Source organism: Dyella sp. 01N448, from assembly GCF_056399225.1.
Window position 1 is genome coordinate 114506 of sequence record NZ_JBFTQX010000001.1, and the last position, 57671, is coordinate 172176.

General features: G+C 64.0%; 49 protein-coding genes (2 of these 49 running past the window's edge). 21 read left to right on the forward strand and 28 right to left on the reverse strand.

What is annotated here, in order from left to right:
• Nucleotides 1-173, forward strand: partial view of a hypothetical protein gene (locus AC1DKY_RS00515; protein WP_441601802.1) — the final stretch only. It extends 1318 nt beyond the left edge of the window; 173 of the gene's 1491 nt are visible here — the last part of the coding sequence; the start codon falls outside the window, past its left edge; it ends in the stop codon at nt 171-173.
• 27 nt (nt 174-200) lie between these two features.
• Here the strand turns inward: AC1DKY_RS00515 and AC1DKY_RS00520 are convergent, their stop codons facing one another.
• Complete coding sequence (locus tag AC1DKY_RS00520; protein ID WP_441601803.1) at nt 201-1292, reverse strand: PA0069 family radical SAM protein; 1092 nt, start codon at nt 1290-1292, stop codon at nt 201-203.
• Between the two features lie 74 nt (nt 1293-1366).
• Nucleotides 1367-3574, reverse strand: coding sequence for a hypothetical protein (locus AC1DKY_RS00525; protein WP_441601804.1), 2208 nt, complete (start codon nt 3572-3574; stop codon nt 1367-1369).
• A gap of 191 nt (nt 3575-3765) precedes the next feature.
• Between AC1DKY_RS00525 and AC1DKY_RS00530 the strand changes: the two genes are divergently transcribed.
• The gene (locus tag AC1DKY_RS00530) at nt 3766-4026 is read left to right on the forward strand and encodes a GlsB/YeaQ/YmgE family stress response membrane protein (RefSeq protein ID WP_441601805.1); all 261 of its coding nucleotides are present in this window, start codon (nt 3766-3768) and stop codon (nt 4024-4026) included.
• A 62-nt stretch (nt 4027-4088) separates the two neighbouring features.
• Here AC1DKY_RS00530 and AC1DKY_RS00535 read toward each other — a convergent pair whose 3' ends face one another.
• The gene (locus tag AC1DKY_RS00535; protein ID WP_441601806.1) at nt 4089-5747 is read right to left on the reverse strand and encodes an MFS transporter; all 1659 of its coding nucleotides are present in this window, start codon (nt 5745-5747) and stop codon (nt 4089-4091) included.
• Nucleotides 5748-5926: 179 nt separating this feature from the next.
• The gene (locus AC1DKY_RS00540; protein WP_441601807.1) at nt 5927-7432 is read right to left on the reverse strand and encodes a hypothetical protein; all 1506 of its coding nucleotides are present in this window, start codon (nt 7430-7432) and stop codon (nt 5927-5929) included.
• A 217-nt stretch (nt 7433-7649) separates the two neighbouring features.
• Here AC1DKY_RS00540 and acs point away from each other — a divergent pair, with 217 nt between their 5' ends.
• Complete coding sequence (gene acs / locus AC1DKY_RS00545; protein ID WP_441601808.1) at nt 7650-9590, forward strand: acetate--CoA ligase; 1941 nt, start codon at nt 7650-7652, stop codon at nt 9588-9590.
• A gap of 156 nt (nt 9591-9746) precedes the next feature.
• Nucleotides 9747-10421, forward strand: a complete 675-nt coding sequence (locus AC1DKY_RS00550; protein WP_441601809.1) for a response regulator transcription factor — start codon at nt 9747-9749, stop codon at nt 10419-10421.
• Between the two features lie 897 nt (nt 10422-11318).
• Here the strand turns inward: AC1DKY_RS00550 and AC1DKY_RS00555 are convergent.
• Nucleotides 11319-14786, reverse strand: a complete 3468-nt coding sequence (locus AC1DKY_RS00555; protein WP_441601810.1) for a hybrid sensor histidine kinase/response regulator — start codon at nt 14784-14786, stop codon at nt 11319-11321.
• Nucleotides 14787-14894: 108 nt separating this feature from the next.
• On the opposite strand from AC1DKY_RS00555, the gene AC1DKY_RS00560 reads away from it, so the two are divergent.
• On the forward strand, nt 14895-15539 hold the full coding sequence (locus tag AC1DKY_RS00560; RefSeq protein WP_441601811.1) for a 4'-phosphopantetheinyl transferase family protein: 645 nt from the start codon (nt 14895-14897) through the stop codon (nt 15537-15539).
• Nucleotides 15540-15750: 211 nt separating this feature from the next.
• A complete protein-coding gene (locus tag AC1DKY_RS00565) occupies nt 15751-16494 on the forward strand; it encodes a pyridoxine 5'-phosphate synthase (protein ID WP_441601812.1) in 744 nt (247 codons plus the stop codon).
• A gap of 253 nt (nt 16495-16747) precedes the next feature.
• On the opposite strand, the gene AC1DKY_RS00570 is transcribed toward AC1DKY_RS00565, so the two are convergent.
• The 9 genes from AC1DKY_RS00570 to dnaA form a co-directional block, all read right to left on the reverse strand.
• On the reverse strand, nt 16748-17164 hold the full coding sequence (locus AC1DKY_RS00570; protein WP_046972823.1) for an ExbD/TolR family protein: 417 nt from the start codon (nt 17162-17164) through the stop codon (nt 16748-16750).
• Between the two features lie 5 nt (nt 17165-17169).
• Nucleotides 17170-17583 (reverse strand): ExbD/TolR family protein, encoded by a 414-nt coding sequence (locus AC1DKY_RS00575; protein WP_046972824.1) that lies wholly within the window; start codon nt 17581-17583, stop codon nt 17170-17172.
• Between the two features lie 11 nt (nt 17584-17594).
• Nucleotides 17595-18341, reverse strand: coding sequence for a MotA/TolQ/ExbB proton channel family protein (locus tag AC1DKY_RS00580; RefSeq protein WP_046972825.1), 747 nt, complete (start codon nt 18339-18341; stop codon nt 17595-17597).
• Nucleotides 18342-18390: 49 nt separating this feature from the next.
• A complete protein-coding gene (locus tag AC1DKY_RS00585; protein WP_121883796.1) occupies nt 18391-19050 on the reverse strand; it encodes an energy transducer TonB in 660 nt (219 codons plus the stop codon).
• A gap of 198 nt (nt 19051-19248) precedes the next feature.
• The gene (locus tag AC1DKY_RS00590) at nt 19249-20538 is read right to left on the reverse strand and encodes a tetratricopeptide repeat protein (protein ID WP_441601813.1); all 1290 of its coding nucleotides are present in this window, start codon (nt 20536-20538) and stop codon (nt 19249-19251) included.
• 310 nt (nt 20539-20848) lie between these two features.
• The gene (gyrB, locus tag AC1DKY_RS00595) at nt 20849-23263 is read right to left on the reverse strand and encodes a DNA topoisomerase (ATP-hydrolyzing) subunit B (RefSeq protein WP_441601814.1); all 2415 of its coding nucleotides are present in this window, start codon (nt 23261-23263) and stop codon (nt 20849-20851) included.
• Nucleotides 23264-23336: 73 nt separating this feature from the next.
• Nucleotides 23337-24416: a DNA replication/repair protein RecF gene (recF, locus tag AC1DKY_RS00600; protein WP_441601815.1), complete on the reverse strand. Its 1080-nt coding sequence runs from the start codon at nt 24414-24416 to the stop codon at nt 23337-23339.
• 96 nt (nt 24417-24512) lie between these two features.
• Complete coding sequence (gene dnaN, locus AC1DKY_RS00605; protein WP_441601816.1) at nt 24513-25613, reverse strand: DNA polymerase III subunit beta; 1101 nt, start codon at nt 25611-25613, stop codon at nt 24513-24515.
• 251 nt (nt 25614-25864) lie between these two features.
• Nucleotides 25865-27211: a chromosomal replication initiator protein DnaA gene (gene dnaA / locus AC1DKY_RS00610; RefSeq protein WP_441601817.1), complete on the reverse strand. Its 1347-nt coding sequence runs from the start codon at nt 27209-27211 to the stop codon at nt 25865-25867.
• Between the two features lie 211 nt (nt 27212-27422).
• Between dnaA and rpmH the strand changes: the two genes are divergently transcribed.
• The 5 genes from rpmH (at nt 27423) to AC1DKY_RS00635 (ending at nt 34011) form a co-directional block, all read left to right on the forward strand.
• Nucleotides 27423-27560, forward strand: a complete 138-nt coding sequence (rpmH, locus tag AC1DKY_RS00615; RefSeq protein ID WP_019464789.1) for a 50S ribosomal protein L34 — start codon at nt 27423-27425, stop codon at nt 27558-27560.
• 13 nt (nt 27561-27573) lie between these two features.
• Nucleotides 27574-27972 (forward strand): ribonuclease P protein component, encoded by a 399-nt coding sequence (gene rnpA, locus AC1DKY_RS00620; protein WP_441601818.1) that lies wholly within the window; start codon nt 27574-27576, stop codon nt 27970-27972.
• 57 nt (nt 27973-28029) lie between these two features.
• Nucleotides 28030-29718, forward strand: coding sequence for a membrane protein insertase YidC (gene yidC, locus AC1DKY_RS00625; protein ID WP_441601819.1), 1689 nt, complete (start codon nt 28030-28032; stop codon nt 29716-29718).
• Nucleotides 29719-29971: 253 nt separating this feature from the next.
• Entirely contained in the window at nt 29972-31312 is a 1341-nt protein-coding gene (gene mnmE, locus AC1DKY_RS00630; protein WP_441601820.1) for a tRNA uridine-5-carboxymethylaminomethyl(34) synthesis GTPase MnmE, read from the forward strand.
• Between the two features lie 119 nt (nt 31313-31431).
• Nucleotides 31432-34011, forward strand: coding sequence for a DNA translocase FtsK 4TM domain-containing protein (locus AC1DKY_RS00635; RefSeq protein WP_441601821.1), 2580 nt, complete (start codon nt 31432-31434; stop codon nt 34009-34011).
• 107 nt (nt 34012-34118) lie between these two features.
• Here the strand turns inward: AC1DKY_RS00635 and rbsK are convergent, their stop codons facing one another.
• Nucleotides 34119-35000 (reverse strand): ribokinase, encoded by an 882-nt coding sequence (gene rbsK, locus AC1DKY_RS00640; RefSeq protein ID WP_441601822.1) that lies wholly within the window; start codon nt 34998-35000, stop codon nt 34119-34121.
• 59 nt (nt 35001-35059) lie between these two features.
• Entirely contained in the window at nt 35060-35485 is a 426-nt protein-coding gene (locus AC1DKY_RS00645) for a hypothetical protein (protein ID WP_441601823.1), read from the reverse strand.
• Nucleotides 35486-35620: 135 nt separating this feature from the next.
• Between AC1DKY_RS00645 and AC1DKY_RS00650 the strand changes: the two genes are divergently transcribed.
• Together AC1DKY_RS00650 and AC1DKY_RS00655 are read left to right on the forward strand one after the other, a co-directional pair.
• Complete coding sequence (locus AC1DKY_RS00650) at nt 35621-36319, forward strand: glutathione S-transferase N-terminal domain-containing protein (RefSeq protein WP_441601824.1); 699 nt, start codon at nt 35621-35623, stop codon at nt 36317-36319.
• A gap of 163 nt (nt 36320-36482) precedes the next feature.
• Nucleotides 36483-38762 carry a S9 family peptidase gene (locus tag AC1DKY_RS00655; RefSeq protein WP_441601825.1) on the forward strand — a complete coding sequence of 760 codons (2280 nt, stop codon included), beginning with the start codon at nt 36483-36485 and terminating at the stop codon, nt 38760-38762.
• A gap of 699 nt (nt 38763-39461) precedes the next feature.
• On the opposite strand, the gene AC1DKY_RS00660 is transcribed toward AC1DKY_RS00655, so the two are convergent.
• The 7 genes from AC1DKY_RS00660 to lptM form a co-directional block, all read right to left on the reverse strand.
• Nucleotides 39462-40076, reverse strand: a complete 615-nt coding sequence (locus tag AC1DKY_RS00660) for a hypothetical protein (RefSeq protein ID WP_046972847.1) — start codon at nt 40074-40076, stop codon at nt 39462-39464.
• A gap of 36 nt (nt 40077-40112) precedes the next feature.
• Nucleotides 40113-41450, reverse strand: a complete 1338-nt coding sequence (gene hslU / locus AC1DKY_RS00665) for an ATP-dependent protease ATPase subunit HslU (RefSeq protein ID WP_441601826.1) — start codon at nt 41448-41450, stop codon at nt 40113-40115.
• Nucleotides 41451-41529: 79 nt separating this feature from the next.
• Complete coding sequence (hslV, locus tag AC1DKY_RS00670; RefSeq protein WP_046972849.1) at nt 41530-42063, reverse strand: ATP-dependent protease subunit HslV; 534 nt, start codon at nt 42061-42063, stop codon at nt 41530-41532.
• 194 nt (nt 42064-42257) lie between these two features.
• Entirely contained in the window at nt 42258-43145 is an 888-nt protein-coding gene (gene xerC / locus AC1DKY_RS00675) for a tyrosine recombinase XerC (RefSeq protein ID WP_441601827.1), read from the reverse strand.
• Between the two features lie 5 nt (nt 43146-43150).
• Complete coding sequence (locus AC1DKY_RS00680) at nt 43151-43834, reverse strand: DUF484 family protein (RefSeq protein WP_121883777.1); 684 nt, start codon at nt 43832-43834, stop codon at nt 43151-43153.
• 86 nt (nt 43835-43920) lie between these two features.
• Nucleotides 43921-44754, reverse strand: a complete 834-nt coding sequence (gene dapF / locus AC1DKY_RS00685; RefSeq protein WP_441601828.1) for a diaminopimelate epimerase — start codon at nt 44752-44754, stop codon at nt 43921-43923.
• Nucleotides 44754-45143 (reverse strand): LPS translocon maturation chaperone LptM, encoded by a 390-nt coding sequence (lptM, locus tag AC1DKY_RS00690; RefSeq protein WP_441601829.1) that lies wholly within the window; start codon nt 45141-45143, stop codon nt 44754-44756. The genes dapF and lptM overlap by 1 nt, the downstream gene beginning before the upstream one ends.
• A gap of 137 nt (nt 45144-45280) precedes the next feature.
• Between lptM and AC1DKY_RS00695 the strand changes: the two genes are divergently transcribed.
• Entirely contained in the window at nt 45281-45964 is a 684-nt protein-coding gene (locus AC1DKY_RS00695) for a hypothetical protein (protein ID WP_441601830.1), read from the forward strand.
• 1266 nt (nt 45965-47230) lie between these two features.
• On the opposite strand, the gene AC1DKY_RS00700 is transcribed toward AC1DKY_RS00695, so the two are convergent.
• The gene (locus AC1DKY_RS00700) at nt 47231-47704 is read right to left on the reverse strand and encodes a GNAT family N-acetyltransferase (RefSeq protein ID WP_441601831.1); all 474 of its coding nucleotides are present in this window, start codon (nt 47702-47704) and stop codon (nt 47231-47233) included.
• Nucleotides 47705-48071: 367 nt separating this feature from the next.
• Between AC1DKY_RS00700 and AC1DKY_RS00705 the strand changes: the two genes are divergently transcribed.
• Nucleotides 48072-49556 (forward strand): RimK family protein, encoded by a 1485-nt coding sequence (locus AC1DKY_RS00705; protein ID WP_441601832.1) that lies wholly within the window; start codon nt 48072-48074, stop codon nt 49554-49556.
• Between the two features lie 271 nt (nt 49557-49827).
• On the opposite strand, the gene AC1DKY_RS00710 is transcribed toward AC1DKY_RS00705, so the two are convergent.
• Nucleotides 49828-50085 carry a hypothetical protein gene (locus AC1DKY_RS00710; RefSeq protein ID WP_441601833.1) on the reverse strand — a complete coding sequence of 86 codons (258 nt, stop codon included), beginning with the start codon at nt 50083-50085 and terminating at the stop codon, nt 49828-49830.
• A 155-nt stretch (nt 50086-50240) separates the two neighbouring features.
• Between AC1DKY_RS00710 and aroE the strand changes: the two genes are divergently transcribed.
• The 6 genes from aroE to AC1DKY_RS00740 all read left to right on the forward strand — a co-directional run bounded on the left by aroE (nt 50241) and on the right by AC1DKY_RS00740 (nt 55524).
• On the forward strand, nt 50241-51071 hold the full coding sequence (gene aroE / locus AC1DKY_RS00715; RefSeq protein WP_441601834.1) for a shikimate dehydrogenase: 831 nt from the start codon (nt 50241-50243) through the stop codon (nt 51069-51071).
• A 10-nt stretch (nt 51072-51081) separates the two neighbouring features.
• Nucleotides 51082-51369, forward strand: a complete 288-nt coding sequence (locus AC1DKY_RS00720) for a YkgJ family cysteine cluster protein (protein ID WP_441601835.1) — start codon at nt 51082-51084, stop codon at nt 51367-51369.
• Nucleotides 51370-51495: 126 nt separating this feature from the next.
• On the forward strand, nt 51496-53262 hold the full coding sequence (locus AC1DKY_RS00725; RefSeq protein WP_441601836.1) for a peptide-N4-asparagine amidase: 1767 nt from the start codon (nt 51496-51498) through the stop codon (nt 53260-53262).
• Between the two features lie 152 nt (nt 53263-53414).
• Nucleotides 53415-54482, forward strand: a complete 1068-nt coding sequence (locus AC1DKY_RS00730) for an energy transducer TonB (protein ID WP_441601837.1) — start codon at nt 53415-53417, stop codon at nt 54480-54482.
• Between the two features lie 57 nt (nt 54483-54539).
• Nucleotides 54540-54830: a hypothetical protein gene (locus tag AC1DKY_RS00735; protein WP_441601838.1), complete on the forward strand. Its 291-nt coding sequence runs from the start codon at nt 54540-54542 to the stop codon at nt 54828-54830.
• Nucleotides 54831-54975: 145 nt separating this feature from the next.
• Complete coding sequence (locus tag AC1DKY_RS00740; RefSeq protein ID WP_441601839.1) at nt 54976-55524, forward strand: hypothetical protein; 549 nt, start codon at nt 54976-54978, stop codon at nt 55522-55524.
• 6 nt (nt 55525-55530) lie between these two features.
• Here the strand turns inward: AC1DKY_RS00740 and AC1DKY_RS00745 are convergent, their stop codons facing one another.
• The 3 genes from AC1DKY_RS00745 to AC1DKY_RS00755 all read right to left on the reverse strand — a co-directional run.
• The gene (locus AC1DKY_RS00745) at nt 55531-55863 is read right to left on the reverse strand and encodes a low molecular weight protein tyrosine phosphatase family protein (protein ID WP_441601840.1); all 333 of its coding nucleotides are present in this window, start codon (nt 55861-55863) and stop codon (nt 55531-55533) included.
• Complete coding sequence (locus AC1DKY_RS00750; RefSeq protein ID WP_441601841.1) at nt 55860-56396, reverse strand: gamma carbonic anhydrase family protein; 537 nt, start codon at nt 56394-56396, stop codon at nt 55860-55862. The genes AC1DKY_RS00745 and AC1DKY_RS00750 overlap by 4 nt, the downstream gene beginning before the upstream one ends.
• A 167-nt stretch (nt 56397-56563) precedes the next feature.
• Nucleotides 56564-57671, reverse strand: partial view of a patatin-like phospholipase family protein gene (locus AC1DKY_RS00755; RefSeq protein WP_441601842.1) — the 3' portion only. The gene runs 608 nt beyond the window's last position; 1108 of the gene's 1716 nt are visible here — the last part of the coding sequence; its start codon lies off the right edge, out of view — the gene reads right to left on this strand; it ends in the stop codon at nt 56564-56566.

The window sequence follows — 57671 nt, forward strand, 5'->3', positions numbered from 1 at the left end:
TCTCGGTCAGCATCATGGTTCCCCTGCTGAGCTCCGGCGACCAGGTCCATGGCTACGTCACCTGGTTCGTGGGTGCGTGGGGTGTGCTGCTGGCCCTGCTCGCATGGCTGGCGCTACGCGGGTGGCGTGGCCTCGCACGACGGCCGCATCCATTTCTTGCCAACTCCGTCTGACGCGAGCCCTCAACGAACGACAGCGCGTCAGAACAACTGACCCTGCGGTGACGGTTTGCGCGGCGGCACGAACTTGGTCGTGTCCAGCTGCAACTCGCGGGCGCGGCCAAAGCCGTGCTTGCGGCACGCCACGTCGAAGCGGCGGCGGATAAGGTCGGCAAACACGCCCTGCCCGCGCATGCGCGTGGTGAAGTCGCTGTCGTAGTCACGGCCGCCGTGCATCTGCTGCACCAGGCTCATGACATGCGCTGCACGCTGCGGCACGTGCAGCGCCAGCCATTCGCGGAACAGCGCCTTCAGTTCGTACGGCAGGCGCAGCGTGGTGTAGCCCGCACAGGTCGCTCCGGCATCGGCCGCCTGCTGCAGCACGGCTTCCATATCGCGATCGTTGAGCGCCGGAATGATCGGCGCGACCAGCACACCCACCGGGATGCCTGCGTCGCGCAAAGTGCGCACGGCCTGGATGCGCCGGTGCGGCGCGCTGGCGCGCGGTTCGAGTTTGGCGGCCAGATGGTTGTCCAGCGAGTTGATCGACACGAACACCTGCACCAGGTTGTCGCGCGCCATCGGCGCGAGGATGTCGATATCGCGCTCGACCATCGCGTTCTTCGTGACGATGGTGCACGGATGCCGGCACTCGGCCAGTACCTCCAACGCAGCGCGCGTGAGTTTCCAGCGCCGCTCGATGGGCTGATACGGATCGGTGTTGCTGCCGATATTGATCGGGCTCACCGTATAGGACGGCCGGGCCAACTCATGGCGCAGCACCTCGGCGAGATTGCTCTTGGCACGCAGCTTGGTTTCGAAATCGAGCCCGGGCGAGAGGTTGAGATAGCTGTGCGACGGACGGGCGAAGCAATAGATGCAGCCGTGCTCGCAGCCGCGATACGGATTCAAGGCCTGGTTGAAATGGATGTCCGGCGAATCGTTGCGCGTGATGACGCTGCGCGCGCGTTCTTCGGTGACCTCGGTGCGCGGTCGCGGCGCCTGCTCGTCGAGCACCAGGCTTTGCCAGCCGTCGTCCTCGGCGTGGTGGCGGATCGACTCGAAGCGGCCTTCCGGATTGGAGGCGGCGCCTCGGCCCTTGAACGCGTGGGGAGGGAGAAAGGATTCGGCCATGCCGGCAGTTTGCACCCGCAGGGTCTCAGGTGGCGCGACATCTCCGGGGCCTGCGGTCGCGCACCAGTGCGCTCCTAGAAGGGTGCCAGCTGGGTTCGCAGTGCCTCGCCCATGGCCTCCAGGGGATAGTGGTTCAGTTGGTCGGACATCTCGGTGAACACCGGCGCGGAGATGGTCCAGCCCATGGGGATGGGATAGTTGCCCGGACACAGGCGGAAGTGCCACAGCATGTCGCCACGCGATGGATCGGCGGCGTCGGGCCGTAGCGCGTTCAACAACTGTACGCGGGCGTAGTCGCCGCGGGCGCTGCGGGTATCGAGCAGGGCGTCGAGTGGGGCAGTCGCCTCGCCACGGACATGCGCAGGCATGGCGCCGGGTACGGCCTGACATGCCGTGGAATAGAACGGCAGCGGCGCTCTGGCGTCGTGTTGCTCGACGAAATCGCTCATCAGCGGATCGTTGCTGATGTGAATCACGATGAAGCGCATCGACACGCCATGCTGCCTGGCCTTGCTGCGAAGCAGGCGCATCAGTTCAAGCAGGGTGGTGGTGCCTGAGTTTTCGAAGTAACCGCCATCTACCAGCTGCATGCGATTGGGCACGGGCGGATTGGCCAGATGCGCTTCGAGGGTGCCGGCCGGGCTCACATAGGTGAAGCGCGCGCTGTTGAGCACGACTTCGCTCAGCGGCACGCGTGGGTCGAGCCAGCTCGAACCATCGAAGCCCGCGGTCCACGGCTGGCGCTGGGGTGTGGCCATCGGCTGGAACGGATGCTGGATAAAGCGCTTGCCTTCGGCCACCGTGGTGCTGTTGAGGAAGAGCGCCGGCAACGATGGCGTGACCTGCGGCCCTTCGTAGAGGCCTGAAAACGGTTGCTCAAAGGCGGGCATGCCTTGCTTGCGGGCAGCCGATTCCCAGGCACGGGTCAGCGCTCGGGCGCGATCGTCCAGCCACGCGCCGGGCAACCAGCGTTGGGTGAAGTCGACAAAGAATGTGTTGGCCAGGGTCGGCGCGAGAAAATCGTGGCTCAGCATGCGCTGTGCGCGTGGTTCCAACGCTGAGGTATCCAGCGGATGGGGTTGCGCCAGCGCACTCACATAGACGGCCAGACCAAGACTGCCACCGGAGACGCCGCTGGCTGCAAAGAGATAGCGCGCGAACAGTGGCTCATTGATTGCCGGCTGTCCCTGTTGCGTGATCGCGGTAAGACGGCTCAGCACCTGCGCCGTCCACGCAGCGCCGCGGATGCCGCCACCTTCGGCAGATACAAGGATGACCGGGCACGGATCGTGGCCGGCGCAGCGGTCCTTGATCCACGCATCGGCATAGGCATCGAAGCTCGGCCGTGAATCCGGCGGCTGCATGGCCGGGCGCTCATGCGTGGTCATGCCGGGATACTGCCGCACCTGGTGGTTGTCGTTCAGATGCAGCCAATGCAGCGAAGCGCTGACCAGCAGCAGGATGGTCAGCAGCGGCACGCCGCGCCGGTCACCAATCATGCATAACAGGCCGCCGCTGTAGCAGAGGAAAGTGGCGGACAGCAGCAGGATGGCCAACGGCCCCATGCCGTCGAGCAATTCGGGCATGAATGCGATCAGCACCGTGGCCAGCACGTTGAGCGTCACCACCACGACATACATGACCACGGCAAACGTACCGAGATCACGCACGCGCCAGACGCGTTTCTCATCGCGCGGACGCGCATGCGGCGTGGTCAGTCGCGGCATGCGCCGGGTCAAGGTGCTCCAGAGCCGACGGCGCGTGGTGAAGAACACGATGAGGAAGGCCGCCTCCGCCAGCAATCCCAGCGCCCGCCAGCTGCGTTGCGCACAGTGCTCGGTAATGCCGCACGGCCCATGCGGAAGTTTGACCAACGCCAGCACATAGCCAAGGCACACCAGCAACGGAACCAATGCGCCGAGCAGCCGCGGCAACCAGTCCCGCAGGAAAGCCGCGCGTTCGTCCTGCAGGGCGGGCCAGCGTGGATAGCGCAGACGATAGGCCTGACGTGCCGCATGCCACATGGCCAGACCGGCCAGCGCGCTGCAGAGCAGCAGGGCGAGATAGCGCGCCACGCTGGGATCGGTCCACAGGGCGATCAGGAACAGTTCCGCAGCCTGATCGACGCCGATCGCGACCATCACCGCCACGGCGAGCACCAGCAGCGACACGCGCACGGGCTTGAGATGGTCGAGCACCAGGGCGGTCCAGCCGAGCAGTTGGCGCCAGCGGCGGCGGATGGTCGGCCGTCGGGAAGACGTTGCACGTTCGATGTCGGGCATGCGGCTTCCTCCATCTTCCGTGGGTCGCGGCAAGCATAGTAGGCTGCTACGTTGCCCCCACCCGTGACGGCCTTCGCATGCACGGTTCGGCGACGTCGCCGACTCGATGCTGAAGGGAAGATCTTGCGTCACGCCTGGGCGACACGTCGCTGTGGATACTTCGCGCACTGCTTCAGGGCAAGGAGTATGCGATGACCGTCGAAGGCCTGCTCGTCTTCCTGTTGATCGGCGCCATTGCCGGCTGGCTGGCCGGGCTGATCGTGCGCGGCTTTGGTTTTGGAGTGCTCGGCAACATCGTGGTCGGCATCATCGGGGCGTTCTTCGCCGGATGGCTGTTGCCGCGGCTTGGGGTGCACTTCGCCGTGGTGAGCCCGTTCGTCAACAGCGTCCTGCATGCGTTGATCGGCGCCGTGGTATTGCTGGCCATTGTCGGCGTCATACGCAGCGTCTGATTCGCGCAAACGAAAAGGCGCGACGGTTGCCCGTCGCGCCTTCTGGTTGATACGAGCGGGACTCAGCTACGGATATCCACGTCCTTGGTCTCGCGCAGGAACAGCAAGCCGATGAAGAACGTGGCGATCGCCACGATGATCGGATACCACAGGCCGTAGTAGATATCGCCCTTCCATGCGACCAGCATGAAGCCGATGGTCGGCACGAAACCGCCGAACCAGCCGTTGCCGATGTGGTAGGGCAAACTCATCGAGGTGTAGCGGATGCGGGTGGGGAACATCTCCACCAGCCATGCCGCAATCGGGCCATACACCATGGTCACGTAGAACACGAGGATGGCCAGCAACACGATCAGCATCGGGTAGTTGCTCTTCGCCGGATCGGCCTTCTCCGGGTAGCCTGCCTCCTTCAGCGCACCGGTAAGCTGCGCGCCGAAGGCCTTGTTCTGGTCGGCAAATGCCTTGCTGTCGAGCGCGCCGCCTTCGAACGAGGAGATCGTGCGGTCGCCGATCTTGACCTCGGCAATGCTGCCGGGCTCGGCGGCTATGTTGGAGTAGGGAATACCCTTTTTCGCCAGCGCGCTCTTGGCCACATCGCACGAGCTGGTGAATTTCGCCTTGCCCACCGGATCGAACTGGAAGCTGCAGCCGTTGGGATCAGCCACCACTTTCACTGGCGAGGTGGCGGCCGCCGCTTCGATGGCTGGGTTGCCGAAATGCGTAAGCCCCTTGAAGATCGGGAAGTAGGTGAGCGCGGCGAGCAGGCAACCGGCAAGCACGATGGTCTTGCGACCAATGCGATCCGATAGCCATCCAAAAAACACGAAGAACGGCGTGCCGATGGCAAGACCCGCAGCGATCAGCAGATTGGCCGTGGTGCCGTCGATCTTCAGGCTCTGGGTGAGGAAATACAGCGCATAGAACTGACCCGTGTACCACACCACCGCCTGGCCGGCCGTGGCGCCGAGCAGTGCGAGTATCACCAGCTTGAGGTTTTTCCACTGGCCAAAGGCTTCGGTCAGCGGCGCCTTGGACTGTTTGCCCTCGGCCTTCATCTGCTGGAACACCGGCGACTCGCTCAGCTGCAGTCGGATGTACACCGACACGATCAGCAGCAACAGCGAGATGCCGAACGGAACGCGCCATCCCCAGTCGTCGAACTTCTCGGTGCCCAGCCACAGGCGCAGGCCGAGGATCACCAGCAGCGAGAGGAACAGACCGAACGTTGCGGTGATCTGGATGAAACTGGTGTACAGGCCACGCTTGCCTTGCGGTGCATGCTCGGCCACATAGGTCGCCGCACCGCCGTATTCGCCGCCGAGGGCCAGGCCCTGCAACAGTCGCAGCGTGATGAGGATCACCGGTGCGGCCACGCCGATGGTCGAGTAATTAGGCAGCACGCCGACCAGGAAGGTCGACAGGCCCATGATGACGATGGTGATGAGGAAGGTGTACTTGCGACCGATCATGTCGCCCAGGCGACCGAATACGATCGCGCCGAACGGACGCACCGCGAAGCCGGCTGCAAACGCCAGCAATGCAAAGATGAATTGGCTGGTTTCGTTGAGACCGCTGAAAAAGTGCTTGCCGATGAGCGCGGCGAGCGAACCGTAGAGGTAGAAGTCGTACCACTCGAACACGGTGCCCAGGCTGGAAGCCAGGATGACGCGGCGGTGGCCGGTGTCGAGCGATCCCCGCATGTCGACGGCGGTCGTAGCCATGATGTAGCCCTCTGTTGTGACGCCCCATCGAATCGATGGATGGTGGTTTCAGGGTGCAACTCGCTGGAGCGGCGTTGGCCACTCGCTGCGTCGTTCTCTACTCGTCCGGTTCGGGCGCCTCCCGTCGCCCCACCCGGCGGTGGCGATGGCAACGCCTGGACGTTGCCACCGTCGCTTCCTCAGAACTTGTACATGCCGCTGAAGCTCACCTGGTTGCCGTTGACGGTCTGGCTCGAGGGCGAATTCTTCAGCTGGTAACGCAAGTTGTCGTAGATCCACTCCACCCCAAGCTCGTAGTTACCCGAGGCATATTGCAGGCTCAAGGCAGACATGTTGTTGCGCAGCAGGCCCACGCCCGGTGCAGCCGCCGTGCCGGGTGCAGTCCAGGCCATCACGTCTTCGCGGTTGGGACGCGCGGCCGCATAGAAGGCGTTGACGCTCCACTTGGGTGTGAAGTTGTAGCCGGCCTGCACGAAGCCGCCCGACTCCTTGATGTTGCCGAACTGGGACATCGCACCAAAGATCTCGCCCAGCGCCTTGCCGGTATAGATCAGGCCTTTCAGGGTCCACGGACCGGGCTTCCACTGGCCGCCCAGGTCGTAGCCAATGCTGTTGAGCGTGTCACGCGGCGGCTTGGGCACGATATCGCCCACGCCATGCAGATCGATTTCGGAGTAATGCGCCGTGAGGTAGCCCAGCCAGTCCTTGCCCTGCGCATGCAGGCGCGCTTCCACCTGCGGCTTGAAATGCGCCGCGCCGCCGTTGAGATAGTTGACGGTTGCGGTGCCAGCGGGGTTCTGCGGGCCGCTCCAGTTGCCCTCGAGCACGGCGAAGTCGAAGCGCCACTTCACGCCGTCGGTGCCGTGGTTGAGGTCCTGCATCACGATCACGCCAGGATAGCGCCAACCCACGATGCCCGAGCCGTAGCCCAGCGGGAAGGCGATATGCGAGAGCGAGGTCGGCGTGTTTTCCAGCGGGAACATCAGATCCCACATCTGGCCGATGCGCACCGTGGTGCCCCAGGTGGGGTTGTTGATGTCCATATAGGCCTGGCGCAGGCGCGGAATCGGCTGCTGCTGCGCGTATGCACCGGTGCCGTTGTTGCCGCCGAAGAAGTCCATCTCGAGGCGGCCGCTGCCATTCCAGTTGTCGTTCAACTTGGCGCCGGTGAAATCCAGCCAGAAGCGGGTGTTGCGCACGTCCGCGCCGCTGAGCGATCCGGTATAGCCGTTCGCCTTGTTGGCGGCGGTCGGCGGCGCGGGAATTTCCGCGTTCTGGCCGTTGCCGTAGTTGATGAAGGTGCGGTCCTGGCCAAACACGGTGGCATCGATAAAGCCATGCAGCGCCACCGTCAGCCCCGGCGCGGTGGTGAACTGCGGCTTGGGCGCCGCTTCGACCTTGGTGGAGGTCGCCTGCGCCGTGGTCTGCGCTTGCGTGGCGGCCACCTGCGCCTGCTGCGCGGTTTGCGTGGCCTGCGTGGTGGCGGCCTTCTGTTCCTGGATCATGGCCTTCAGTTCGGCCAGTTGCTGTTCCAGCTGGTTCACGCGCTGCTCGAGTTGTTGTTCGCGCGTACTGCCTTTGCTCGTGGTGGTGCTCTGCGCATGGGCTGCCAGCGGCAGGCTCAGCGCGCAGGCGATGCTTAGCGCCAGCGCGGCATGGCGGCGGGCGGTGGTGGGCAATGTCATGGCAGGCCTCCCCAGGTCGATGACCACCCGAGCATGTCCATGCTGCATTGCGGACGCCTATTCACCATTGGTCGAACCTCGACCAAAGTCGAAAGTGGGGCGAAACGTATCGATCACCGGCCAGCCGGTACACTCGGTCGTTATCGCCGACAGTGGGTTGCTGCGGCGACATTCAACGCATGAGGAGGCCGGCTGGGCCGGCCGCAGGAGCCCCACGATGACCAAGCTCTACCCCGTCAAACCCGATTTCGCTGCCAAGGCGCGCATCCGCAAGGACGATTACCAGCGGCTCTATGCCGAGTCGGTGAAGGATCCGGAGGGTTTCTGGGGCAAGGTCGGCCAGCGCCTGCAGTGGACCAAGACGCCCACCAAGATCAAGAACGTCTCGTTCGACCCCAGGGATCTGCACATCCGCTGGTACGAGGACGGCGAGCTGAACGTCTCGGCCAATTGCCTGGACCGCCACCTGGCCGAGCGCGGCGACAAGACCGCCATCATCTTCGAGGGCGACGACCCGAATGAGTCGCGCCACATTACTTACAAGGAACTGCACGCCGAGGTGTGCAAGTTCGCCAACACGCTCAAGCACCTTGGGGTGGCCAAGGGCGATCGCGTGGCCATCTATATGCCGATGATCCCCGAGGCAGCCGTGGCCATGCTGGCCTGCGCGCGCATCGGCGCGATCCATTCGGTGGTGTTTGGCGGCTTCTCGCCGGACTCGCTGGCCGGCCGCATCGCCGACTCCGCCTGCAAGGTCGTCATCACCGCCGATGAAGGCGTGCGCGGCGGCAAGAAGATTCCGCTCAAGACCAACGTGGACGCCGCGCTCGAACGCCCCGGCACCAACAGCGTGGAGACCGTGATCGTGGTGCGCCGTACCGGCAGCGCCGTGCCCATGCAGTCGCCGCGCGACCGCTACTACCACACGCTGATGGAAGGCCAGTCGGCTGATTGTCCGCCGACGCCGGTGGAAGCGGAGCACCCGCTGTTCATCCTCTACACCTCCGGCTCCACCGGCAAACCCAAGGGCGTGCTGCACACCTCGGGCGGGTACCTGGTCTATGCCGGTTACACACACGAGCTGGTGTTCGACCTGCGCGAAGACGATGTCTACTGGTGCACCGCCGACGTGGGCTGGGTCACCGGCCACAGTTACGTGGTCTACGGGCCGCTCTCCAACGGCGCCACCACGCTGATGTTCGACGGTGTGCCCAACTACCCCGACACCAGCCGCTTCTGGAACGTGGTGGACAAGCACAAGGTCACCTCGTTCTACACCGCTCCCACCGCCATCCGCGCACTGATGCGCGAAGGCGAAGGCCCGGTGAAGAAGGCTTCGCGTGCGTCGCTGCGCTTGCTGGGTTCCGTGGGCGAGCCGATCAATCCCGAAGCCTGGGAGTGGTACTACCGCGTGGTCGGCGACGAGCGCTGCCCCATCGTGGATACCTGGTGGCAGACCGAAACCGGCGGCATCCTGATCACGCCGCTGGCCGGCGCGATCGACGCCAAGCCGGGTTCGGCCACGCTACCGTTCTTCGGCATCAAGCCCGCCATCGTCGATGCCAGCGGTGCCGTGCTGGAAGGCGCGACCGAGGGCAACCTGGTGATCACCGATTCCTGGCCGGGCCAGATGCGCACGGTCTACGGCGATCACCAGCGTTTCATCGATACGTATTTCAGCGCCTATCCGGGCAACTACTTCACCGGCGACGGCGTGCGTCGCGACGAAGACGGCTACTACTGGATCACCGGTCGCGTCGACGACGTGATCAACGTGAGCGGCCATCGCATCGGCACCGCCGAAGTGGAGAGCGCGCTGGTGGCGCATCCGAAGGTGGCTGAGGCCGCCGTGGTGGGCGCGCCACACGACATCAAGGGCCAGGGCATCTACGCCTTCGTCACCCTGGTTGCCGGTGAGCAGGGCAGCGACGAGCTGCGCAAAGAACTGGTCGCCTGGGTGCGCAAGGAGATCGGGCCTATCGCCACGCCGGATTTCCTTCAGTGGGCGCCGGGACTGCCGAAGACACGCTCGGGCAAGATCATGCGCCGCATCCTGCGCAAGATCGGCGAGAACCAACCCGACCAGCTCGGCGATATCTCCACGCTGGCCGATCCCGGCGTAGTGAAAAACCTGGTGGACGAACGCCTCATCAAATAAACACGCACTTGTAGGAGCGCACTCGTGCGCGACCGCAGCGACCCGATGTTCCCCATGAATGATCGTCGCGGTCGCGTCACCCGTCTCGATGCTGTTCCGGCCTCGAGGCACTTGATCGCGCACAAGTGCGCTCCTACAAAGTGAAGCAGGGAATCCATGCCTGACGTACTGATTGCCGACGATCACCCGCTGTTTCGCGACGCCCTGCAACGCGCCGTCGTGGCGGCCGTTCCCAATGCCAACGTACACAGCGCGGACAGCGTGTACACGCTGCTTGGCCTGATCGAGCAGTATCCCGACGCCGAGTTGCTCCTGCTCGACCTGCACATGCCCGGTGCGCGCGGCTATTCCGCACTGGCGCATATACGCGGGCAAAATCCTGGCCTGCCGACCATCGTCGTGTCAGGGCATGAAGATGTGCAGGTGGCGCGACGCGCACTCGCCCATGGCGCATCGGCCTATATTCCAAAGTCGACACCGGGCGAGGACATCATCACCGCCATCCGCAAGGTGCTCGATGGCGATGTGTGGCTGCCGCACCAGCTTGTCGGCGGCGGCACGGCGCTCAAGCCTGACGAAGCCGCCGTCGCCGATCGCGTCGCCACCCTGACGCCGCAACAGTTCCGCGTGCTCACGATGATCGCCGAAGGCCTGCTCAACAAGCAGATCGCCTACGACCTCGGCGTATCCGAAGCCACAGTGAAAGCGCACATGACCGCCATCATGCGCAAACTCGGCGTCAACAACCGCACCCAGGTCGCGCTGGCTGCAAGCCATCTGGCGATCGACCAGGAAGCGATGCCGTCGTTGCCTGCGGATGAGGAAGGTTGATTGGCGGCATCGTGGTGCGAGGAAGCTGCAAACAGGCGTCCGCCGCGATTGGGCAGCCTTTGCGGCCTTCAGACGTCCAACCATTGCGCCAATACCTCCCAAGACAACACCCAGCCGTAACCCATCTGTAGGAGCGCACCCTGTGCGCGACAAACCTGCACAGCGGTACATCCCAACGCCGCGGTCGCGCACAAGTGCGCTCCTACAAGGGGTTTCGCACGCWGTAGCGGYAATTCAATTCTGCGATCGCTATTTGTGGGAGCGCACCCTGTGCGCGACAAACCTACGGAGCGGTACATCCCAACGCCGCGGTCGCGCACAAGTGCGCTCCTACAAGGGGTTTCGCACGCTGTAGCGGYAATTCAATTCTGCGATCGCAATTTGTGGGAGCGCACCCTGTGCGCAACAAAACTACGGAGCGGTACACCCCAGCGTGGCTGTCGCGCACAGGGTGCGCTCCCACAGACAAGCAGCCGCAGCAGAGGAAAGGAGCGATGCCTAAGCCGATGCGCAGCGAGGCCCGGCTTTAAGTCCTCAGCGATTCGGGCGCGTTGCGCAGCGCTTGGAAGTATCCCCTGTGTACCCTCGGAGGTTGTCCCACAACAGCGCACCTCGAGCGTTCGGGCTTATCCCAACACGATGCTGCGGGCGTTTTAGGCCATTCTCTTTGGGTTACTTTTCTCTTGGGCCAGCAAGAGAAAAGTGACTCGAGCGGCGGCAGCCGTTCGAAACGCCCGCCGCGCAGGCGGCACCCTGGCCCCAAGGTGACAAGGGAACACCGAAGTTCTTGATGACCAGCCTTCGGCTGTTAAAAAGCACTCCGGCCTTCGCCGGGATGGCGATCTAAAGAGAACAACCCGCAAGACGCTGACGCACGCTCAGCTCCCGCATCAGGAACTAAGCCATCGTCTGCCTGCGCACCAACGCACTCAACAACGCCCTCAACGCCGCCGGCCTCACCGGCTTATGCAAAATCGGATACCCCAACCCCCGCGCCCGCTGCTTCAACTCACTGCTGCCATCCGCCGTAATCATCGCAATCGGCGGCAATTCACCCAGCACCGTGCGCAGTTCCTCGAGCGCCTGCAAGCCATCCATATCATCGGTGAGGTGATAGTCGGCCAGGATCAGGTCGACACCACCGCGTCGCAGTTCCTGCTCGGCCTCCGCCACGTCGATCGCTGTTCGGCAATCCACGCCCCAGCGCTGCAGCAGCGCACGCATCCCGTCGAGAATGGCAGTGTCGTTATCCAGGCATAGCACGGTGAGCGGCAACTGCTCGTTCGACATCGGATGAACATTCGTGCGGCGACGCGGTATCGCGCTTTCCGCGCGCGGCACGCGCACCGCGAAGCGACTGCCCTTGCCTTCGCGGGAAACCAGCTCGAGTTTGTGCTGCAGAATGCCGGCGATGCGCTCGCAAATGGAAAGGCCCAGGCCCAAGCCCTTCTCGCCCCAAGGCGATGGTCGATCCAGTCGCTGGAACTCGCCGAAGATCCGCGCCCGTTGCTCCGCCGCGATACCCGGCCCGGTGTCCCACACCTCGAGTCGCACTTCATCGCCCATGCGGCGCGCACCAACCAGGATGCCGCCTTCGCGCGTATAGCGCAGCGCGTTGGAGATGAAGTTCTGCAGCACGCGACGCAGCAATTGAGGATCGCTGCGCACGGCCAGCTTCGTGGGCACCACGCGCAATCGCAGTCCGCGCTGCTGCGCGATCACGGCGAACTGCGCCATCAACGATTCGAACAGATCCGACAACGCCACATTGCTGATGTCCGCGCGATAGCTTCCGGCATCCAGGCGCGAGGTATCGAGCAGTGCATCGAGCAGATCTTCAGCTGCACGGAAGGAGGCGTCGATGCGCTCGGCCAGCAAGCTGGCTTCGCCGTCGAGCCCGGGATGTTGGCGCAACGCCGCAGTGAACAAGCGCGCAGCATTCAAAGGCTGCAAGAGGTCATGACTCGCCGCTGCCAGAAAGCGCGTCTTCGACGCATTCGCCATCTCTGCTTCGCGACGCGCATGTGCGGCGGAGTTGAGCGCTTCGCTGAGCTCGGCCGTGCGCAGCTCCACGCGCTGTTCCAGATTCTCGTTGGCCTCGATCAGCGCCTGCTCGGCATGCTTGTACGCCGTGACATCGGTATAGGTGGTGACATAGCCGCCGCCGGGCAGCGCGCGTCCGCGCATTTCGATCACCGAACCATCCGGACGGATGCGCTGGAATACATGCGGCGAACCGGCGTGCATGTGGCCGAGGCGCTTGGCCACATGAGCCTCGACTTCACCCGGACCCAACTCACCGTGCTCTGCGTTCCATCGGATCAAATCGGCCACGTGCACGCCGACGTAGACCATACCGTCGGGATAGTCGAACAATTCGAGATAGCGCCGATTCCACGCGACCACGCGCATGTTCGCGTCGATCACGCTGATGCCTTGCGACACGTTTTCCAGCGTGGTGGACAACAGCTCGCGGTTGAAGCGCAGTTCCTGCGAGGCTTCGTCCATCAAGGCCATCGCTTCGGCGATATCGAGGCCTGAGCCCGACAGTGCGCCCATCAGGATGCGTCGCGCACTCGCAGCGCCCACCGCAGAGGCAAGCAAACGCTCGGTGTATTGGATCAGCGCGCGATCGGCAGCCTCGCTGGCTTGCAGCGGCTTGCCGCGGCGCTCGCCATAGTCCTCGAACGCACGCTGGCTGCTGCGCTCGCCGACGATCCGTTCGGCAATGGTGCGCAGATCCGCCACCGCGACGCGACCGCGCCAATCGCCCGCACCGCGACTATCGACAGCATAGGGGTCGATGAACATCGCAGCGTGCAGGCGCTCTTCCAGGTTGGGTCGAAAGCGCAGCGAGACGAAGATCAAGCAGGACACGTTGACCAGCAGCGACCAGAACGTGCCGTGCATCACCGGGTCCCATCCGCTCAAATGGAACAGTGCCTGCGGCTGCAGCCAGCTCAGGTGCATCGGACCCGTATCCAGCCAGTCCGCCTCCCGGTTCAAGCCTGGCAGCAGCAGGGTGTAGGCCCAGACCAGGAAGCCCGCGCCCAGCCCCACCGCCACGCCTTTTCGACTGGCACCACGCCAGTAGAGCGCGGCAACGATGCCCGGCGCGAATTGCGCGACGGCTGCAAACGCCAGCAAGCCGGTGGTGGCGAGATTGGTGGTATCGGCCACCACGCGATAATAGACATAGGCCATCGCAGCGAGCGCAATGATGGCGATGCGTCGCACCAGCAACACCAGTTGCGACAGATCCGCGCGTTGCTCGAGCTTGAGCGCATGAATGCGCAGCAGCATCGGCATGACGATGTCGTTGCTGATCATGGTGGACAACGCCACGCACGCCACGATCACCATGCCCGTCGCCGCGGAGAAGCCACCGATGAAGGCAAGCAGCGCCATGCCGCGATCGCCGTAGGCCATCGGCAGGGTGAGCACCCAGGCATCCTTGTTGCCACCCTGCAGCTGCGGCAGGTGCAGGCCCGCCGCCACGATGGGGAGCACGGCCAGGCTGACGATCACCATGTAGATGGGAAACAGCCAACGTGCGCGCGATACGTCGTGCGGGTCCTCGCATTCCACCACGCCAATCTGGAATTGCCGTGGCAGGCAGAACATCGCGCAGAACGCGAGCAGCGTCTGCGCAAGAAAGCCGGGGGAGACGCCTTCGGAGAGTTGTTGAAGCGGCAACTGCGTGGTGACCGCCAGACCCGGTCCACGCCAGAGCGCGTAGCCAGCCAACACGATGAAGGCGATGAGCTTGATCAGCGACTCGACGGCAATGGCCAGCATCATGCCGTGATGGTGTTCGGTGGCGTCGATGGTGCGCGTGCCGAACAGGATGGCAAAGGTGGCCAGCAGAATCGCGCACCAGAGCGCGCTGTCGCTGAATTGCGAGGTGCCTGCCGGCGATGGGCTGCCGAGCACCGCGTAAGACATCGCCACGGCCTTGAACTGCAGCGCCAGGTACGGCACCACGGCGATCACCGCGATCACCGCCACCAGTGCGGCCAGGCCATGCGATTTGCCGAAGCGCGCACCGATGAAATCGGCGATCGAGGTGATATTGCGCTGGCGTGCCAGCAGCACCAGGCGCCGCAACAAGCCGAAGCCGAACACGAACAACAGGATCGGACCCAGATAGATCGGCAGATAGCTCAGCCCTTCGCGGGCCGCCGTACCCACCGCGCCATAGAAGGTCCACGAGGAGCAATACACCGCCAGCGCAAGGCTGTAGACGATCGGACGAAGCCGCGGCTGGCGCGGGTAGAGCGGCCGGCGATCGCCCGCATAGGCAACCACGAACAGCAACCCGACGTACAGCAGCGAGACCAGCAGCAGCAGCCATCCGGCTATCAAGCGGTGTTCTCCGAGATGAGGGCTTCCTGCAGTGGCTGAGACCAGCGTGCCGTTCCGTGGCGACCGCCGTGCTTGTAAGTATCGCCCCTTAGCCGGCAACATGGGCAGATGATCACGACCGACGGCCAGACACCGGCCGAGCTGGCTGCGCAGCTGGGTGACGAGGATATTCACGTCTGGCGGCTCGCCTACGACCACCATCAAGGCCGCGCGCCTTTGCTGGCGATGTTGGGCGGCTATCTGGGCGTCGGCGCGGACGCTGTGGAACTGGAGATTTCCGAGCATGGGCGGCCGGAGCTGTCGGGCAGTCAGCGCGATGCGTTCTCCTTCAATTGGTCGCACAGCCACGACCAGGCACTGATCGCCATCGCGCGCGGCGTGTTGCCTGGAATCGACCTGGAGCGACTGCGGCCGCATCCCAAGGCTGTACCCATTGCGCAGCGCTATTTCAGTCCCGACGAAACGGCAGCGCTCCAGGCGCTGCCGGTCGACCAGCGCGACCGCGCCTTTCTGGAACTATGGACGGCCAAGGAAGCCGTGCTCAAGGCAGTCGGCCGCGGCCTGGCGTTCGGACTGCACCGCTTGAGCATCAGCGGCCCATCCCATCTGCCCGTGCTGCATCGACTGGATGGCTATGAGCCCCAGCAGTGGCAGCTGCATCGCCTGATTCTGGATGACGCACATGTGGGCACGCTGGCCTGGCAAGGCACACCGCGTCGGATCCGCCAGTGGACACTTGCCGGTACGGATTGATCGGCGCAATGTGTGCAACCCGCCGTTGCAACGCTCTGCCTGAGCCACTGCAAGAGCACACTGAACGGTTGCGAGGCCGGTGTGGCCCGCATAGAGGAATCGGCGCGTAGCAGCGAGTCGATCAGGATCCGGGCGCCCATCGCGTCCGCATGATCGTCGCTCACGCATACTGTTAGCGGCTTCCAGCCTCTCGACGAGTACTGTCCCACCCATGACCCTGCTCAGCGTCAACGTCAATAAGATCGCCGTACTGCGCAATTCGCGCGGCGGCAGTGAACCGGACATTCTTCGCGCGGCGCATACCTGCATCGACGCGGGTTGCGGTGGCATCACCGTGCATCCGCGACCCGACCAGCGGCACATCCGTCCTGACGACGTGCGTGCACTGGCAGCAATCACGCGCGGTCGCGTCGAGTACAACATCGAAGGCAATCCGTTCGCCGGGCCACGCGGCAGTTATCCGGGCCTGATCGAACTTGCGCGCGAAGTGCGGCCGAACCAGGTCACCCTGGTGCCGGACGGCGATGGCCAGATCACGTCCGATCACGGCTTCGACCTCACCCGGGATATCGAGACCTTGAAACCGCTGGTTGCCGCACTACGCGACATTGGCTGTCGCGTAAGCCTGTTCGTGGATTCGGGCGCGACCGGCTTCGAAGAGGCGGTAGCCATCGGCGTGCAGCGCATCGAGATTTATACCGGCCCTTATGCGCAAGCCTTCGAAGAAGGCCAGGTGCAGCAGGAGCTCGAGCGCTGCGCGGACACGGCTCGACGTGCCCAGCATGCGGGCTTGGCAGTGAATGCGGGACATGATTTGAGCCAGGCCAACCTGGGCACGTTCAAGGCTGCCATTCCGGGATTGGCGGAAGTATCCATCGGCCACGCGCTGATTGGCGAAGCGCTGTACGAAGGCATGGCGACTACGGTTCGCAGATACCTGCAGATCCTGCGCTGAGCTCGTGGCCGCACTGCGGCCATCGTGCCGGAACCGACCGGAATCGATTGCGTGGTTTCGCCACTTCTGCGTGCGCGCCACCGTGCATCGTCGTGCGCAGCCTCGCGGACATTTGGCCATCCATACGTCCGAACGTTGACGCAGCAAAAGGCCCGAACGCAGTCGCCTGGGTTTTCTACAGCCGAAAAAAACCCCCGCACTGGGCGGGGGTCCAAAGGGTAGTCTTGCGGTAATGCCTTACGGTATTACTGAATTACTGACCTTCAGTGAAGCCGATCTTGGTGAGGCCGTAGCTCTTCGCATCAGCCAGCACACGAGCAACGTGCTCGTACGCCACACCATCGTCCGCGTTGATCTGCACTTCCGGCTGCTTGGCCGGATCGCCCAGACCACCGATCACCGCGAGCTGCGCCTTGAGGCCCAGCTCATCCACCGGCGTATCGTTCCAGTACAGCGCACCGGACTGGTCGATCTTGAGGCGAACTGGCTCCGGCGGATTCTCCGGTTGCACGATGTTCGGATTCGGCTGCGGCAGGTCGATCTTCACTTTATGGGTAAGCATCGGCGCCGTGATCATGAAGATGATCAGCAGCACCAGCATCACGTCGACCAGCGGCGTGACGTTGATGTCAGCCATTGGCCCCTTACCACTTCCAGAACTGAATGCCATGACCCTTACTCCTTGCCGGTCGTCATGAAGCCGACGTGCACCATGCCGGATTCCTTGGCGTCAGCGAGGACCTTCTTGACGATCTTGTATTGCGTGGTCTTGTCCGCTCGGATCTGAAGCTCAGGCTGCGGCGTCAGCGTCGCCTTCACCGCAAACTGTGCTTTCAGTTCCGCCTCGGTGACTTCGACGTCATCGAGGTACAGCGTGCCATCAGGCTTCACGGCCAAGTCCATCGGCGTCACCTGCTCAGTATCCGGAACCTTCGGATTGGCAGTCGGCAGCTCGACGGTGATTCGATGGGACATCAGCGGCGCGGTGATCATGAAGATGATCAGCAGCACCAGCATTACGTCGACGAGCGGCGTAACGTTGATCTCCGACATCGGGCCGCCGGAATCGCCTCCGGTACTCATTGCCATGGGTCAGATCCTCACTTGCCTTCGACGCGAGCGCCGGTGGCGAAGAAGTCGTGCAGGTCATGCGCAAACTCGTCGAACTGAGCGTACGTCAGACGGTTGGAGCGGTTGAAGAAGTTGTAGGCGAGCACGGCCGGGATAGCGGTGAACAGACCGAAGGCGGTCATGATCAGAGCTTCACCCACCGGACCGGCCACGGCTTCCATCGAAGCGTTGCCCGACGCGGAGATCTTGATCAGCGCGTGGTAGATGCCCCACACGGTACCAAGCAGACCGATGAACGGTGCCGACGAACCGACCGTGGCGAGCAGGGTCAGGCCGCCTTCCAGGCGCAGGCTCTCGCGAGCAACAGCCTGACGCAGGGCGCGATCGATGAACTCGGAGCGGCTCAGCGACTCGGCGAGGCGACCACCGCCGGCCGAAGCCTGCTGATGGTGAGCGACGGCCGAAGCTGCGTCGAGAGCGATCTTCGAGAACGGTTCGCCCTTGGGCTGGGCTTCGAGTTCGCGAATGGCGTCCTGGGTGGAGCCATTGGCCCAGAAGCCGTTGATGACTTTGTCAGCGCGGCCGCGAACCATGGAGTTGCGGATGGCGTTGGCGACAATGAAGTACCAGGAAGAGAAGGACATCACCACCAGCACCACGAACACGATCCAGCCAAGCGGATCAAAGTTGTGGATAAGGTGATCGAAGCCCATCGACTTCATGGCTTCGGCGTTGGTGGTACCGCCCGCGGGGGCCGGAGAAGTTTGCAGGAACATAACGCTACCCTTGGAAAGTCAAGCGTGAACTGATTGACCGTAACCGAAGTTACAGCTGATTGAGATTGAAATTGACCGGGACGCGGACATAACCTTCCGTCTTTTGCCCGTTCCTTATGTTCGGATTGAAGCGCCACTTGCGTGCCGTTTCAATCGCGGCCTGATCCAGCTCGCGATACCCGCTGGACGCTTCCACCTTGATGTCCTTAGGTGTGCCGTCCACGTCCACCAAGATCATCAGCGTGACCGTGCCCTCGTGACGCTGGCGAATTGCCTGCGGCGGATACTTGGGCTGAATACGGCTGTTATAGCTGATGTCCTGACTGGCTGTGATATCTGCAGGCGGTGCCGGAGGAGCAGGCGGTGCCGGCGGAGCCGCAGCAACAGCATTATTGGACCTTTCTTCCACAGCCGGCGGCGGAGCCGGCGGCGGCGGTGTCGGCGGCGGCTTGACCTGCTGAATAATCTTCGGCGGCGGCTGCTTCGGCGGCTCCGGCGGCGGCGGCGGCGGTGGCGGTGGCGGCGGAGGAGGCTCGATAAAGTTAACCTGGACCGTGCGTTCTTTTTCTTTCTGTACCTGCTTCGGCGGTGCCATGGGCGCCACCAGCAACAGGAACGCGAACGCATGCAGCGCAATGGCTACGGCCAGCGCCCAGGTACGCCTCCAATTGAACGGCCCTTGGCCGGTTGCTTCGTTACTTGAGGCCATCTGTCACTATCTGGAGCTAATCAATCGGTAAGACGTGGTCACGGTTTCCTGCGGCAAATCGATCCAAACGGATGACGTTTGCCACTGGACGGGAACACGGAAGGGTTTCAACGGTACAACAGCACATGGCAAATGTATAGCACTTGTGAGGCAGACAAATGGACGTCCATCTGCCTCGCACTTGTTACACGTTCTGCCTTACTTACTCGCGCCCTGTGCCTTCAGCCAAGCCTTTGCTTTGGCGGAGGTTTCGGGATCCTGTGCGGCCTTCTCCATGGCTGCGATCGTGCCCGGCTTGTCCTTCAGACCACGACACGCTTCGGCCAGCAACATATACGCCGTGCCCTTGTGCTGCACGCCCTTGTCGATGCCCTGTTGGATGAGGCTCTTCGCCTCGCTGAACTTGCTCTCCTGAATAAGCAGCTGGCCAGCGCGGATGTTCGCCTCGCCGTCCTTCGCCATCGGGATCGCCTTCTGGTATGCCGCCAACGCGCCCGACGTGTTGTCGGCCATGTAAGACGCCGTACCAAGCAGCGTGTAGTTCTCTGCAGTGGAAGTGACCACGCCCTTGCTCAGGCCTTCCTGAAGGACGGCAACCGCCTTGGTGGCCGGTTCCTTCTGGTCGCCGCTCTGCTGGCCCGAAACCAGGTAGAGCTTGGCAAGATTGATGTAGTCCTTCTCGGTCTTGAGCTGACCGCTGGCGCGCGCTTTCTCCATCAGCGAAATCGCTTCCGGATACTTCTGCGCCTGCATCAGCACGGCCACAGCGTTGTTCAATGCATTCGGATCATTCGGGTTGGCTGACAGCTGCTGCTGCGCCACCTGAGCGGCCTGGTCGCCCTGGCCGGATTCCGAGTAGCTGGCCATCAGGATCTGGTTCCAGCTGTCGTTCGGCTTGTCCGTCATCGACTGCGCCTTCTTGATGGCGGCAATCGCTTCCGGGAACTTCTCGAGACGGTAGTAGGCGTTGCCCTGGAGTGCGTACGACTCGGCGGTTTCCTTCTTGCCTTCGGCACGCCACTTGTCGACCGTGTCGATGCTCAGCTGGTACTGCTCGCTGGCCAGGTAGAACTGGGCAAGCATGTACTCGAGCTGGAAGTAGGTGTCGTTCGGCATGGTGCCGTTGTCGAGTGCGCGCTTGAGCAGATCGATCGCGCCCTTCACGTCGCCGTCGTTGTAGTGCACGTTCGCCAGACCCTGCAGGGCCAGCGCTTGCGCATACTTGCTCTTGCTGCCGTCGGCGATCGGCTGAAGGATCTGGATCGCCTTGTCCTTGTCCTGGTTGTTGACCGCGTCGAGACCTTCGTTGATCGCCTTCTGGTCTTTCTCGCTGGTCAGGTCCAGCTTCGGTTCCTTGCGCGTGGCGTTGGGGTACAGCGCTTCCTTCTTGTCCTTGGAAGAGCTGTCGCTCGCGATGACCGGGGTGCTCACCACGGCCAGGGCCAGCGCCGAACCAGCGAGCATCTTGATCAGGGGAACACGCTTCATGGCAGTCCTCAATGTAGGTTTCACGCGCCTAGGACGCGGGGGATCGCTGAGCGTAACCTGACTCGGCGGCAGATAACAAGTCGCACCGCGGCAACAAAGAATGTTAAAAATCAATAAGTTGGGCCATACGCCAGCGACGGGACCTGATTTTCATGCCCCAGCACCATGCCATCCGTGACTTTTCGGCCTGGAAACACGCTATCGGCAGCCCTTTTCCGGACTTTAGTTAACGTGCTAATGCGTTAATACACGCAGGCAAAAAGAAGGCCGCGCGGAAGCGAGTGGTGCTCGCATCCGCGCGGCCCGGTCGTCACACGTCGAGGTTGGCGACCTTCAGTGCATTGGCTTCGATGAAGTCGCGACGCGGTTCCACCGCCTCGCCCATCAGCATGGAGAACATCTGGTCGGCCGCAAACGCGTCCTCGATGCCCACCTGCAGCATGCGGCGGGTTTCCGGGTTCACCGTGGTTTCCCACAGCTGCTCCGGATTCATTTCACCCAGGCCCTTGAAGCGCTGGATCATGCGGCCCTTCTTGCCCTCTTCCAGCAGCCAGTGGCGCGCGTCGGCAAAGCTCAGCACGCCGCGCGAACCATTGCCCCGGCGCACCACCGCGTCCGCCTGCACCAGGCCGGCGAGTTGCTGGCTGGCCTGCAGGATCGGGCGGAATTCCGCGCCACTGAAGAACGGCTGCTGCAGCAACCAGGTATGCGAGAGGCCGTGCTGGTCGCGCACTACTTCGATCGCCGCGGGCTGCTCGTCGACGGCCGGACGCAACGCCAGGCGGTAACGCGGCTTGCCCAGCCCGCTCGCGGCCAGGCGCAATTGCACGCCGGCCAGCCAGCCCTGCATCGCCGCCGCGTCGCTCCACAGGGCCGCTTCGATCGGCGTGTGCTCGAGCATCGCGGTAAGCACCGTGGCGTCGAAGCGGTGGCCCAGTCGTTGAATCTGGTCGAGTGCGGCCTGGTAGTCGCGCAGCAACTTCTCGAGCGCTTCGCCGGAGATCGCCGGCGCGACGCCCGAGTACTGGAATTCGGCGCCGTCGAGAGCGCTGGAAACCAGGTAAGCGTTGAGCGCGGCATCGTCCTTGAGGTAGAGCTCCTGCTTGCCCTGCTTGATCTTGTAGAGCGGCGGCAGGCCGATGTAGATGTGGCCGCGCTCGATCAGCTCGGGCATCTGACGGTAGAAGAACGTAAGCAACAGAGTACGGATGTGCGAGCCGTCCACGTCCGCGTCGGTCATGATGACGATGCGGTGGTAGCGCAGCTTGTCCGGGTTGTACTCCTCCTTGCCGATGCCCGTGCCCAGCGCGGTGATCAGCGTGCCGACTTCGGCGGAGGCCAGCATCTTGTCGAAGCGGGCCTTTTCCACGTTGAGGATCTTGCCCTTCAACGGCAGCACGGCCTGGGTCTTGCGATTGCGGCCCTGCTTGGCCGAACCGCCTGCGGAATCACCCTCGACCAGGAACAGTTCGCACAGCGCCGGATCCTTTTCCTGACAGTCCGCCAGCTTGCCCGGCAGGCCGGCGATATCCAGCGCGCCCTTGCGGCGGGTCATCTCGCGCGCCTTGCGGGCTGCCTCGCGAGCGCGGGCGGCGTCGACCACCTTGGAGGCAATGGCTTTGGCTTCGCTCGGGTGCTCCAGCAGGAATTCGCCCAGCTTTTCGTTGACGGCCTGCTCCACCGCGGTCTTCACCTCGGAGGAAACCAGCTTGTCCTTGGTCTGCGAGGAGAACTTCGGATCGGGCACCTTCACCGAAAGCACGGCGATCATGCCTTCGCGCATGTCATCGCCTGAGAGCGTGACCTTGGCGTTCTTGGCCAGACCTTCCTTTTCGATGTAGCTCTGCAACGAACGCGTCAGTGCCGCACGGAAGCCCGTGAGGTGGGTGCCGCCGTCGCGCTGCGGGATGTTGTTGGTGAAGCAATACATCGTTTCCTGGTACGCATCGGTCCACTGCATCGCCAGCTCGACCGAGATGCCGTCCTGCTGCGCGCTCAGGCTGATCACGTTGGGATGCAATGCAGTCTTGAGCTGGGCCAGGTGCTGCACGAAGGAGCGGATGCCGCCTTCGTAGGCAAAGCGGTCGCTACGCCCCTCCCCGCGCTCATCCTTCAGGTCGATGGTGACGCCTGAATTGAGGAAGGCCAGCTCGCGCAGGCGTTTGGCCAGGATGTCGTAGTGGAACTCGACGTTGGTAAACGTGCCGGTGCTGGGCAGGAAGCGCACGGTGGTGCCGCGCTTGGTGGATTCGCCGACCGGCTTGATCGGGTACAGCGGCTCGCCGTGGGCGTATTCCTGCTGATATTCCTTGCCTTCGCGGTAGATGGTCAGCCACAGGTGCGAGCTGAGCGCGTTCACCACGGACACGCCCACACCGTGCAGGCCGCCGGAAACCTTGTAGGAATTGGCGTCGAACTTGCCGCCCGCGTGAAGCACGGTCATCACCACTTCCGCGGTGGACCGGCCCTCTTCCGGATGGGTATCGACCGGAATGCCGCGGCCGTTGTCGGTAACGCTGACCGAGCCATCATCGAGGATCGTGACGGTCACATGGTCGCAGTAGCCAGCAAGGGCTTCGTCGATCGAGTTGTCGACGACTTCGAACACCATGTGGTGCAGGCCGGTGCCGTCATCGGTATCGCCGATGTACATACCGGGGCGCTTGCGCACCGCTTCCAGACCTTTCAAAACTTTGATGTTGCTCGAATCGTAGGATGCGTTCATTCGTCGACCGTTTCCTGGGCGCCTTCTCCCGCCCGGACGGCGCCTAGAGGCCGGGCTGGGACACAATCGGTGATTATAGCAGGGGGCCGAGACGACCCTGTTCCACGTGGAACACTTGCGTGGGACCTTGCTGGAGGGCTTCAGGAACCTCCGTTCCCGTGACCAGTACCTGGGCGCCTACCGACCGCAGTTGGTCCACCACGGCCGCCTGATGGGCTCTATCGAGTTCCGAGGCCAAATCATCCAGACAGACAACCGGCCACTCGCCCCGACGCTCCGCATAGAGGGCGGCCTGGGCGAGAGAGCAACCCAGTGCCGTCAGCTTCTCTTGCCCTCGAGACAGATGCTCCCGCTGGGGGGCGTGCTCAAAGACGATCGACCAGTCCGCGCGATGTGAACCCATGGTCGTGTGGCCCCGAGCCAGGTCCCTGCCGCGCTGGCTGGCGAGCAACTCGCCCAACGAGGCTTCTTCGGACCAGCCCCGCCGATATTTCATCTCCACCCGGCCCAACTCGGGCAGCAAGCCAGCCATCGCCCCTTCGATATGGGGGCGCAGTGCCGCCAAATACAGTTCTCTAAGGCGATCGATAACGGCCGCTGTGGCGTCCAATTCAGCCTCCCATGGCAAAAACAGTGTCTCGGGCGCAGGGCTGGAAGCCCTCAACAGTGCATTGCGCTGCTTGAGAGCGCGTTGGTAACGTCGCCAGGCCAACATGAACTCGTGTTCCACGTGGAACACACCCCAATCGAGATAGCGGCGGCGTTCTTCGGCCCCGCCAGCGATCAAGGCATGCGAGCCCGGTTCGAAACAAACTACGGCGCACTCCCCTACCAACTCGCTGAGGCTGACCACCTCACCGTCCATCCGCGCTTCCCAGCGAACGCCTTGTCGGCCCAAACCCAGGCGACGCCCTCGACCATCGGCGTGCCGAAGCTCGGTGAACACGGACAAGGACTCTGCACCGCGTTGGAGCAAGGCGTCTTTTGCGCCGGATCGGAACGACCGGGCGTGCGACAGCAGGAACGCTGCCTCCAAAATGCTCGTCTTGCCGGCGCCATTGGCCCCAGCAAAGACGGTCACACCGGGTTCCAGGGGGATGACGACGTCCGCGAGGCAACGCAAACCGCGAATGCGCAGGCTCTCCAGCCACATATCAGCAAACTTCCCAAGCAAGAACGCCGGAGCGTCTTTCGACGGCCCCGGCGTTCGTGACTAGCTTGCCGTGATCAGGCAAACGGTAAATCGACATCAGAGTCGCAGCGGCATGATCACGTGGCGAGCCTGGTCGCTATCGTCTTCCTGCACCAGGCAGCTCGACTGCGCGTCACGCAGGCTCAGGCGAGCACGCTCACCGCGCAAGGCAGCCAAGGCATCGAGCAAATAGCCCACGTTGAAGCCCACGGCCAGATCGGAGACTGGCGTATCGGCTTCCAGCTCTTCCACGGCCTCTTCCTGCTCCGGGTTGTGAGCCACGATGCGCAGCTTGCCCGGCGACAGTTCCAGCTTCACGCCGCGGTACTTCTCGTTGGAAAGAATCGCCGCACGCTGGAGCGCCCCGCGCAGCACTTCGCGATCGAGCGTCGCGTGCTTGTCGGCACCGAGCGGAATGACTGCCTCGTAGTCCGGAAAACGACCGTCGATGAGCTTGGAGGTGAACACCACATCGCCACGACGAACGCGCAGGTGGTTGCGGCCGAATTCCAGCTCAACCTGGCCGTCGCCGGTTTCGAACAAACCGACCAACTCGTTCACGCCCTTGCGGGGAATGATGATCTGGCGACGCGTGGAAACCTTGCTTTCCAGCTTGGTTTCCTTGAGCGCGAGGCGATGGCCGTCGGTGGCTACGCAGCGCAGCGTGTGCTCCTGCAGATCCAGCAGCATGCCGTTCAAGTAGTAGCGCACGTCCTGGTTGGCCATGGCGAACGCGGTGCGTTCCATGAGATCGCGCAGCACTTCTTCCGGCAGCGCTACTCGCTCAACCAGCTCTATTTCATCGATGGTCGGGAATTCGGTGGCTGGCAGCGTGGCGAGCGTGAAACGGCTGCGTCCAGCATTCATGGCGACGCGATCGCCATTGAGCTTCAGCTCGATCTGCGCGCCATCAGGCAATGCACGCACGATGTCGAACAGCTTGCGCGCTGGAATGGTGATCTCACCGTCGACCAGCTTGTCAGCGGTCGTAGTGGCGATCATCTCCACTTCCAGATCCGTACCCGTCAGCGACACTTTACCGTCGGCGACTTTCACCAGCAGGTTGGCTAGAACCGGCAGCGTTTGGCGGCGTTCGACCACGCCGACGACCTGCTGCAACGGCTTGAGCAGAGCTTCTCGTTGAATGCTGAATTGCATGTATGCGCTTCCCCAATCCTGCTTTTCTGTTTTTAAAAGAAGTTCTGTAGTGGTAGTAGGGGCCGTGGATAACTCAAAACTGAGAAATTATCCTTAACAATCAATACTTTGCCGAACTTTGACACTGTGTTCCCAGAGGCCTGATGATTGTGGGCCAAATGTGGATAACTTTTCGGTCCAATCCATCCACCTATTATCCACAGCTTGCCACAGTACTTTTCAAGCGTTCAGTGCACAGCCGCCCTGCTCGCTCAGCCGGTGAGGATACGGATCAGCTGTTCCCAATCCTGCCGCATGCGTGTGTCGGTCTCGCAATGCTTCTTGATCGTGCGGCAGGCATGCAGCACCGTCGTATGGTCGCGGCCACCGAACGCCTCGCCGATCTCCGGCAGGCTGTGCTCGGTGAGCTCCTTGGACAAGGCCATGGCGATCTGGCGCGGACGAGCCAGCGAACGCACGCGTCGCTTGGACAACAGATCCTGCAAGCGCACCTGGTAGTAGTCGGCCACGATCTTCTGGATGTTCGGCACCGTCACCGCTTGCGCGTGGGTGGCGAGCAGGTCGCGCAGGGTTTCTTCCGCAAAATCGATGGTGATCGGCTTGCCGTAGAAGTTGGCGCGCGCTGCCAGCGTGTTGAGCGCACCTTCCAGGTCGCGCACATTGGAGCGGATGCGCTTGGCCAGCAGCATCGCGACGTTCTCGCTCACCGCCACGCCCTTGTCCTGCGCCTTGGACAGCAGGATCGCCGCGCGCGTCTCGAAGTCCGGCGGCTCGATCGCCACCGACAGGCCCCAGCCCAGGCGCGACTTCAGCCGCGGCTCGAGCTTGTCCACCTCTTTCGGATAGCGGTCGCAGGTCAGGATGATCTGCTGCTTGGATTCGAACAACGCGTTGAAGGTGTGGAAAAACTCTTCCTGCGTGGTGTCCTTGCCGGCGAAGAACTGGATATCGTCGATCAGCAGCGCGTCGACCGAACGGAAGCGACGCTTGAACTCGTCCATGCTCTTGGTGCGCAGCGCTTCGATCATCGAACCGACAAACTGCTCCGAGCGCAGGTACAGCACCTTGAAATCAGGGTTGCGTTCGCGCATCAGGTTGCCGGAGGCGTGCATCAAGTGCGTTTTACCTAGGCCGGTGCCGCCGTACAGCAGCAACGGGTTGTAGGCGCGGCCCGGGTTCATGGCCACCTGCATGGCGGCGGCCTTGCCCAGCTGGTTCGACTTGCCTTCGACGAAGGTTTCGAAGGTGTAGTGCGGATCCAGGTTGTGGTTGAAGGTTGGCGCCGGTGCTTCGATCACCGTGGGGGCGACCTTGGCCGGCGCGGGAGCGGCCACCTTGCCGCTCGCCGTAGCGCGCGGGGAGTTGGAGCCCACTTCCAGGCGTACCGTGAGATCGTGCCCGGTCAGCTGGCTGATCACCGTTTCAATGCGCGCCAGATAGCGCTCGCGCACCGTATCGAGCGTGTAGGGGTTCGGCGCAAACAGCTGCAAGCCATGGGTGTCGTCGCGCGCCTGCAATGGCATCAGCCAGGTGTGCAGGTCTTCGGCGTTCAATTCGCCCTCGAGGCGCTCGAGACAGCGCCGCCACAGGTCACTCATGGGAAGTATTCAACCACTGGAAGGAGCGCTTTCGCGCGGGGTGGACCGGCGATTCTAGCAGCACGAGAGCTCCTTCATGGCGGGATATCCACATGGATATCCACAGGAAGTAAACAGCCTTTTGTCAACCCCGAACATACCCCTATTTGACAAGCGCCCAACTTCCTCTTCATAATTTCCAACCTTTTTACCAACTTAACCGGAGGAAGCCATGTCCAAGCGGACCTTCCAGCCCAGCAAGCTCAAGCGTGCCCGCACCCACGGCTTCCGTGCTCGTATGGCAACGGCCGATGGCCGCAAGATCCTGAACGCACGTCGCGCGAAGGGTCGCAAGCGCCTGATCCCGTAAGCGGCTCGCCAGCATGCGTGCCGCCGGCCTGCCGCGTGAAGCGCGGTTACGTAGCGCCGGTGATTTTGCAGCTTTGCGACATACCAGCGGCCGCTTCGGCGGCCGCTGTTTTTCTGTGCGCTATCGGGTCAATGACCTCGGCCACCCGCGGCTGGGCCTGGCCATATCCAAACGCGTGTCCAAGCGTGCGGTCGATCGCAACCGCATCAAGCGCCTGATACGCGAATCTTTCCGGCGCGCCCGTCTTGAGCTTCCCTCCGTCGACCTCATGGTGATGGCACGCGAGCAGGCGTGTGGCCTGCCCGGTCCGGAGCTGCTCGCCGAATTGCAGCAGCTGTGGAAGAAACTGCGTTCCGCCAAGGTCGAGGCCACATTGAAGCCGGACGGCCCGACCGGCACAATCGTGCGTTGACCTTCTCCATTCCTTTCCGCGACACGCGTGTCGCGGATGCACCGGATCTGCTCCGCGATGAATCAAACGCGTACGTTCCTCATCTTTGCCCTGCTGGCTGTCGCCTATCTCTTGTTCCAGGCCTGGGAGAAGGATTACGGCCCGCAACCGCCCGCTGCCGCCGCTGCCACCAGCAGCACCGACAGCAGCGTGCCGGGCGCCAGTGCATCCACGGCTCCGGCTGCTGCGGTACCCGGCACGGTCAGCGAGGCGTCCGCCCAGCTGATCACGGTGAGCACCGACGTGCTGCGCCTGACCATCGATACCCGTGGCGGCAGCGTGGTCCGTTCGGAGCTGCTGACCTACCCGTCGGTGCCGCGTACCCGCAAGGATCCCGATCCGGCGCCGGCGCGCCTGCTCGATGACGACCGCTCGCAGTACTTTGTCGCGCAGAGCGGCATCGTCAGCAACCAGGGCGACGCGCCCGATCATCGCGCCGTGTTCTCGGCCGCGCAGACCAGCTACACCCTCACCCAGGGTCAGGACGATCTCAAAGTCGACCTGACCTGGCAGAACGCCGCCGGCCTCAAGGTCACCAAGACCTTCGCGCTCAAGCGCGGCAGCTATGTCGTCACCGTCGACCAGAAGATCGAGAACGGCGGCAGCGCGGCATGGGCCGGCAATACCTATGAGCAGCTGCAGCGCGTGGCGCCGACGCAGCAGAAGAGCTGGCTGCAGAACTTCACCGATCCTTCGTCGCACAGCTTCTATGGCGCCGCCTGGTATAGCCCCGACGACAAGATGACCACGCTGTCGTTCGCGGACTTCGCCAAGAAGCCGTTGAACCACGCCATCACCGGCGGCTGGGCATCGATGCTGCAGCATTACTTCTTCGTGGCCTGGATTCCGCAGGCGCAGGACGCCAGCACGTACAGCACCAGCGTGATCAATGGCGATACGGCGCAGCCGGTCTATCTGATCCGCGCGGTGGGTCCGTCCATCAGCGTGGCGCCGGGCCAGAGCGCCACCAGTGCATCGCGCCTGTATATCGGTCCGAAGCTGCAGGGCACGCTTGACCAGGTCGCTCCGGGTCTGGATCTCACCACCAACTACGGTTGGCTGACCGTGGTCGCGCAGCCGCTGCACTGGCTCCTGTCGCAGCTGCACACCATCGCCGGCAACTGGGGCGTGGCGATCATCCTGCTGGTGCTGCTGCTGAAGGGTGCGCTGTGGAAGCTCACGGCCGCGCAGTTCCGCTCCGGCGCCCGCATGCGCAAGCTGCAGCCGCGCGTCAACGCTCTGAAGGAGCGTTACGGCGACGACAAGATGAAGATGCAGCAGGCCATGATGGAGCTGTACAAGAAGGAGAAGGTCAACCCGATGTCGGGCTGCCTGCCGATCCTGATCACCATGCCGGTGTTCTTCGGTCTGTATCGCGTGCTGATGGAAAGCGTGGAGCTGCGCCATGCGCCGTTCTTCGGCTGGGTGCACGACCTTTCCGCGCCCGATCCGTTCTTCGTGCTGCCGGTGATCTACATCCTGGTGATGCTGGCCACGCAGTGGCTCACCCCAGCGGCGGCGGGCATGGACCCGGCGCAGCAGAAGATGATGAAGGTGATGCCGGTGGTGTTCGGCTTCATGTTCCTGTTCTTCCCGGCCGGCCTGGTGCTGTACTGGGTGGTCAACGGTCTGACCAGCCTGACCCAGCAGTGGCTGATCACGCGCAGCGTCGATCGCGCGGACGAGAAGGCCAAGGCGACGGCCTGATCACACTCATAGGTTTGGAGAAAAGGGCCGCGTCAGCGGCCCTTTTTTGCGCAGCAAACCTATGGCTCGTCATCCCGGCGCAGGCCGGGATCCAGTGGCGGCGATGCGCGGTCTTCGCGACAGTGATGCTGCTTTATGCGCTGTCGCGAAGACCCATTGCTCTCGCCACTGGATCCCGGCCTGCGCCGGGATGACGATGAGGGGCGGCCATATCGTTATCGCATTGCTCCTCGCAAACCGCATAATTCCCGCCATGAATCACACCGACACTATTGCCGCCATTGCCAGCGCACCCGGCGCCGCCGGTGTCGGTGTGTTGCGTGTGTCGGGACCGGCGGTGCCCGGCATCGCCGCGGAATTGTTCGGACGCGACCCCGATCCCCGCCGCGCGCACTTCACAGCTTTCCGCGAACGCGACGGCGAATTGATCGATCGCGGCCTGCTGCTCTACTTTCCCGCGCCGGCTTCCTACACCGGCGAACACGTGCTGGAACTGCAAGGCCATGGCAGTCCCGTGCTGCTCGACGCACTGCTACGTCGCGTCTGCAGCATCGGCGCGCGTTTGGCGCGTCCGGGCGAATTCACCGAACGCGCGTTTCTCAACGGCAAGCTCGATCTGGCGCAGGCGGAAGCGGTGGCCGATTTGATCGCGGCGCGTTCGCAGGCTGGTGCGCGCGCGGCGCTGCGCTCGATGGAGGGTGTGTTCTCGCGCAAAGTGCACGACTTGCTGCAGTCGCTGATCGCACTGCGTGTGCATATCGAAGCGGCGATTGATTTTCCCGAAGAGGAAATTGATTTTCTCGCTGACCCCAGCATCATGGGTCAGCTGCAGGCGCTGCGCGCGGAACTCGATGCCCTGTTGCGTGAAGCGCAGCGCGGCGTGCGGCTCAATGACGGCTTGCGCGTCGCCATCATCGGACGTCCCAACGCCGGCAAATCCAGCCTGCTCAATGCGCTGGCCGGCAGCGACCGCGCCATCGTTACCGATATCGCCGGCACCACCCGCGATGTATTGCGCGAGCAACTCAACCTCGACGGCGTCGCGCTCGAATTGGCCGACACGGCGGGTCTGCGCGACACCGACGATCCGGTGGAACGCGAAGGCGTACGCCGTGCCCATGGCGAGCTCGCTCGCGCCGACGTCGCCCTGCTCGTCACCGACATCGCGCACGCCGAACACGACCTTGCCCTGCTCGCCGATCTGCCGGCGAGCGTCGAACGCATCGTGTTCATCAACAAGATCGACCTCGCCAGCGGCACGCCGCGTTACGACGTGCGGCCAGAAGCCATCTGGGTGTGGGCCTCCGCGAAAACCGGTGCCGGCCTCGATGCCTTGCGCGACCATTTGAAGCAACTTGCCGGCTCGGGCAGTGGCGAAGGCGCGTTTAGTGCGCGCCGTCGCCATGTGTTGGCGCTTGAGGAAATCGCCCTGCACCTGGATCAGGCCGAGCAGGTGCTGCGGGTTACTCGCGCGGGCGAACTGGCGGCCGAGGAACTGCGCCAAGCGCAGCAGGCACTGGGAGAAATCACCGGCAGCTACACCAGCGACGACCTGCTCGGCGCCATCTTCAGCTCGTTCTGCATCGGCAAATAGCACGCCGGTCTGAGTCCAAGTTCCAAACAACGACAAGACGTTAGCGAACTCTCTGCTGACGTGCCTTAGGCAATGGCGCTAACATGCTGAGTTTGCACGCGGTCGATTCGAATCCAGGCATGCTCTCATTCTTTTTCGGCGCCTTCGGGCTGTCCACACTCTGGCTTGTCCCCCTGCTCTGGCGCGCCGGCAGGACTCTGCTGAAACGGCGCAACAGGTCGGGTGGCGGCGAAGGTTCGATTCGCTACGGGTTGGGCGCGCTGCTGGTGCTGCTGGCCAGTGCCACGCTCGAAGGTCTGGTGATCGATCAGTACACCGATGATGCCAACGCCGGCGGCATGGTGTGTCGCGCGCTGTCGCATGGCATCGGCGGCTTGCTCGGTGGATGGCTCACGACGCTGGCCATGCTGGCGGTGCTTGCTGCTGCGTTGCCGTGGTATCTGGGCATGGGCTGGCCGGCGATGTTCAAGCGTTTGTCGGCGGCTGTCGACGTGATCGCCAGGTTGCTGCAGCGTGCACTGGATGCGATCGCGGCGCGGCGTGGCAAGCCGATCACCCGACGTCGAGCGACCGGCGCGGTGCGTCGCGTGGAGCGTGCATCCGCGAAGCATCGCCGACCGACGCCAGCAGCAGAGCGAGTTGCTCAAGCGGCCGTCGATCCCGTCGTCGCTGCAAAGAGCACGCCTTCATCGGCATCAGCAATGCTACCTGCTGCGTCATCGTCGCGCGTCCCGCCTGTCCGCTACGCGGCACAGCAAGAGCAAGTGATACGCGAGCCCTGGCTTACGCCCAAGCACGGTCGCGTGGCAGCAGCGTCGCCAGGTCCAACGTTTGGTCGTGCCTCGCCATCCATCGCGACCAGCCCGAGCCTGGCGAAGACCTCCGCGTCACCGATCGCCGCCGGCGCCGCGGCGGCACAGGCCCCGCGGCCGATGGAGCCGGTCGTGCCGGCACCGTTGCCGACGCAAGCAGAACCGGTCGTCGACGAGGTGCCATTGGCTGCGGCGGTCGATCTGGATCCAGCACCGCTGCCCGTTGCCGCAACCTTGGCTGCACCGGAGGACACCTCGTCCGATCTCGATCTCGCAGCTGTCGCCCTGCCGTTGCAGGCTGTACCGATCGCACCGGGCCGACGTGTAGCCGCCAATGACGATGAACCCGTCATCACGGCTGCGGACATCACGCCGCTGCCTTCCTCTGCAACAGCGCGAACCCGTTCGACGGCCATGTTGCCGCCGCTCTCCCTGCTCGCGGCGCCACGCCAGGAGCTGACCTCCATCGACGAAGCGCAGCTCGCAGAAACCGGCGAGCTGATCGAACAACGCCTGCGCGAATTCAAAGTGCCGGTGACCGTCGTCGGCGCATCGGCCGGTCCTGTCATCACGCGCTTCGAAGTGGAGCCGGCCGTGGGCGTGCGCGGCAATCAGATCGTCGCGTTGATGAAGGATCTCGCGCGCGGTCTCGGACGGACGTCCATCCGCGTGGTGGAAACCATTCCGGGCAAGACCTGCATGGGCCTGGAGTTGCCGAACGAGCAGCGCCAGATGATCGCCTTGTCCGAGATCCTCGACTCACCGGTCTATCGCGATGCCGATTCGCTGCTGACACTGGCGATGGGAAAGGACATTACCGGTGAACCGGTGGTCGCCGACCTGGCCAAGGCGCCGCACATGCTGGTGGCCGGCACCACCGGCTCGGGCAAGTCCGTCGCGGTGAACGCGATGATCCTGTCGATGCTGTACAAGGCCACGCCTGACGACGTGCGCATGATCATGATCGACCCGAAGATGTTGGAACTCTCAGTCTATGAGGGTATCCCGCATCTGCTCGCGCCGGTCGTCACCGACATGAAGCTCGCCGCCAATGCATTGGCCTGGTGCGTGGCCGAAATGGAGAACCGCTACCGCGTGATGTCGGATCTGCGCGTGCGCAATCTCGCCGGCTTCAATCAGAAAGTACGCGAGGCGCGCGCGGCGGGTCGGCCGCTGATGAACCCGTTCCCCGCGCATCCCGAAGTGCCCGAGTTGCTGGACACTTTGCCGATGATCGTGGTGGTGATCGACGAGCTGGCCGACCTGATGATGGTCGCCGGCAAGAAGATCGAAGAACTGATTGCACGCCTTGCGCAGAAAGCGCGCGCCGCCGGTATTCATTTGATCCTTGCGACGCAGCGCCCGTCGGTGGACGTGATCACCGGCCTGATCAAGGCGAATATCCCAACGCGCGTGGCCTTCCAGGTGTCGTCGAAGATCGACTCACGCACCATTCTCGATCAGATGGGCGCGGAGAGCCTGCTCGGCCAGGGCGACATGCTGTTCTTGCCGCCGGGCACGGGTTATCCACAGCGCATCCACGGTGCCTTTGTTGCCGATGAGGAAGTGCATCGCATCGTGGCGCACCTCAAACTCTACGGCGAACCCGATTACAAGGAAGAGATCCTTGCCGGTCCGCCTAGCGAAGGTTCCGGCGAACTGTTCGGCGAGGAAGCCGGCGATGCCGAACTTGATCCACTCTACGACGAGGCGGCTGCGTTCGTGCTGCGTTCGCGCCGTGCGTCCATCTCGTTCGTGCAGCGGCAGTTCCGCATCGGTTACAACCGCGCGGCGCGCTTGGTCGAAGCGATGGAAGCGGCAGGATTGGTGTCGTCGATGGGTATCAATGGGCAGCGCGAAGTGATTGCGCCAGGGCCTTCGGACTAGCGCGAGCTGTCTGTGGGAGCGCACCCTGTGCGCGACAATCCTACGGAGCGATACACCTCAGCGTGGCTGTCGCGCACAGGGTGCGCTCCCACAGAGAGGGTGCGCTGTCACAGGAACTCCTTGAGCTCCGCTCGCGTCGGCATGCCACCCTGCGCGCCCAATCGCGTCACCGACAACGCCGCCGCCGCACACGCCTTGCGCACCGCGATCGGCAATCCTTCGTGCAGGAAGACGGCCAGTGCGGCGTTGAACGTATCGCCCGCCCCCGTGGTGTCGACTACATCGACTTTAAAACCCGCCTGATGCTGTGGATCGCCGCCGTCGCGGTACCACGCGCCATCGCTGCCACGCGTAAGCACGACGGGCGCGGGTGCGCGTTGCATGAGCGTGCGAAAGTCCTCATCACCGGATGCACCAAGCAGGATGGCCAGCTCATGCTGGTTAGGCGTGAGATAGCGAGCGAGCTTCAACCACTCCATCGGCAACTTCTGCGCGGGCGCAGGATTGAGAATGACTGGTTTGCCAAGCTTTTGACCAAGGCGCAGCGTCGCCTCGACCGATTCGAGCGGTATCTCCATCTGCACGAGGATGGCATCTGCCGACGCCAAGGTGGCATGCGCGTGCTCGATCTGCGCCGGCGTCACGCGGGCGTTGGCGGCGGGCACGACCACGATGTGGTTTTCGCCCTGCGCAACCGTGATGGACGCCGTGCCGCTGCCGCAGTCGGCGATGCGCTCGACATGCTCCAGCGAGATGCCCTCGCGCGCGAGGCCGTTGTGCAGTTCGTTGCCAAAGGCGTCATCGCCCAAGGCTCCGATCAGCGCGACGTCCGCACCCAGGCGGGCCGCGGCCACCGCCTGGTTGGCGCCCTTGCCGCCATGCACGGTGAGAAAGCGTTCGCCAAGAATGGTTTCGCCCGGTTCGGCAAAGCGTGGCGCCAGCGTCACCAGGTCCATATTGATGCTGCCGACCACGACGACGCGTGCCATACCTGCTCCATCACTGCGTTAGGCGAGATGGAGCAGGATAAGGGATGCCGCGGGCGGAATCAGCCGCCGCTGCTGCCCGGCGCCGCGGGCACGTTTTGGCCGCGTTTTTCCTGCATGCGCTCCATCGCCTTCTCGCGCACGGCCTTCCACTTGTCGCGCTGCTCCTGGGTCAGCACGCCACCAATCTGACTGTCGCTGTCCTGCACGATGGCGATGGTCTTGGCGCGGCGGTCGGCGGGCTTGAGGCTGGTGTCGCCGCGTATCGCCTGCAGCTGTTGGCCGCGTTGTTCCAGCAGCGGGCCGATCTTGGCCTGCTGATCCGGCGTCAGCTGCAATTGCCTGGTCAGGCGCTGCAACTGCGTTGGCGCATCGAAGGCGTGCATGTGTTGGCTGCCGGCGGCGGGTGGCGCGTCCTGCTGGGCCCATGCGTGGCCAGACAGCGTGACGGCAAGAGCAATCGCAGCGATGGCGGGAAGGCGTTTCATGGGCGGCACTCCTTAAGGGCGTCTCTGCGGGAACGCGGGCACCCAAGAGCGGTTGACGGTGCAGCGGCCGGTCCCGGCTTGAATCCAAGCCTAGCGCCCCGAACATCAACAGATCGTCCGCCCCCAGGAAACCTCATGATCGAGCTGTACTACTGGCCCACGCCCAACGGCCACAAAGTGACGCTATTCCTCGAAGAAACCGGCCTCCCCTACACCATCAAACCGGTCAACATCGGCAAGGGCGAGCAGTTTCAGCCAGCGTTCCTGGCGATTTCGCCGAACAACCGCATGCCGGCCATCGTGGATACGGCGCCTGCCGACGGTGGTGAGCCGATCAGCGTGTTCGAGTCCGGCGCGATCCTGCAGTACCTCGCCGAGAAGGCTGGCCGCTTCCTGCCGACCGATCCGCGCGGCAAATACACGGTGCTGGAGTGGTTGTACTGGCAGATGGCTGGGCTGGGCCCCATGCTCGGCCAGAACCATCACTTCAGCCGCTATGCGCCGGAGAAAATCCCCTACGCCATCGACCGCTATGTCAACGAGACGCGTCGCCTCTACGGCGTGCTGAACAAGCGTCTGGAAGGCCGCAGCTTCATCGCCGGCAACGACTACAGCATCGCCGATATGGCGGCCTATCCGTGGATCGTGCCGCACGAAAACCAAGGCATGAGCCTGGAGGATTTCCCGCACTTGAAGGCTTGGTTCGTAGCGATCGGCGAGCGTCCCGCCACCCGGCGCGCGTATGCGTTGGGCGAGGATATCAAGGGCAAGTTCGACCTGACGACGGATGAGGACGCGCGCAAAGTGCTGTTCGGGCAGGGAGCGAAGAGCTAGCCGCGAGTGTGAAGAGGAGCGGGAGCCGTCAGAAACGTCGCGCCTTCACGGAGTTTCCGCCCTTTTTCGCCTGCTTCACGCACAAAGCGCTGGTTTCCAAGGGCGCGACGCGTTCTAATCGCCGTTTGTTCTTGCGTACGACGCGTCGCCCAAGGAAGTCTCCATGCGCGCCCTTTTGTTTGCTGCCCTGACGATGGTAGCCCTGCCGACCATGGCCGAAAAACTCACGATCGAACGCATCTTCGACGGTGGCAATCTTGCCGGTGCCGCGCCGCGCGGTCTGCAGATTTCGCCCGACGGCAGCCGCGTGACTTTCCTGCGCGCCCGCGCGGACGATCAGTTCCAGTTGGACCTGTGGGAATACCAGCTCAAGGACAACAAGACGCGCCTGCTGGTGGATTCGAAGAAACTCGAACCCAACGGCGAGCAGTTGTCGGATGCGGAGAAGGCGCGCCGCGAGCGCGAACGCACCGCCGGCCTGCACGGCATCGTGAGCTACCAATGGTCGCCTGACGGCAAGCAGCTGTTGTTCCCGATCAACGGCAAACTCTATGTCGTCGCGCTGGCCACGCCGGACGCGGCTCCCACGCCGCTCGATACCGGCGACAACGTGATCGATCCGAAGATCTCGCCCAAGGGTCGCTACGTGTCCTACGTGCGCGATCAGAATCTATGGGTGATCGATCTGGGCACCGGCGAAGCCAGGCAGCTGACGCATGATGGCGGCGGCACCGTGCACAACGGTGAAGCGGAGTTCGTCGCGCAGGAAGAAATGGATCGCAGCGCCGGCTATTGGTGGGCACCCGACGACTCGGCCATTGCGTTCGAGCGCTACGACGAAGCCAAGGTGCCGGTGACCAAGCGCACCGAGCTGTTTGCCGATCACACCGACGTGATCGATCAGCGCTATCCCGCCGCAGGCGCGCCCAATGTGGCCGTGAAGCTTGGCCTCGTGTCGCCCGCTGGCGGACAACCGCGCTGGATCGACCTGGGCAAGGATGCGGACATCTATCTCACCCGCGTGAACTGGTTGCCCGACGGCAAGCACGTCACCTACCAGCGCATGCCGCGCAATCAGCAGAAACTGGATCTGCGCCTGGTCGACGCGAAGACCCTGGCGCAGCGCACACTGCTCACCGAAACCAGCGACACCTGGATCAATCTCAACAGCGATCTCACCTTCCTCAAGGACGGCAAGACTTTCCTGTGGGGCAGCGAGCGCAGCGGTTACCACCATCTGTATCTGTACGGTCTCGACGGCACGCTCAAGCACGCGGTGAGCGAAGGCGACTGGCAGATCGACGGACTGCTGGCAGTGAACGAGCACACGGGCACGGTCTTCGTGGCGTCGAACAAGGACGCTGTTCCCGAGAAGCAGATCTATGCGCTGAAGATCGACGGCAGCACGGCGAAAGCGCCGGCGCGCATCAGCCAGGGCGCGGGCACGCACGCGGCTTCTTTCGCGCCGGAGGGCAGTTTCTATCTCGACAATTTCTCCAGTGTCGATACGCCGCCGCAGGTCAGCCTGCACAAGTCGGACGGCAGCCTGGTCAGCTGGATCGAGGCCAACAAGCTGGATGAAAAACATCCGTACTGGCCGTATCGCGACAGCCTGATCAAGCCGGAATTCGGCACGCTCAAAGCGGCGGACGGGCAGACGCTGTACTACCGCCTGTACAAGCCGGCCGGCTTCGATCCCACCAAGAAGTATCCGGTGTTTGACATGTATTACGGCGGCCCGCATGCGCAGATGGTCACCAATGCGTGGGGCGACTACTTCAACCAGTACATGGCCAACCAGGGCTTTGTGGTGTTCACGCTGGACAACCGCGGCATGGCGCGCCGCGGGCGCCAGTTCGAGAACGCCATCTACCAGCAGCTGGGCGCGGCCGAAGTGGACGATCAGCTGGTCGGCATCCATTGGCTGAAGTCGCAGCCGTGGGTGGATGCCAAGCATGTGGGCGTGTTCGGATGGAGCTATGGCGGTTACATGACCACCATGATGCTGGCGAAGGCTTCGGATGAATTGGCCGGCGGTGTGGCGGTGGCGCCGGTGACCAACTGGCGGCTCTACGACACCTTCTACACGGAGCGTTATCTGGGGCGGCCGCAGGACAACGATTCGGGTTACACGCGCAGCTCGCCGATGGCGTGGCTCGATGGGCTTACCTCGAAGTTGTATCTCGTGCACGGGATGGCGGATGACAACGTGCTGTTTCTCAACTCGACCGAGTTGATGGCGGAGTTGCAGAAGCGTGGGACGCAGTTTCAGTTCATGGCGTACCCGGGGGCGAAGCATGGGCTCAACTTGCCCGGGCAGCGCAGTCACGTGTATCACCTGATTGAGAATTTCTTTCAGCAGCAGGTGAAGGGGGCGGCGGCGGTTGTGCCGGTTGCACCGAAGGCTGCAGCGGTGCCGGCGGCGGCGACCACTACGCGCTAGCTTTTCATTCCATCTGGCATCGCGGGACTTGCCCGCTGTTTGCTCGTCATCCCGGCGCAGGCCGGGATCCAGGAGCGATGGACTTCGGTTGTCGCGATACGGCGATCTGGCTCGCCTGCCGCGGGCTTCCGTCCTCCTGCCTGAGGACGGGTCACTTTCTCTTGCTTGCCCAAGAGAAAGTAACCCACGGAGAAGGGCCCCCCGGATGACGCGCCTTCCGGGCCTGCGGCCCTCCAGGTGCGCGGGCGGGTTGCGGGGTTTTTCGACAGGACATCCCTGTCCTGTCGAAAAACTGGCCGCATCCATGCGGCCACCCTTCGGGCTTTCCTCCACCCGCCCGCCGCGTCATACGGGGACCCCGAGGGCGAAGAGCCACACCAAGAGCCGAACAACGCCAGGCGCTACTGGGCCGGGCAGGTCTTTTGTAGGAGCGCACTTGTGCGCGACCAACCGACGGAGCGGTACATCCGAGCGCCGCGGTCGCGCACAAGTGCGCTCCTACAAGGGATCGCGTAAGTCAGTATCGATCGGCTCTTTGTGGGAGCGCACCCTGTGCGCGACCATCCTACAGAGCGGTACACCCCAGCGTGGCTGTCGCGCACAGGGTGCGCTCCCACAGACAAGACCGTCTGACCTGCAGGCAAAAAGAAAGGCCGCCCGGAGGCGGCCTTTGCTTCTTCCAATCAAACCAATCAAACCCTACTGCGCGTGCCCTACGCCCGAATCGCCCTGCTCCAGCGGCGGTGGAGTACCGGCAACGGCCAGCAGCGATGTGGCGTAGCCGTCTTCGATGCTTACCGTGGACACCTCATCCCATGAGAAGAACGACGCTTCGCGCAGCCATTCCGCGTCGGGAGAGATCTCCTGCATGTTGAAGCCGTCTTCTTCCACGCTGATCAGTCGGCCGATGTAGCAGACCTCGGCCTCGTCCTCGCTGTCCACGTGCACGCCGATGACGGGTGCCTGGGCGGCAGCGGCCTGGATGACGCTGCGGATGTCGTCCAGCGGGAAGCCCCGGGGCGGACGCGGCATCAGGTGCTTGAGGACCAGCGCCTTTTCCATGAAGGGCGCGTGTTTGTCCGGCGCTTCCAGTTCGGAAACGTCGCGGTGGCGCATCACGTACATGCCGTCATAGGTGATGCCGTCACCGACCACCCACAGCAGAAAGAATTCACGGCCAACCCCGCCCACGTAGCCACAGAAGCTGCCGTGTTCGAGTTCACCGCGCCATAACCGGACCAGCTGATGCTTCTGCTGCGCCTCGCGCAGCTGAGCCCGCTGGCCGGTGGTCTTCAGTTCAATCACATTTCCCATGGTCAAAATTTTACCAGCCCGGGGCTTTCCCCTTGTTTACAGGATGTAACGCGACAAATCCTCGTCCTGGACCAGCACGCCGAGGTTTTTATCCACATATTCGGCGTCGATCAGGTATTTTTCGCCGGATTTGTCAGCAGCTTCGTAGGAGATCTTCTCCAGCAGGCGCTCGATCACGGTGTGCAGGCGGCGGGCGCCGATGTTCTCGGTCCGCTCGTTCACCTGGAAAGCCACCTCGGCCAGGCGGTCGATGCCTTCCTCCGTGAAGGTGATCGTCACGCCCTCGGTACCCAGCAAGGCGATGTACTGCTTGGTCAAGGCGTTATGCGGCTCGCGCAGAATGCGCTTGAAGTCGCCCACCGACAGCGCCGACAGCTCCACGCGGATCGGCAGGCGGCCCTGCAGCTCCGGGATCAGGTCCGAGGGCTTGGCCAGCGAGAACGCGCCGGAGGCGATGAACAGCATGTGGTCGGTCTTGATCGGGCCGTACTTGGTCGACACGGTCGAGCCTTCCACCAGCGGCAGCAGGTCGCGCTGCACGCCTTCGCGGCTGACGCCGGCGCCGCCCCACTCGGAGCGCTGGGCGATCTTGTCGATCTCGTCGATGAAGACGATGCCGTTCTGTTCGGCCGACTGCATGGCCTGCGCGCGCACTTCTTCCTCGTTGAGCAGCTTGGCGGCTTCTTCTTCCACCAGCATGGGACGAGCCGCCTTGATCGCGACCTTGCGCTGCTGGGTCTTGCCGCCGCCCATGTTCTGGAACATCTGGCGCAGCTGCTGACCCATTTCCTCCATGCCCGGCGGGGACATGATTTCCACGCCGACGTTGGTGGCGAAGTCGAGCTCGATCTCGCGATCGTCCAGGGCGCCTTCGCGCAGCTGCTTGCGCAGTTTCTGGCGGGTGTCGTTCTGCTCGCTGCTGGGCGCGGCGTCGTGCGACCAGTCCGAAGGGGTCTGGCGGCGCGGCAGCAGGGCGTCGAGGATGCGGTCTTCGGCGCGGTCTTCGGCCTGCGTGCGCACGCGCTTCATGGCCTGCTCGCGCACCAGCTTATAGGCGACGTCGGCGAGGTCGCGGACGATGGATTCGACATCCTTGCCCACATAGCCCACCTCGGTGAACTTGGTGGCTTCCACCTTCACGAATGGCGCATTGGCCAGCGTGGCGAGGCGGCGGGCGATTTCGGTCTTGCCCACGCCGGTGGGACCGATCATCAGGATGTTCTTGGGCGTTACTTCGTCGCGCAAGCCCGGTTCCAGCTGCATGCGGCGCCAGCGGTTGCGCAGTGCAATCGCCACGGCGCGCTTGGCGTCGTGCTGGCCGATGATGTAGCGGTCGAGTTCGTTGACGATTTCGCGGGGAGTAAGTTCGGACATGAGTTCACCGGAAAGATGAGTTTTCGCCCTCGTTCTGCATCAGCAAAACGACGGGACCAAGAGCCGTCGCGCCGAGCGCTTACAGCTCCTCGATCGTGGTGTTGTGGTTGGTATAGATGCAGATGTCGCCGGCGATCTTCAGCGCGCGCTCGACGATGGCGCGCGAATCCATCTCGGTGTTTTCAAGCAATGCCAACGCGGCAGACTGCGCGTAAGGACCGCCCGAGCCGATGGCGATCAAGCCATGTTCGGGTTCCAGCACGTCGCCGTTGCCGGAGATCAGCAGCGAGGCCTCTTTGTCGGCCACTGCCAGCATGGCTTCGAGGCGGCCCAGGCGGCGATCGGTGCGCCATTCCTTGGCCAGCTCCACCGCGGCGCGGGTGAGGTTGCCGCCGTGCTTGTCCAGCTTCTGCTCAAACAGCTCGAACAAGGTGAAGGCGTCGGCGGTGGCGCCGGCGAAACCGGCGATCACATTGCCTTTGCCCAGGCGGCGGATCTTGCGGGCGTTGGCCTTCATCACCGTGTTGCCGAGGGTGACCTGGCCATCGCCGCCAATCACGACCTGTCCGTTGCGGCGCACCGAAACGATGGTCGTGGCGTGAAAGGATTCCATGGGGGACTCCGTAAAGAGTGAATTCGCCAAAGGTGGGGCCGTAAGGGCGGAATCCAAGCCGCCGCCCGGCCAGCCCTTGTGGGAGCGCACCCTGTGCGCGACGGGATTTTCAGGGGAAACCGGGCCGCGGGCGGCCCGTCGCGCACAGGGTGCGCTCCCACAGGGTGTTCAAGGCTGTCGGCTCACGGCGCCCGTCACTTACGCTTCGCCCGCGGATGTGCCGCGTCATACACCTTGGCCAGATACTGGAAATCCAGGTGTGTATAGATCTGCGTGGTGGCGATATCCGCATGGCCGAGCAGCTCCTGCACGGCGCGCAGGTCGCCGGAGGATTCCAGCATATGGCTGGCGAAGGTGTGGCGCAGCAGATGCGGATGGATGCGTTTGGCCATGCCTTGCTGCAGCGCCAGCGTCTTCAAACGTAGCTGTACGGTACGCGGATTGATGGGCGCACCGCCGCGGCCTTTGAACACGGGCTGCTCGGGAACCACGCCTTCCGCTTCGCCCAACGCACGCAGTGCAGCGACCGCGTGGCGGCCGACCGGCACGATGCGGGTCTTGTTGCCCTTGCCGAGCACGCGCACTTCGCCGGCGTGCATGTCCAGATCGATCCAGCGCAGCCCGGTGAGCTCGGACAGGCGCAGGCCCGAGGAATAGAACAGTTCCAGCATCGCGCGGTCGCGCAGATTCAAAGCGCCTTCGCTCTGCGTTTCCACCAGCGAAGTGGCCTCGTCCACGTCGAGCACCTGCGGCAGCTTGCGGTGCACCTTGGGGCCGCGCACGCCGGCCAGCGGGTCATGCTCGAGCAGACCTTCGCGGGTGAGCTGGCGAAACAGGCTGCGGCAGGAGGACAACAGGCGCTGCAGGCTTTTGGGTGCGAGGCCAGCGCGGTGTTCGCCGGCCACGAAGCCGCGCATGCGGTTGGGCTCGAGCGCGCTGAAGTTGGCGATGCCCTGCGCCTCCATCCAGCGCAGCAGCTTGGCCAGATCGCGGCGATAGCCATCGACCGTATGCACCGATGCCTTGCGTTCTCCCGCGAGTCGCGAAAGCCAGGCGTCGACCTGGGCCTGCGGGTGAGACATAAGTGTTACATGACTTCCTGGGCGCGGCGCAGCGCGGCGGTGACGGTGCCTGCGATCATCTTCAGGAACACCGTGCCCATGCCCGGCTGGAAATGGTCGGCATCACCGCTGCCAATGGCCAGGATGCCGAACTCGCCCAGCGGCATCATCGCGGCGGAGCGGATTTCCGGCGCGTGGTCGCCGAACAGGCGGTACAGGCGTTCGGCCGAGAGGCGGCCGGCGACCGGTTCGTGGTGCGCCATGAAATCGGAAAACTCAGGCACCTGCGAGCGCCCGCCCGGGATATGCACCAGCCAGTCCGCCGGCGGCAGCCCGATCGGGCCGAACAGCATCAGGCGTACCTGGTCGGTCTGAAAATCCTCCGCGAGCCGCGCCACCACGCTGCGGGCCGCCACGGCGGGTGTTCCAGCGCGCAGCACGGCGAGATTGAGCTCGTGCACCCGCTGCATCAGCCGCTCGTTTTCGGCGGCGATGGCGATCAGGCCGGCCAGCTGCTTCTCCAGCTCCGCGTTCTTCTCGCGCAGGCTCTGCAGCTGATAGACCGCCAGCGAGGCGACACGGCCCTGCTCGCGCGGCAGCGTAAGCTGGGCCGCGATATCGGGATAGTCGGTGAGAAACTCCGGATGGTGCCGCAGAAAAGCCGCGACGTCGCCGGCGGAAAGCGTGTCGACAATGGCGGTTTCGGACATGGCTACCTCAGGGGAGTCGATGCGTTGCGGGCCGAGTGTGCGTTGTTCCGCTATCGGCTTTCAACCGACATGGACAGAAAGTCGCGTCAACCCAGCCATTCGCCTTCGAAAACGAACGTAGCCGGCCCGGTCATCCACAGCGTATGCCCCGGCCCCGCCCATTCGATGGTCAGGGTGCCGCCGGGCAGCGTCACCATCACTTTCTCGTCGACTTCGTCGCGCAGGCGAAGCACCGCCATCGCGGCGCAGGCGCCGGTACCGCAGGCGAGCGTCCAGCCGCTGCCGCGTTCATGCACGCGCAGGCGCAACTGGCCCCGATCGACCTGCTGAACGAAGCCAGCGTTGGCGCCTTCTGGGAAACGACTATGCGTGGTCAGCATCGGGCCGACCCGATACAGCGATGGCGCCTGCAAGTCAGGCACCACCACGACCGCATGCGGATTGCCCATCGACAGCGCACCGATCTCCAGCACGTCGCCGCCCACTTCGATGGCGTAACGAGCCGCCTGGAGGTCGGCACGGAACGGAATGCGCTCGGGCTCCAGCGTGGGCACGCCCATGTCGACCGTCACCTCGTTCGGGCCACTCAGACGCACCGTCACGGGCCCGGAGGGGCTTTCCAGCCGGATCATGTCGCCGATCGACAACTCACCCGCACGATGCAGCCACGCCGCCACGCAACGCACGCCGTTGCCGCATTGGCCCGACGGCGTGCCGTCCGCATTCCAGATCCCGTAGTAGAACGCACAACTGGGATCGCGCGGCGGCTCGATGCTGATCAGCTGGTCGAAACCCACGCCCATGTGCCGGTCGGCGATGGCGCGGATCTGCTCTTCGTTCAGTGCAAACGCGCGCTGGCGGCAATCGACCATCACAAAGTCGTTGCCGATGCCGTGCATCTTGGAGAACGGAAGCTTCATTACATGAACTTGCCGCCGGTGATCCGGCCGTTGGCGTCGAGTTCGGCGAAATAGCGGCTGTTGTTGCTGCGCATCTCACGCGTGGCGATGGTGCCCGGCAGGACCAGCAGCACATCCGGATACGCGGCCTTGAACTGCTCAGGCGTGGGATGTGCGGCGATAAAGGCGTCGAACGCCGTCATATCAGTGACAAAGCCGTGCACGGGCACAGGCGTCAGTGCCGCCGGAACCACTGCCGGTATGGGCTTGGCTGCCGGCGCGACGGGCGTAGCGGGATGCACGGTGGCCGCGGGCGTAGCCTTGGGCATATAAAGCGGTCCCTTGTTGCCGCATGCGGCGAGCAGGGCAAAAACGGAGCACAGCGAAAGCAGCAGGAGTGATCGGCGCATGTCGGGGTATCCGGCGGGAACCCGGTCAGTATAGGCGAGCCGCCGCTTTTGAAGCGCCGCCGCCCGTGAATGGCGCGTCAGCCGTTATGATGCCGCCGTCGCCGCCGCGAGCGGTTTGAATGCACAGAAGTACAACGATGGATTGGACCGCGCTGCTGCGCCTCCCTTCGACGATCCTGCTGATCCTGGCCGCGGTCGCCCTGCTGTTCACCTTGTTTCAACTGGTGGCCTTGCGCCAGCGCCTTGATGACAGGCAGCGCCTGGCAGCCGCCGGTCGTTCCGTGCTGCTGCTCGTGGGTTTCGCCATCACCCTGATACTGACGGGCATGGGCTTCGCGTTGCGCGGCTATCGCCTGCTCAGCGAAGAGACGCCGGTAGTGGAGATCGACGCACACATCCTTTCACCGCAGCGCTGGTCGCTCATCCTGCATTGGCCTGACGGCGCTTCCCGCCGCGTGGAAGTGGCCGGCGATGCGTGGCGCGTCGAGGCCGTGGTGCTGAAGTGGAAGCTGCCCACGATGCTGGCGGGCGTGCCGCCGCTGTACCGGCTGGATCGGTTGTCGGGACGCTACGACGACCCGAACGATGAAATGCATGGGCCGCGGACCGTGGTCGATTTCCGTGAAGGCGGCAGCTTCGATCTGCTCGATCTGCACAAGCAATATCCGCGCTGGGTGCCGGATGTGGATGTGTTGTTTGGCAGTGGGGTGTTTTTGCCGCTGGTGGATCAAGGGCATTACACGGTGAGTCTGATGCGCACGGGGGCGTTGGTGGCGCGGCCGGATGAGGCGACAGAGCAGCGCATCGCGCAGCCGTTTTGAGGTTGGGGTTTTGGGAATTGAGCGAGGGGGGAATCTCGCTTTGTTGCGTGGAGGCGGAGCCGCCCTCCGGTAGTTGTCGTTTCCAAGCGGCGGAAATTCGCTTGTTGTCCCAGCGCTGGCCGCGTTTTGCTCGTCATCCCGGCGTAGGCTGGAAGCGCTCTTCAACAGCCGAATGGCTGGTCATCCAGAGCCTCAGTGTTTGGTTTTAGCGATACGGCGACCTGGCTCGCCTGCCGCGGGCTTCCGACCTCCTGCCGGAGGCCGGGTCACTTTTCTTTGCTTGCCCACGCACGCGCTTCGAGCGCGCGCGAACGGCGAAGCCGGCCCGAAGGGCGGAGGGCAGGATGCCCGGAGTAAAGAAAAGTAACCAAAAGAAAGGGCCCCCCGGATGGCGCGCCTTCCGGGCCGTTGGCCCTCCAGGTGCGCGGGCGGGTTACGGGGACCCCGGGGGCAAGAGCCGCATCAAGAGCCACGCGACGTCCGACGCTGCTGGGCCGCTCTCTTGTAGGAGCGCACTTGTGCGCGACCAACCGGAGCGATGCACCGCGACGCTGCGGTCGCGCACAAGTGCGCTCCTACAAGGGKGACGCAGGTATGGGGATGGCGGATCAAWCTTGCCGGYCGGCTCTTTGTGGGAGCGCACCCTGTGCGCGACAAACCTACGGAGCGRTACACCCAGGCGTGGCTGTCGCGCACAGGGTGCGCTCCCACAGACAAGCCAAGCGCCAGGTGCGGCACCAAGTGCGCCATCTGTGAGCCACAGCCGATGCGCAGCGAGGCCCGGCTTTAAGTCCTCAGCGATTCGGGCGCGTTGCGCAGCGCTTGGAAGTATCCCCTGTGTACCCTCGGAGGTCGTCCCACAACGACGCGCCTCGAGCGTTCGGGCTTATCCCAACACGATGCTGCCGGCGTTATCAGGCCATTTTCTTTGGGTTACTTTCGACGCGAAGCTAGTCCCGTGGGATCTTTTGGGCCAGCAAAAGAAAAGTGACTCGAGCGGCGGCAGCCGATCGAAACGCCCGCCGCGTAGGCGGCACGCTGGCCTCAAGGTGACAAGGAAACACCGAAGCTCTTGATGACCAGCCATTCGGCTGTTGAAGAACGTCTCCGGCCTAGCCCCCCTCTTGTGGGGTGCACTGGGACGAGCAACAGAAACCGCGCTCGCCAAAATGACGAGCTACCGCGGCCGCACCAGCATGACACCTGAGATGAAACGTAACGGCGAGCAACCCAGCTCGGCCGAAGGCAATGAACTCGAGCAAACCCTCAGTCCAACACCTTTTCATACCGCCAAGCGTCCGCCCCATCCCCGTAATAGCGCGCATAACGCCCAATGCGCTTGTAGCCGAGTCGCTCATACAACCGCAGCGCGTCTTCGTTGTCCGTGCGCACTTCCAGCCTCAACGCCTTGCGATGACGTCTCAGCGCAAGTTTTTCCGCCGCTTCGAGCAGCGCGGAGCCCACGCCTTTGCCTCGCGCTTCCGCCTTGGTGGCGATGGAATACAAGCGCGCTACCTGGGTCCCCTTGCGGAAGAACACCACGGCCGTGCCCAGAAAGTTGCGGTGGTTGGCGCTGGCCACCAGCACTTGCGCGCTTTCGCTGTCGAGGTGGCGGCGGTATTGGGTCCGGCTGAGGCGATCGGTGGCGAAGCTGCTCTCTTCCAGGGCAACCAGGTCATCCAGATCGGAGAGTTCAGCACGACGCACGCGTACGGCGGCGGTCGCGGGCATGGGGGTCATCAGGGGCGGTCCCGCGGGCGCGATGAAACAAGCCGGGCACTCTAGTCCCCACACTCCCCGGGGGCAACGATGACTTGTGGCGCAGGTCACAACCCGTTCAATCTCGGCACGCTGCCGGCGAAAGATGTGAGCGAAAAGTGCAGGCCTTGCCGTGTAGCGGTGAGCGACGTGGCTACCGGCGGGCGTGCCGCAGTGGCAAAGATGGGACCGGAGCGTGGAACGATGCGGGCAAATCTTGAACCGCCTATGAGCCGGCCTGGCACCCCGCCTTGTGCCGCGCGATCCATGTGCCAAACTGCGCCCCTTGCGCCGTGCCGCCTCGTTCCCCGCGTGACGACACTCCTCGGTTCCATCTGACAGAGGTGTCATGACTCGTCTCGTGCTTGTTGTCGAGAAGGCCTCCGACTGGAGTTCCTACTACCCGTCCGCGGACGTAGTCACGGCGATGGATTACCTGCGCGAACCCGTCGGTGTGGACGACGAGCGCACGCACGTCATCAACATGTGCCGCAGCTACAAATACCTGGGCACCGGGTACTACGTGTCGCTGCTGGCCGAGGCACGCGGGCATCGCGTGATGCCTTCCGTGCGCACGGTAAACGACCTGCGCCGCCGCTCGCTGTACGGCCTGGAGATCGAGGACCTGAGCGCCAAGCTCACCCACTTCCTGCCGGCTGGCGGACGCGACACCACCGACTTCGGGATCCTGGTCTACTTTGGGCAGACCGCCCACCCGGCGCTGCAGGATCTTGCGCGCCAGGTGTTCGAAATGTTCCCGTGCCCACTGCTGCGCATCGAGTTCGAGCGCGACCGCGTGTGGCAGATCAGCGCGATCAAGCCGGTGGGCCTGCACACGCTGGACGATGCCCAGGAAGATGCCTTTGCCGAAGAGCTCGACCGCTTCAGCAAAAAGCTGTGGCGCAAACCCAAGGCGCGCAGGCAGTTCCGCTACGACATCGCCATGCTGGTCGATCCGCACGAGGCAATGCCGCCGTCGAACAAGAAGGCGCTCAAGTCCTTCATCGCCGCCGGCAAGGAACTGGGCATCGAAGTCGATCCGATCGGCAAGAACGATTACCAGCGATTGGCCGAGTACGACGGCCTGTTCATCCGCGAAACCACTGCCAGCGACAACCACACCTACCGCTTCGCCCATCGTGCGGAGAAAGAAAGCATGGTGGTGATGGACGATCCCACCTCGATCCTGCGCTGCACGAACAAAATTTTTCTCAACGACTTGATGGTGTCGCGCAAGCTCGCGGTGCCACGCACTGAAATTCTCTACCGCGACGACGCCAAGGGCCTCAAAGAGCTCTCGGAAAAACTCGGCTATCCGTTGGTGCTTAAAATCCCCGACGGTTCGTTCTCGCGTGGCGTGGTCAAGGTGGAAAACGAGTCCGCGCTCAACAAGGCCAGTGCCGAACTGTTCCAGCACAGTGCGCTGCTGCTGGCGCAGGAGTTTGTCTTCACGGAGTTCGACTGGCGTATCGGCGTACTCAACAACGAGGCGTTGTACGCCTGCAAATACTTCATGTCGCGCGGGCACTGGCAGATCTACAACCACGGCGCCAAGGGCGCATCGAAGACGGGCGACTCGGAAACCATCCCGATCGAGCACGCGCCGGCCGACGTGGTGAAGCTGGCGCTCAAGGCCACCCAGGCGGTGGGCGATGGCTTGTATGGCGTCGACATCAAGCGCGTGGGCAACAAGCCGGTGGTGATCGAGGTGAATGACAACCCGTCGATCGATCACGGCGTGGAAGACGAGCATCTGGGCGAGGCGCTTTATCGCCGCATCATGCAGGAGTTTCTGCGGCGCATGGAACGCAAGCGCGCCGGCGAGACTGACTGAGCACAATGACAACTGTGGGAGCGCACCCTGTGCGCGACTGCGGCGTGGCGATGTGCCGCTCCGTAGGTTTGTCGCGCACAGGGTGCGCTCCCACAGAAAGCTGCAACAGCAGTGGGGTGATACCGGCAGCCCGTCCCTGAGCTGCCGTCACGCGGGCGCGATCCGTCGCGCCGCTCCAGCGAGGTGCCCAGCCATCCCAGGCCGTCGCACGGAGCCCCACGCCACGGCCTTCCTGCCGCGGCATCCACTGCCAAGTGAATTCGTTGTCGCGTCAGTTCCAGATCAGCGCCGACGCCGGGCGGCGGCGCGAGCGAAACCGCAGGCCAAGCAGCTGGCGGGGCAGCGACGGCTCCAGCGCCAGCAGGACCACCAGTGGTGCGCCAATCAGCCAGAACGCAGGCGTCCAGCCCCACGCATCGGTATGCAGCGGGACCAGCGTGGTCAGCAGCAAGGCCGCGCCAGCCAGCAGCCATAGCAGGGCGGCACCAAGCAGGCGTTCGTGATGGGCTGTGCGATTGGTCGGGCGCATGGTCGTGTTCCGTGATCGGTATGGGGCAAAGCCTGCGCGGAGCCGATCTCAAAACCTGCGATGCCCCACCGGACAAGGCCTGCGGCGGGTAAAATGGACGTCCCGGTCCGACCGGGAGCCGCCATTGGCGGCATCGACTTTCATCAGGAGCGCGCATGAGTGCAGGACAGTTCGCGGTGTTTGGCCACCCCATCAGCCATTCGCTGTCGCCGCAGATTCACCAGTCGTTCGCGCGCCAGTTCGGCATTGACCTGGAATACCGCACCATCGACGCCGCGCCGGCAGACTTTGAAGCGACGATGCGCTCGTTCTTCGCCAACGGCGGCCGCGGCGCCAACGTGACCTTGCCGCACAAGACGGCCGCTTACGCGATGGCCCATGAGCGCAGCGTCGCGGCCACGCGCGCCGGCACAGCCAACGTGCTCACGCCGCTGCCCGATGGCCGCATCGCCGCCCACAACACCGACGGCGACGGCATGGTGCGCGACATCGCCGAACGGCACAGCGTGGATCTGCGCGGCCACACCGCCCTGTTGCTCGGCGCCGGCGGCGCGGCGCATGGCGTGGCGTGGGCGCTGCTCGATGCCGGCGTGCACACCCTGACCATCGTCAACCGCACGCCGGACACGGCCGATGCGCTGGCCGATGCCATCGGCGATCCGGCGCGTGCACACACGCGCTACTGGGAGGATCTCGCCGACCTCGGCGCGTTCGACCTGATCATCAACTCGACCTCGGCCGGCGTGCTGGGCAAGTCGCTGGATCTGCCGTTCGCCATCGTCGGCAATCGCGCGCTCTGCTATGACCTTTCCTATGGCGTAGCCGCCACCAGCTTTCTCGCCTGGGCACGCACCGCCGGCGCGCGCTACGCGTTCGATGGCCTGGGCATGCTGATCGAAACCGCTGCCGATACCTTCGAGCTTTGGCATGGCCAGCGTCCCGATACCGACCCGGTCTACGCCGAACTGCGCAAGCAGTACGGGTGAGCGAGTGATCATGCAGCGCCCGGCATCCGCGGCGAACGCGCCCACCTGCCGGGTCGGCTGCGGCGCCTGCTGTATCGCGCCGTCGATTTCTTCGCCGATTCCCGGCATGCCCAACGGCAAGCCCGCCGGCGTGCGTTGCGCGCAACTGAACGACGACAACCGCTGCGCCATCTTCGGTCGGCCAGAGCGCCCCGCAGTGTGTTCGGGCCTGCGGCCAGAAGCGTCGATGTGCGGCGCTTCGCGCGACCACGCGTTGGCTTATCTGGCCGCGCTTGAGGCTGCGACGCGCGTCAACTGACGCCGTCTTCATCTCGCTGAAGCGGCGCAAGAACTTACATGCGCAGACTGTGGACGCCTAGACGTCTGGGGTGGCTGGACCGTGCTAGTTTGCGCGACTCAGGGGGCACATCACGGGGAGAACGTCATGGTGCCTGAGGGACTGGTCCGCCTTGGGGCGGCTGCTGCGCTGGCGGCAACGCTGGCGCTGGGATTCACCGCGCAAGCCGCCGCCGATCCGGTGGTGGGTTCAAGCAATGTGGCCACCGCCGATCCGACCGTGCCACGGCCGCCAGGCCAGCCCTGTGTGGTGACGCTGTTCAGCAATGTCGCCTTCGATGATTTCAACGCCCGCCCCTATAGCTATGCGCCGCCGACCTCGTGCCCCGGCGCATGGTCGAAGGTAGTGCTGGAGGCGGACTTCTCGGTCACCGCCGGCCGCCAGTACGACCGCACCGCAACGCTCTGGCTGGGCGGCGTGAACCTCTACTTCGGCACCACCCAGGAACCGTCGGCCACGGTGTCGCCCGCATGGCATGTGGAGCGCGACCTCACCGACTACGCCGCCCTGCTGCGCAACGCGGGACAAGGGCAGGCCATCATCGGCAACCTGGTGAACGACACTTACACCGGCGTGATCCATGGCACGGCGCGCCTGCTGTTCTATCCGGCGTCGGTACGCGCCCGCGCGGCGGAGGTGCCCGACGCGGTGTATCCGCTGGGCAGCGATCCGGTGGGCAGCACGGCGACGCTCAACACCTCGACCGACAAGCTGGCGCGCACGCTGACTTTGCCGACCAATGTCGAGCGCGCGTATCTGGACGTGTTCACCCAGAGCCAGAGCGGCGACGAGTTCTGGTACACCTGCGTGCCCGACGCGTATGCCTCGGAAACCAACGAATGCGGCGGCGGCAATTTCCGCGAGGCACAGATCAGCATCGACGGCCAGGCGGCCGGCGTGGCGCCGGTCTATCCGTGGGTCTATACCGGTGGCATCGATCCTTACCTCTGGCGCCCCACGCCGGGCGTGCAGACGTTGAACTTCCTGCCTTATCGCGTCGACCTCACGCCGTTCGCCGGCCAGCTGAGCGACGGCAAGCCGCATGAAGTGGCCGTGCAGGTGGCTGGCGCCAACAGCTACTTTGCCGCAACGGCGACACTGCTGGTGTATCGCGATGCGCACGCCAAACAAGTGACCGGCAAGATCACCCGCAACACGCTGGTCGGCCAGCCGGCGACGCCGACGATCGCAAGCACGCTCGCCACTGCGAGCAATGGCGACCTCAGCGGCAGCATCACCACCAAGCTCGACCGCCACTTTGTGATCGAAGGCTATGCGAACACCTCGCACGGACGCGTCACCAGCACGGTGACGCAGAACACCGGCTTCGACGACACGCAAACCTTCGCCATCAACAGCACGGTCTATCGCCAGCAGACCGCGCAGCGCACCTGGTCCGACAGCAGCAGCCAGAGCCGCCTGGGCAACTTCCTGACGGCGGAGCGACAGGCGCATTTCAACTATCCCTTCTCGCTCGACTACAACCAGCAGCTGGCGAGCGATGGCAGCACCAGCGCGGCCTCGACCGTGCACCAGGGCTATCGCCAGCGCGATGAGCTGCGCCTGCTCGGCCTCACCCTCTATGGCGCCGATGTCGACAATACGGTGGATACCCAGGACACCCTGGTGTTCGATGCCGGCGGCAACCTGAGCAGCCATAGCGGTCAACAGAGTTCGCAGTCGTTCGCCTTCCACGACACGCTGGGCAGCTGCTACCGTGCATCGCTCACCACCCAGGCTGGCGTCGTGGCGAGCACCAACGCGGGCAAGGGCTGCCCCGATGGCAGCAACCGCGTATCGTGGTTTGCCCATCCGGATGGTTCGCCGGACAGCAGCCTGCTGCCGGGGCATTGATGAAGGACGGCGCAGTTCATACGGTCTGACCGACACGGCCAAGGTGTGAACTGCGTCACGTCCGCTGATGCGGGGCAACATCACCGCAACATGACGCCTCTAAGCTTGCGCGCCCAGCTGGCGCGCCGGCTTCCTTCATCCATGTGTGGCCCATGTCCCCCGCTTCGTCGAGTCGTCGTGCCCAAGGTGTAGCCCGCTACAGCCTGTTGATCCTCATCGTGCTCATCGCGGCGGCAGGAGGCGTCATCTATTGGCAGATCAAGCACGGCGACGACGCTGATCAGCCATCGCCGCAGCAGGTGGTGGCCGCCGCCGGCCCGGTGATCCGCGCAGGCATCGGCACGGATGAGTTGCTGCAGCACGCACGCGATGCCATCGCGGCCCAGCGCTTGCTGGCGCCCGCCGGAAGCAATGCTTTCGAGCTTTATCTGGCCGTGCTCAAGCGCGAACCGGGTAATCGCGTGGCGCAGGATGCGTTGCGGGAAATCTTTCCGTTTGCCGCGCATGCGGCCGAACAGACCATCGATGCAGGCGACGATGCCGAGGCCCAGCGGCAGATCGAACTGCTGGCGCGCGCCGATCCGCGGAACTACACGCTCACTCTGTTGCAGGCCAAGTTGCAGGCGCAACGCACGGCGGCTGCGCAGCAGGCGGCCCAGCAAGCTCAGCTGGCCCAGCAATCCAATCGCCGCGAGCCGTCGCCGGCCGCCACTATCAAGACACCGACGGCAGCTCCTCTGGCGCCGAGCGTCACTGCCGCACCTGCGCCCGCGCCGACCACCGCGCCGCCATCGGTGGCGCCGGCCAAACCCGGCAATGCGATGACACCCGGCGAACGGGCGATTGCACAGTTGAATGTCGAATCGACCACGGTGGAGGCTGCGCCGAAGTCAGCCATGCGCGCCCGCGCGCCGGCACCCGTACCCGCTGCCGCGGTGGCCGATGCAAACGGCACCAGCGCGCCCGTGCTTACCCATCGCGTGGAACCGGCTTATCCGCCGGATGCCAAGCGCACGCGTCGCCAGGGTTGGGTCGATGTCACCTTCACCGTGGAACCGGATGGCTCGGTGATCGGCGCCACCGTGGCCGATGCCGATCCCAAGTACGTGTTCGACCGCGCGGCACTCGGTGCGGTGTCGCGCTGGCAGTTCACACCGGGGACCCAGGACGGCAAACCGGTGGCGTTGCAGATGCGTCAGCGCATCGAGTTCCGTCTGTAATGCGAGTACGCAGGGACGAGAGCGCATAATCGGCACGGCCCCTCACGGAGTGTCGTCATGCCGCGTCTGATCGCCCCTGCCGTTCTTGCGCTCGCGCTGGTCCTGGGCGCGTGCCAGGCTTCGACGCCTGCCATGCCTGCGCCCGTGCATGGTTATGTCACCGACATGAAGGCATTCGATGCTTTCATCGCCACCCATCCCACGCCGCAGCAGTTTCGCGCGGCGTATCCGGATGTGCAGCTGGTACTGCCAGGCACCATCACCACCTTGGAATACCGCAGCAACTACAGCCGCTACTACGCCGAGCTGGACAAGGATGGCCGCATCACCGGCGGTCATTTCAGCTAGGCGCTTGGCCGTGCGGACGTCCATACGCGTGGTGAGTCTGGTGAGTCACATCGCTGACATGATGTATCGATAATGTGACACAGTTCCGCCGGGACGCCTGAAGGCAGGCGCGCCTGTGCGCGGGTTTCATCGATGCAACGGTGCCATGTCTCGTCTCGCTACCCTCGCGCCACGCCAGCGCGTGATCGTCGCCATATCCTTGATCGCGCTTGCCGTTGTGGGCGGCGGTATCTATCTGTGGCCGAAAGCCGGCTCGGCTTCAGGCGCCAACACGGCCGCCGCCACTGACGGTTCGGCTTCGGGCAAGGACGATAGCGGCGTGGGCATCCTGCTCGACCTGGCCAAGACGGCCGTCAGCGAGAAGCGTCTGGTCGCGCCTGCCGGCAGCAACGCCTATGAGTTCTACCTCAGCGTGCTGCAGCTCGATCCGCAAAACAAAGTGGCGCTCGACGAGCTGCACGAGGCTTTCCCGACCGCATCGGCTGACGTGGAACGCGCCATCAACAACAACAACCTCGACGACGCCCAGCGCGAACTCTCGCTGCTGCGCGAGTTCGACAGCACCAACTACATCCTTTCGCTGTTGGGCGGCAAACTCGACGCCCAGCGCCAGATCCAGATCCGCCAGGACGAAGCGCGCGCTGCAGCGATGCAGGCGCAGCAGCAGTCGGCTAGCAATGGGTCGATGTTGTAAATCGCCTCATCGCAACAACGGCCCCGCCTTTTGAAGCAGCAGCTCGACCAGTTCGGGCTGCATGAAGTCGTAGCGATCGGGGATATCCAGGCACACCACTCGCTTGCCACGCAGATGCGCCGCGTGACGCGATTGCAGCCTGCGGCGGTGCGATTGCTCCATCACCACGATGAGTTCTGCCCATTGGAGTTGATCGGCAGAGAGCGGCGTTTCCGCATCGCTCGCGAGCCCCGCCGAATCGACTTCCAGATCCGGCCAAGCGCCAAACACCGCAGCCGCAGTCGGACTACGCAGCCGATGCCGGCTGCACAGGAACAGCACGCGACGCGACGCCGTCATTGCGCGGCCAGGTAATCGTCTTTCATGCGCACATAGTGATCCGCCGAGTAGTGCAGCTGCTCGATCTGCTGATCACTGAGCACGCGCACTTTACGGGCCGGATTGCCCACCCACAGCTCACCCTCACCCACCACCTTGCCCGGCGGAATCACCGTGCCCGCTCCCACGAAGCCGTGCTTCTTCACCACCGCGCCGTCTAGCACCGTGGCGTGCATGCCGATCAGGCAGTAGTCCTCGATGGTGCAGGCATGAATGACCGCGCCATGGCCAATGGTGACGCCTTCGCCGATGATCGTGGGCACGCCGCCAGGCGAGTACGGGCCGTCGTGGGTGACGTGCACCACCGCGCCATCCTGCACGTTGGTGCGCGCGCCGATGCGGATGAAGTTAACGTCGCCGCGCAATACGGCGCCGGGCCAGATCGACACGTCATCGAATAATTCGACCGCGCCAATGATCGTGGAAGCGGGGTCGACGTAAACGCGCTGATGCAGGGTGGGCCAGATGCCCTTGTATTTGCGTAGAGGATCCATCGTTCTATGGTACCGCGCAGTGCCCTGTGGGAGCGCACCCTGTGCGCGACTGGGCGCAGCGGTGCGCGGCCAACATGCCTACCTGCTCGTCGCCAGCAGTGACCCTGAGGTAAGTCTTGTCGCGCACAGGGTGCGCTCCCACAAGGTGTTCTCCCAGCAGGTGTGCGCTACGACTGCTCTTCCAGCATCTTCCTTGTGTACTGATACCCCGCCTCCATCGCCCGCTCCCAATCTTTCCAGTCGAGCATGCCGATGTGTTCCAGCGGCGGCGTCAGCAGCAGGTCGGCGCGGTCGCGGCGGTGCTCGCTGGGGCCTTCGCTGTTGACCATGGCCGCGCGCACCAGGGTGGAAACCAGGCCCGGACGCTGGATTTCCTGCCGGCCCAGCAACAGCTGCCACCACGGCGGCGTGGCAAATTCCTCGGCCGTGGTGAGCAGGGAGATTTCCGCGCGGATATCGATCGCGGTGATGTGGGACAGGCCGTCCTCCGCCATCACGTCGGTGGGCAGGTTGTCGACCAGGGCGCCGTCCACGTACACACGGCCCTGTTGCAACACCGGCGGCAGCACACCGGGAATCGCGCTGGACGCGCGCAGCCAGAGCCACAGCGGCCCTTCGCGATGGACCGTCATGCCTCCGCCGGAAAGGCAGGTGGACACGCAGAAAAACGGCAGCGCCAGGTCTTCGATATCGAGTGCGCCGAAAGCGCGGCGCAGCATCAGGGCGGCGCGGCGACCGCGCGTGAGCGCCACGATGGGCACGGTCCAATCGGACAGTGGACGTCCTTGCACGAACGCACGGCGCAAAGTCTCGATGGTCGCGTCCAGTTCCCAGCCGGCGGCTACGCTGGCGCCGATGATCGCGCCGATACTGGTACCGCCCACGGCATCGAACGTATGTCCCGCTTCGTACAGTGCCCGCAGCGCGCCTAGGTGCGCCACCCCGCGCGCGCCGCCACCGGCTAGCACCAGCCCCCGCGCGTTGCCGCTGATCACGCGCGCCAGTCGCGCCAGGTCGGCGCCACCGCCGACATGGTGATGCTGGATGTCGCCGCTGAACTCCGCGCGCCAGCGTTGCGCCGCACCCAGCGCCGGCTGGCGGCCCGGATGCAGCAAAATCAGGTGCCGTGGACGATGCCCAGTCCGCGACGGGTCCATCGGCGCGGCCTCCGGCCACGGACGCGCGGGCTGCGCAGCCAGGGTGGGTAGCAGCAGCACGTCGGCCTGACGCAGGCAGCGCTGGCGCCACAAAGGATCCCCGACACTATCCAGATAG

Coding starts and splice junctions, on each gene's coding strand:
- AC1DKY_RS00520 (WP_441601803.1), bottom strand. CDS start 1,292: ATGGCCGAATCCTTTCTCCCTCCCCACGCGTTCAAGGGCCGAGGCGCC.
- AC1DKY_RS00525 (WP_441601804.1), bottom strand. CDS start 3,574: ATGCCCGACATCGAACGTGCAACGTCTTCCCGACGGCCGACCATCCGC.
- AC1DKY_RS00530 (WP_441601805.1), top strand. CDS start 3,766: ATGACCGTCGAAGGCCTGCTCGTCTTCCTGTTGATCGGCGCCATTGCC.
- AC1DKY_RS00535 (WP_441601806.1), bottom strand. CDS start 5,747: ATGGCTACGACCGCCGTCGACATGCGGGGATCGCTCGACACCGGCCAC.
- AC1DKY_RS00540 (WP_441601807.1), bottom strand. CDS start 7,432: ATGACATTGCCCACCACCGCCCGCCGCCATGCCGCGCTGGCGCTAAGC.
- acs (WP_441601808.1), top strand. CDS start 7,650: ATGACCAAGCTCTACCCCGTCAAACCCGATTTCGCTGCCAAGGCGCGC.
- AC1DKY_RS00550 (WP_441601809.1), top strand. CDS start 9,747: ATGCCTGACGTACTGATTGCCGACGATCACCCGCTGTTTCGCGACGCC.
- AC1DKY_RS00560 (WP_441601811.1), top strand. CDS start 14,895: ATGATCACGACCGACGGCCAGACACCGGCCGAGCTGGCTGCGCAGCTG.
- AC1DKY_RS00565 (WP_441601812.1), top strand. CDS start 15,751: ATGACCCTGCTCAGCGTCAACGTCAATAAGATCGCCGTACTGCGCAAT.
- AC1DKY_RS00570 (WP_046972823.1), bottom strand. CDS start 17,164: ATGGCATTCAGTTCTGGAAGTGGTAAGGGGCCAATGGCTGACATCAAC.
- AC1DKY_RS00575 (WP_046972824.1), bottom strand. CDS start 17,583: ATGGCAATGAGTACCGGAGGCGATTCCGGCGGCCCGATGTCGGAGATC.
- AC1DKY_RS00580 (WP_046972825.1), bottom strand. CDS start 18,341: ATGTTCCTGCAAACTTCTCCGGCCCCCGCGGGCGGTACCACCAACGCC.
- AC1DKY_RS00585 (WP_121883796.1), bottom strand. CDS start 19,050: ATGGCCTCAAGTAACGAAGCAACCGGCCAAGGGCCGTTCAATTGGAGG.
- AC1DKY_RS00590 (WP_441601813.1), bottom strand. CDS start 20,538: ATGAAGCGTGTTCCCCTGATCAAGATGCTCGCTGGTTCGGCGCTGGCC.
- gyrB (WP_441601814.1), bottom strand. CDS start 23,263: ATGAACGCATCCTACGATTCGAGCAACATCAAAGTTTTGAAAGGTCTG.
- recF (WP_441601815.1), bottom strand. CDS start 24,416: ATGTGGCTGGAGAGCCTGCGCATTCGCGGTTTGCGTTGCCTCGCGGAC.
- dnaN (WP_441601816.1), bottom strand. CDS start 25,613: ATGCAATTCAGCATTCAACGAGAAGCTCTGCTCAAGCCGTTGCAGCAG.
- dnaA (WP_441601817.1), bottom strand. CDS start 27,211: ATGAGTGACCTGTGGCGGCGCTGTCTCGAGCGCCTCGAGGGCGAATTG.
- rpmH (WP_019464789.1), top strand. CDS start 27,423: ATGTCCAAGCGGACCTTCCAGCCCAGCAAGCTCAAGCGTGCCCGCACC.
- rnpA (WP_441601818.1), top strand. CDS start 27,574: ATGCGTGCCGCCGGCCTGCCGCGTGAAGCGCGGTTACGTAGCGCCGGT.
- yidC (WP_441601819.1), top strand. CDS start 28,030: ATGAATCAAACGCGTACGTTCCTCATCTTTGCCCTGCTGGCTGTCGCC.
- mnmE (WP_441601820.1), top strand. CDS start 29,972: ATGAATCACACCGACACTATTGCCGCCATTGCCAGCGCACCCGGCGCC.
- AC1DKY_RS00635 (WP_441601821.1), top strand. CDS start 31,432: ATGCTCTCATTCTTTTTCGGCGCCTTCGGGCTGTCCACACTCTGGCTT.
- rbsK (WP_441601822.1), bottom strand. CDS start 35,000: ATGGCACGCGTCGTCGTGGTCGGCAGCATCAATATGGACCTGGTGACG.
- AC1DKY_RS00645 (WP_441601823.1), bottom strand. CDS start 35,485: ATGAAACGCCTTCCCGCCATCGCTGCGATTGCTCTTGCCGTCACGCTG.
- AC1DKY_RS00650 (WP_441601824.1), top strand. CDS start 35,621: ATGATCGAGCTGTACTACTGGCCCACGCCCAACGGCCACAAAGTGACG.
- AC1DKY_RS00655 (WP_441601825.1), top strand. CDS start 36,483: ATGCGCGCCCTTTTGTTTGCTGCCCTGACGATGGTAGCCCTGCCGACC.
- AC1DKY_RS00660 (WP_046972847.1), bottom strand. CDS start 40,076: ATGGGAAATGTGATTGAACTGAAGACCACCGGCCAGCGGGCTCAGCTG.
- hslU (WP_441601826.1), bottom strand. CDS start 41,450: ATGTCCGAACTTACTCCCCGCGAAATCGTCAACGAACTCGACCGCTAC.
- hslV (WP_046972849.1), bottom strand. CDS start 42,063: ATGGAATCCTTTCACGCCACGACCATCGTTTCGGTGCGCCGCAACGGA.
- xerC (WP_441601827.1), bottom strand. CDS start 43,145: ATGTCTCACCCGCAGGCCCAGGTCGACGCCTGGCTTTCGCGACTCGCG.
- AC1DKY_RS00680 (WP_121883777.1), bottom strand. CDS start 43,834: ATGTCCGAAACCGCCATTGTCGACACGCTTTCCGCCGGCGACGTCGCG.
- dapF (WP_441601828.1), bottom strand. CDS start 44,754: ATGAAGCTTCCGTTCTCCAAGATGCACGGCATCGGCAACGACTTTGTG.
- lptM (WP_441601829.1), bottom strand. CDS start 45,143: ATGCGCCGATCACTCCTGCTGCTTTCGCTGTGCTCCGTTTTTGCCCTG.
- AC1DKY_RS00695 (WP_441601830.1), top strand. CDS start 45,281: ATGGATTGGACCGCGCTGCTGCGCCTCCCTTCGACGATCCTGCTGATC.
- AC1DKY_RS00700 (WP_441601831.1), bottom strand. CDS start 47,704: ATGACCCCCATGCCCGCGACCGCCGCCGTACGCGTGCGTCGTGCTGAA.
- AC1DKY_RS00705 (WP_441601832.1), top strand. CDS start 48,072: ATGACTCGTCTCGTGCTTGTTGTCGAGAAGGCCTCCGACTGGAGTTCC.
- AC1DKY_RS00710 (WP_441601833.1), bottom strand. CDS start 50,085: ATGCGCCCGACCAATCGCACAGCCCATCACGAACGCCTGCTTGGTGCC.
- aroE (WP_441601834.1), top strand. CDS start 50,241: ATGAGTGCAGGACAGTTCGCGGTGTTTGGCCACCCCATCAGCCATTCG.
- AC1DKY_RS00720 (WP_441601835.1), top strand. CDS start 51,082: ATGCAGCGCCCGGCATCCGCGGCGAACGCGCCCACCTGCCGGGTCGGC.
- AC1DKY_RS00725 (WP_441601836.1), top strand. CDS start 51,496: ATGGTGCCTGAGGGACTGGTCCGCCTTGGGGCGGCTGCTGCGCTGGCG.
- AC1DKY_RS00730 (WP_441601837.1), top strand. CDS start 53,415: ATGTCCCCCGCTTCGTCGAGTCGTCGTGCCCAAGGTGTAGCCCGCTAC.
- AC1DKY_RS00735 (WP_441601838.1), top strand. CDS start 54,540: ATGCCGCGTCTGATCGCCCCTGCCGTTCTTGCGCTCGCGCTGGTCCTG.
- AC1DKY_RS00740 (WP_441601839.1), top strand. CDS start 54,976: ATGTCTCGTCTCGCTACCCTCGCGCCACGCCAGCGCGTGATCGTCGCC.
- AC1DKY_RS00745 (WP_441601840.1), bottom strand. CDS start 55,863: ATGACGGCGTCGCGTCGCGTGCTGTTCCTGTGCAGCCGGCATCGGCTG.
- AC1DKY_RS00750 (WP_441601841.1), bottom strand. CDS start 56,396: ATGGATCCTCTACGCAAATACAAGGGCATCTGGCCCACCCTGCATCAG.